Source organism: Mesorhizobium sp. M0478 (assembly GCF_040321305.1).
Classification (GTDB): Bacteria; Pseudomonadota; Alphaproteobacteria; order Rhizobiales; family Rhizobiaceae; genus Mesorhizobium.
Genome location: NZ_JAMYRH010000009.1, coordinates 1 through 57671, shown reverse-complemented (window position 1 = coordinate 57671; position 57671 = coordinate 1). Strand labels below are relative to the sequence as shown.

Annotated in this window: 45 protein-coding genes and 3 pseudogenes (1 of these 48 running past the window's edge); 21 read left to right on the top strand and 27 right to left on the bottom strand. The window is 61.5% G+C overall.

Annotation, left to right across the window (positions count from 1 at the left end):
- The 5 genes from NKI64_RS21145 to NKI64_RS21125 form a co-directional block, all read left to right on the top strand.
- A protein-coding gene (locus NKI64_RS21145) for a glycoside hydrolase family 94 protein (protein ID WP_352669788.1) crosses the window boundary here: on the top strand, positions 1-4766 show its 3' portion. The gene continues 3814 nt to the left of window position 1, outside the view; only the last 4766 of its 8580 coding nucleotides appear in the window; the start codon falls outside the window, past its left edge; the stop codon is at positions 4764-4766.
- A gap of 343 nt (positions 4767-5109) precedes the next feature.
- Entirely contained in the window at positions 5110-6882 is a 1773-nt protein-coding gene (locus NKI64_RS21140; RefSeq protein WP_023672897.1) for a glucan ABC transporter ATP-binding protein/ permease, read from the top strand.
- Positions 6883-7052: 170 nt separating this feature from the next.
- Entirely contained in the window at positions 7053-7805 is a 753-nt protein-coding gene (locus NKI64_RS21135) for a heme ABC transporter permease (RefSeq protein ID WP_023672896.1), read from the top strand.
- 201 nt (positions 7806-8006) lie between these two features.
- Positions 8007-8690: an outer membrane protein gene (locus NKI64_RS21130; RefSeq protein ID WP_023672895.1), complete on the top strand. Its 684-nt coding sequence runs from the start codon at positions 8007-8009 to the stop codon at positions 8688-8690.
- A gap of 77 nt (positions 8691-8767) precedes the next feature.
- Positions 8768-10357, top strand: a complete 1590-nt coding sequence (locus NKI64_RS21125; RefSeq protein ID WP_023705781.1) for a tetratricopeptide repeat-containing sulfotransferase family protein — start codon at positions 8768-8770, stop codon at positions 10355-10357.
- 47 nt (positions 10358-10404) lie between these two features.
- On the opposite strand, the gene NKI64_RS21120 is transcribed toward NKI64_RS21125, so the two are convergent.
- The 3 genes and pseudogenes from NKI64_RS21120 to NKI64_RS21110 form a co-directional block, all read right to left on the bottom strand.
- Positions 10405-10701 (bottom strand): addiction module antidote protein, encoded by a 297-nt coding sequence (locus NKI64_RS21120; RefSeq protein WP_023672893.1) that lies wholly within the window; start codon positions 10699-10701, stop codon positions 10405-10407.
- Positions 10694-10998: pseudogene (locus NKI64_RS21115) on the bottom strand (type II toxin-antitoxin system RelE/ParE family toxin). The gene NKI64_RS21120 and the pseudogene NKI64_RS21115 overlap by 8 nt, the downstream one beginning before the upstream one ends.
- Before the next feature lie 69 nt (positions 10999-11067).
- Entirely contained in the window at positions 11068-12126 is a 1059-nt protein-coding gene (locus NKI64_RS21110; RefSeq protein WP_023711607.1) for a D-TA family PLP-dependent enzyme, read from the bottom strand.
- 150 nt (positions 12127-12276) lie between these two features.
- Between NKI64_RS21110 and NKI64_RS21105 the strand changes: the two genes are divergently transcribed.
- On the top strand, positions 12277-12963 hold the full coding sequence (locus tag NKI64_RS21105) for a D-lyxose/D-mannose family sugar isomerase (RefSeq protein WP_023689647.1): 687 nt from the start codon (positions 12277-12279) through the stop codon (positions 12961-12963).
- Positions 12964-12978: 15 nt separating this feature from the next.
- Here the strand turns inward: NKI64_RS21105 and NKI64_RS21100 are convergent, their stop codons facing one another.
- The 8 genes from NKI64_RS21100 to NKI64_RS21065 form a co-directional block, all read right to left on the bottom strand.
- Positions 12979-13155: a hypothetical protein gene (locus tag NKI64_RS21100; protein WP_023689648.1), complete on the bottom strand. Its 177-nt coding sequence runs from the start codon at positions 13153-13155 to the stop codon at positions 12979-12981.
- Between the two features lie 123 nt (positions 13156-13278).
- Positions 13279-13713, bottom strand: a complete 435-nt coding sequence (locus tag NKI64_RS21095) for a hypothetical protein (RefSeq protein WP_155921574.1) — start codon at positions 13711-13713, stop codon at positions 13279-13281.
- 26 nt (positions 13714-13739) lie between these two features.
- The gene (locus tag NKI64_RS21090) at positions 13740-14606 is read right to left on the bottom strand and encodes an RDD family protein (protein ID WP_352669782.1); all 867 of its coding nucleotides are present in this window, start codon (positions 14604-14606) and stop codon (positions 13740-13742) included.
- On the bottom strand, positions 14593-15612 hold the full coding sequence (locus tag NKI64_RS21085) for a stage II sporulation protein M (RefSeq protein WP_023715249.1): 1020 nt from the start codon (positions 15610-15612) through the stop codon (positions 14593-14595). Before NKI64_RS21085 ends, NKI64_RS21090 begins: the two co-directional genes overlap by 14 nt.
- Positions 15609-16919, bottom strand: a complete 1311-nt coding sequence (locus NKI64_RS21080) for a DUF58 domain-containing protein (protein ID WP_352669779.1) — start codon at positions 16917-16919, stop codon at positions 15609-15611. Before NKI64_RS21080 ends, NKI64_RS21085 begins: the two co-directional genes overlap by 4 nt.
- Positions 16916-17872 (bottom strand): AAA family ATPase, encoded by a 957-nt coding sequence (locus tag NKI64_RS21075; protein WP_023715251.1) that lies wholly within the window; start codon positions 17870-17872, stop codon positions 16916-16918. The genes NKI64_RS21080 and NKI64_RS21075 overlap by 4 nt, the downstream gene beginning before the upstream one ends.
- Positions 17859-19067, bottom strand: a complete 1209-nt coding sequence (locus NKI64_RS21070) for a DUF4350 domain-containing protein (RefSeq protein ID WP_352669776.1) — start codon at positions 19065-19067, stop codon at positions 17859-17861. The genes NKI64_RS21075 and NKI64_RS21070 overlap by 14 nt, the downstream gene beginning before the upstream one ends.
- Positions 19064-19696, bottom strand: coding sequence for a DUF4129 domain-containing protein (locus NKI64_RS21065; protein WP_023715253.1), 633 nt, complete (start codon positions 19694-19696; stop codon positions 19064-19066). Before NKI64_RS21065 ends, NKI64_RS21070 begins: the two co-directional genes overlap by 4 nt.
- Positions 19697-19845: 149 nt before the next feature.
- On the opposite strand from NKI64_RS21065, the gene NKI64_RS21060 reads away from it, so the two are divergent.
- The 3 genes from NKI64_RS21060 to NKI64_RS21050 all read left to right on the top strand — a co-directional run bounded on the left by NKI64_RS21060 (position 19846) and on the right by NKI64_RS21050 (position 22353).
- Complete coding sequence (locus NKI64_RS21060; RefSeq protein WP_023715254.1) at positions 19846-20628, top strand: hypothetical protein; 783 nt, start codon at positions 19846-19848, stop codon at positions 20626-20628.
- A gap of 63 nt (positions 20629-20691) precedes the next feature.
- Complete coding sequence (locus tag NKI64_RS21055) at positions 20692-21570, top strand: hypothetical protein (protein ID WP_352669773.1); 879 nt, start codon at positions 20692-20694, stop codon at positions 21568-21570.
- Between the two features lie 27 nt (positions 21571-21597).
- Positions 21598-22353: a hypothetical protein gene (locus tag NKI64_RS21050; RefSeq protein WP_023715256.1), complete on the top strand. Its 756-nt coding sequence runs from the start codon at positions 21598-21600 to the stop codon at positions 22351-22353.
- Positions 22354-22389: 36 nt separating this feature from the next.
- On the opposite strand, the pseudogene NKI64_RS21045 reads toward NKI64_RS21050, so the two are convergent.
- Positions 22390-24076, bottom strand: a pseudogene (locus tag NKI64_RS21045) (hypothetical protein).
- A gap of 209 nt (positions 24077-24285) precedes the next feature.
- Between NKI64_RS21045 and NKI64_RS21040 the strand changes: the two are divergent.
- The gene (locus tag NKI64_RS21040) at positions 24286-25170 is read left to right on the top strand and encodes a macro domain-containing protein (protein WP_023702282.1); all 885 of its coding nucleotides are present in this window, start codon (positions 24286-24288) and stop codon (positions 25168-25170) included.
- A gap of 202 nt (positions 25171-25372) precedes the next feature.
- A pseudogene (locus tag NKI64_RS21035) lies at positions 25373-26098 on the top strand (DarT ssDNA thymidine ADP-ribosyltransferase family protein); the annotation flags it as partial.
- A 45-nt stretch (positions 26099-26143) separates the two neighbouring features.
- Here NKI64_RS21035 and NKI64_RS21030 read toward each other — a convergent pair.
- The 5 genes from NKI64_RS21030 to NKI64_RS21010 form a co-directional block, all read right to left on the bottom strand.
- On the bottom strand, positions 26144-27784 hold the full coding sequence (locus NKI64_RS21030) for an ABC transporter substrate-binding protein (RefSeq protein ID WP_352669769.1): 1641 nt from the start codon (positions 27782-27784) through the stop codon (positions 26144-26146).
- A gap of 412 nt (positions 27785-28196) precedes the next feature.
- Complete coding sequence (locus NKI64_RS21025) at positions 28197-29183, bottom strand: alpha/beta hydrolase (RefSeq protein ID WP_023713599.1); 987 nt, start codon at positions 29181-29183, stop codon at positions 28197-28199.
- 3 nt (positions 29184-29186) lie between these two features.
- Positions 29187-29864, bottom strand: coding sequence for an isochorismatase family protein (locus NKI64_RS21020; protein WP_352669766.1), 678 nt, complete (start codon positions 29862-29864; stop codon positions 29187-29189).
- A 337-nt stretch (positions 29865-30201) separates the two neighbouring features.
- Complete coding sequence (locus NKI64_RS21015) at positions 30202-31506, bottom strand: M24 family metallopeptidase (RefSeq protein WP_023694382.1); 1305 nt, start codon at positions 31504-31506, stop codon at positions 30202-30204.
- A gap of 323 nt (positions 31507-31829) precedes the next feature.
- Positions 31830-32726 (bottom strand): GlxA family transcriptional regulator, encoded by an 897-nt coding sequence (locus NKI64_RS21010; protein ID WP_352519331.1) that lies wholly within the window; start codon positions 32724-32726, stop codon positions 31830-31832.
- Positions 32727-32909: 183 nt separating this feature from the next.
- Here NKI64_RS21010 and msrC point away from each other — a divergent pair, with 183 nt between their 5' ends.
- Entirely contained in the window at positions 32910-33407 is a 498-nt protein-coding gene (gene msrC / locus NKI64_RS21005; RefSeq protein WP_023698045.1) for a free L-methionine (R)-S-oxide reductase MsrC, read from the top strand.
- Here msrC and NKI64_RS21000 read toward each other — a convergent pair.
- Both NKI64_RS21000 and NKI64_RS20995 read right to left on the bottom strand, forming a co-directional pair.
- The gene (locus tag NKI64_RS21000) at positions 33404-34438 is read right to left on the bottom strand and encodes a YeiH family protein (protein WP_444848994.1); all 1035 of its coding nucleotides are present in this window, start codon (positions 34436-34438) and stop codon (positions 33404-33406) included. The two genes, msrC and NKI64_RS21000, sit on opposite strands and share 4 nt — an antisense overlap.
- 247 nt (positions 34439-34685) lie before the next feature.
- Complete coding sequence (locus tag NKI64_RS20995) at positions 34686-37412, bottom strand: autotransporter domain-containing protein (RefSeq protein ID WP_352669762.1); 2727 nt, start codon at positions 37410-37412, stop codon at positions 34686-34688.
- Positions 37413-38218: 806 nt separating this feature from the next.
- Here NKI64_RS20995 and NKI64_RS20990 point away from each other — a divergent pair.
- The 3 genes from NKI64_RS20990 to NKI64_RS20980 all read left to right on the top strand — a co-directional run bounded on the left by NKI64_RS20990 (position 38219) and on the right by NKI64_RS20980 (position 40577).
- Positions 38219-38614, top strand: coding sequence for a GNAT family N-acetyltransferase (locus NKI64_RS20990; protein ID WP_023682888.1), 396 nt, complete (start codon positions 38219-38221; stop codon positions 38612-38614).
- 23 nt (positions 38615-38637) lie between these two features.
- Positions 38638-39021, top strand: a complete 384-nt coding sequence (locus NKI64_RS20985) for an ACT domain-containing protein (protein ID WP_023682887.1) — start codon at positions 38638-38640, stop codon at positions 39019-39021.
- A 122-nt stretch (positions 39022-39143) separates the two neighbouring features.
- Positions 39144-40577, top strand: a complete 1434-nt coding sequence (locus NKI64_RS20980) for an aldehyde dehydrogenase family protein (RefSeq protein WP_023682886.1) — start codon at positions 39144-39146, stop codon at positions 40575-40577.
- Between the two features lie 62 nt (positions 40578-40639).
- Here the strand turns inward: NKI64_RS20980 and NKI64_RS20975 are convergent, their stop codons facing one another.
- From NKI64_RS20975 to NKI64_RS20940, 8 genes are all read right to left on the bottom strand, one after another.
- Positions 40640-41950, bottom strand: a complete 1311-nt coding sequence (locus NKI64_RS20975) for an HlyD family type I secretion periplasmic adaptor subunit (protein WP_023682885.1) — start codon at positions 41948-41950, stop codon at positions 40640-40642.
- Positions 41947-43683 carry a type I secretion system permease/ATPase gene (locus NKI64_RS20970; RefSeq protein WP_352669757.1) on the bottom strand — a complete coding sequence of 579 codons (1737 nt, stop codon included), beginning with the start codon at positions 43681-43683 and terminating at the stop codon, positions 41947-41949. The genes NKI64_RS20975 and NKI64_RS20970 overlap by 4 nt, the downstream gene beginning before the upstream one ends.
- A gap of 34 nt (positions 43684-43717) precedes the next feature.
- Positions 43718-44140, bottom strand: a complete 423-nt coding sequence (locus tag NKI64_RS20965) for a hypothetical protein (RefSeq protein ID WP_023682883.1) — start codon at positions 44138-44140, stop codon at positions 43718-43720.
- A 72-nt stretch (positions 44141-44212) separates the two neighbouring features.
- Positions 44213-47554 carry a M10 family metallopeptidase C-terminal domain-containing protein gene (locus tag NKI64_RS20960; RefSeq protein WP_352669754.1) on the bottom strand — a complete coding sequence of 1114 codons (3342 nt, stop codon included), beginning with the start codon at positions 47552-47554 and terminating at the stop codon, positions 44213-44215.
- A gap of 598 nt (positions 47555-48152) precedes the next feature.
- Positions 48153-48656: a hypothetical protein gene (locus NKI64_RS20955; protein WP_352669751.1), complete on the bottom strand. Its 504-nt coding sequence runs from the start codon at positions 48654-48656 to the stop codon at positions 48153-48155.
- Between the two features lie 284 nt (positions 48657-48940).
- On the bottom strand, positions 48941-49117 hold the full coding sequence (locus NKI64_RS20950) for a hypothetical protein (RefSeq protein WP_352669748.1): 177 nt from the start codon (positions 49115-49117) through the stop codon (positions 48941-48943).
- Positions 49118-49366: 249 nt separating this feature from the next.
- Positions 49367-49579 carry a hypothetical protein gene (locus NKI64_RS20945; RefSeq protein WP_031199619.1) on the bottom strand — a complete coding sequence of 71 codons (213 nt, stop codon included), beginning with the start codon at positions 49577-49579 and terminating at the stop codon, positions 49367-49369.
- 106 nt (positions 49580-49685) lie between these two features.
- Positions 49686-50312 carry a hypothetical protein gene (locus NKI64_RS20940; RefSeq protein ID WP_352669745.1) on the bottom strand — a complete coding sequence of 209 codons (627 nt, stop codon included), beginning with the start codon at positions 50310-50312 and terminating at the stop codon, positions 49686-49688.
- Positions 50313-50674: 362 nt separating this feature from the next.
- Here NKI64_RS20940 and NKI64_RS20935 point away from each other — a divergent pair, with 362 nt between their 5' ends.
- From NKI64_RS20935 to NKI64_RS20910, 6 genes are all read left to right on the top strand, one after another.
- Positions 50675-51397: a LuxR family transcriptional regulator gene (locus tag NKI64_RS20935; protein ID WP_023672561.1), complete on the top strand. Its 723-nt coding sequence runs from the start codon at positions 50675-50677 to the stop codon at positions 51395-51397.
- An 83-nt stretch (positions 51398-51480) separates the two neighbouring features.
- A complete protein-coding gene (locus NKI64_RS20930; RefSeq protein WP_352669742.1) occupies positions 51481-52128 on the top strand; it encodes an acyl-homoserine-lactone synthase in 648 nt (215 codons plus the stop codon).
- A gap of 83 nt (positions 52129-52211) precedes the next feature.
- Positions 52212-52814, top strand: a complete 603-nt coding sequence (locus NKI64_RS20925; RefSeq protein ID WP_352669739.1) for a hypothetical protein — start codon at positions 52212-52214, stop codon at positions 52812-52814.
- 154 nt (positions 52815-52968) lie between these two features.
- A complete protein-coding gene (locus NKI64_RS20920) occupies positions 52969-55101 on the top strand; it encodes a hypothetical protein (protein ID WP_352669736.1) in 2133 nt (710 codons plus the stop codon).
- Between the two features lie 36 nt (positions 55102-55137).
- The gene (locus NKI64_RS20915) at positions 55138-55872 is read left to right on the top strand and encodes a hypothetical protein (RefSeq protein WP_352669733.1); all 735 of its coding nucleotides are present in this window, start codon (positions 55138-55140) and stop codon (positions 55870-55872) included.
- Between the two features lie 124 nt (positions 55873-55996).
- Positions 55997-57430, top strand: coding sequence for a M15 family metallopeptidase (locus NKI64_RS20910; protein ID WP_352497336.1), 1434 nt, complete (start codon positions 55997-55999; stop codon positions 57428-57430).
- Positions 57431-57671: the final 241 nt, after the last annotated feature.

Sequence of the window (57671 nt, the reverse complement as noted above, 5' to 3'; positions counted from 1 at the left end):
CCTTCGAGATGGATTTCTCTTTCCTGATGCGTCAGGAGCGCAAACTGCTCTCGATCGGCTACCGGGTCGAGGAGCACCAGCTCGATGAGAGCTGCTACGATCTGCTCGCCTCCGAGGCGCGGCTGACCAGCCTGTTCGCCATCGCCAAGGGTGACCTGCCGACGGAGCATTGGTTCCGGCTTGGAAGGCCGATCGTCGAGATCGGCTTCCAGGGTGCGCTGATGTCCTGGTCGGGCTCGATGTTCGAGTATCTGATGCCGCCACTGGTGATGAAGGAACCGCAGGGCTCGATCCTCAACCAGACCAGCAAGCTGATCATCAAGCGTCAGATCCAGTACGCGCGTTCGAAGAACGTGCCCTGGGGCATTTCGGAAGCGGCCTACAATGCCCGCGACCGCGAACTGACCTACCAGTATACCAATTTCGGCGTGCCCGGACTTGGCCTCAAGCGCGGCCTTGGCCAGAACACGGTGATCGCCCCTTACGCCACGATCCTCGCGGCGCAGTTCACACCGCGCGAATCCGTCCAGAATCTGGCTAGGCTGCGCTCCATCGGCGCTCTCGGCCGGCATGGCTTTTACGACGCCGTCGACTTCACGCCGCAGCGCGTGCCGGAAGGCACCGACCACGCTGTTGTCCTGAACTACATGGCGCATCACTCCGGCATGTCGATCGCCGCCGTTGCCGACGCCATCTTCGAGGGCCGGCTGCGCGACCGCTTCCACAGCGATCCGGTGATCGAGTCTGCCGAACTCCTGCTGCAGGAGAGGGCGCCGCGCGACATCCCGACCGCCACGGTCAGGACCGAAGCCGACGAGCGCTCGAAGGACGAGACCGAGGTCGAGAGCCCGGATTCGCGCATCGTCCTCGACCCGCTGAGGGCGTTGCGCGCCACCAGCGTCATGTCCAATGGCCGCTACTCCGTCATGGTCTCGGCCACCGGTTCCGGTTACAGCCGCTGGGGCGAACTCGCCGTCACCCGTTGGCAGCCCGACCCGACCGAAGACCGGCTCGGCTCCTACATCTTCCTGCGCGACGCCGGCAGCGGCGACTGGTGGTCGGCCACCGCGGAGCCGAAGCAGGCGACCGGCGAGAGAGTGCAGACGCTGTTTTCCGACGACAAGGCGAGCTTCGTCAAAACAGTGGGCTCGCTTCGTTCGGAGGTCGAATGCATCGTCATCTCGGAAGGCAATGGCGAGGGACGGCGCGTCACGCTCTACAACGACGGCGCCACTGACCGGCATATCGAGGTGACCTCCTTTGCCGAGCTGGTGCTGGGCAACGAAGCCTCCGACAATGCCCATCCTGCGTTCTCGAAAATGTTTATCGAGACCGAGATCGCTGCCAATAACGGCGCCATCTTTGCCACCAGGCGCAAGCGCGAGAAGAACGAGCCTGACGTCACCATGGTGCATTTCGTCACCGATCCGTCCGGGTCGGCGCGCGATGCCGAGGCCGAAACCGACCGCCGTGCCTTCATCGGCCGTGGCCGTACCATCGCGGAAGCGGCGGCCTTCGATCCCGGCGCCAAGCTTGGCGGTCACCACGGCTTCACCCTCGATCCGGTAGCGGCCCTGCGCCGCCAGGTGCGGGTGCCGGCCAACAAGAAGATATCGCTGACCTTCTGGACCGCCGTCGGCGCCAACCGCGCCGAACTGGACGAGGCCATCGCCAGGCTCGACCATCCCGAAAGTTTTGCTCGCCAGGCGATGCTTGCCTGGACGCGTTCGCAGGTGCAGACCCGCCATCTTGGTCTCAGCCTGACCGACGCCGCCAACGTGCAGAAGCTGGCGCGCTTCCTGATCTATCCCGATCCGTTCCTGCGCCTGCCCGGCGAATCCATCGCTTCGGGGCTGGGCAAGCAGTCCAGCCTGTGGCCGACCAGCATTTCGGGCGATTTCCCGATCTTCCTGGTCCGCATCGGCGACGTGGCCGACCTCGAAATTGTCGCCCAGGCGCTGCGCTTCCAGGAGTATATGCGCGCCCGCGGCATGATGATCGACTTCGTGGTCGTCAACGAGCAGGCATCGTCCTATGTCCAGGACCTGCAGCGCGCGGTCGAAACGCTGTGCGAAAACAGCCGCCTGCGCGGCAAGGAACTCGGGCCGCGCCAGCACATCTTCGCCGTGCGCCGCGACCTGATGGACGAGGCGACGTACAAGACGCTGCTGGCGGTTGCCCGCGTGGTTCTGCACACGCGCAACGGCACCATCTTCGACCAGATCGAACGCGCCGAGGCGGCAGCCTTGCAAGCACGCGATGGCCTGCAGCCGGCGGCCCCCGCGTCACTGCGCGAGCCGTCTCTGCCGGTGCCGGCGGCGCCTGCATACCATGCCGCGTCCGACAGCAGCGCCGACGGCAGCGGCCTCAGCCAGTGGAACGGCTTCGGCGGTTTCGAAGGCGATGGCCGTCACTATGTCACGCGTCTCACCGGCCGGCGCACGACTCCGCAGCCCTGGATCAACGTCGTCTCGAACGCCTCGTTCGGATTCCATGTCTCGGCCGAAGGCGCTGCCTTCACCTGGAGCCGCAACAGCCGCGATTACCAACTGACGCCATGGTCGAACGATCCGGTCACCAACCGGCCGGGCGAGGGCATCTACATCTACGATCAGGCCAGCGGCAAGGCATTCTCGCCGCTGGCTGCCGTGGTCCGCGATCCCTCGATGACCTATGAGACATGGCACGGCCAGGGCTTCTCGACCTTCCGATCCAAACGCGGCCCGCTGTCAATGGATCTGACGCACGTCGTCGATCCCGTCGATCCAGTGAAGATCACGCGGCTGCGCATCCAGAACTCGGGCTCGGCGCCGGCGCGGCTGCGCATCTATGCCTATGCCGAATGGGTTCTCGGCAGCCATCGCTCGAGCACGGCTGCGACCATCATCCCGTCCAGGGATCCAGCGACCGGCGCGCTTCTGGCGCAAAACCCCTACGGTCTCGATTTCGGCGACCGGGTGGCCTTCCTGGCCGCCACCGGTCCGGTGCATTCGGTGACAGCCGATCGTGGCGAGTTCATCGGCAGGCAGGGCACCAGCGCCTTCCCGCACACTGTCGTCAGCGGCGCCGGTCTGTCGGGCCGCGTCGAGGCCGGCGACGATCCGTGCGCAGCTGTCGCCAGCGACATCGACATCCCTGCCGGCGGCGACGTCACGCTGGTCTGGCTGCTTGGCGACGCCGCTACATCAGCCGAAGCGAGCGCGTTGGTGCAGACCCATTCGGGCAAGGATTTCGACCAGCGGCTGGCCGATAATGAACGCGTCTGGCGCGGCTTCCTCGACACCATCCAGGTCGAGACGCCCGACAAGGCGCTCGACGCCATGGTCAATCACTGGCTGCCCTATCAGAGCCTGGCCTGCCGCATCCGCGCCCGCTCGGCCTTTTATCAGGCAAGCGGCGCCTTCGGCTTCCGCGACCAGCTACAGGACACGCTGGCCCTGCTTGCGCATGATCCGAAACTGGCGCGCAACCAGATCCTCAATGCGGCGCGCCGGCAGTTCCCCGAAGGCGACGTCCAGCATTGGTGGTTGCCGCGCACCGACGCCGGCGTGCGCACTATGATCTCCGACGATGTGGTCTGGCTGGCGCATGCCACCAATCGCTACATCGAGGTGACCGGCGATACAGGGATCCTGAAGGAGCAGCTGCCTTTCATCGACGGGCAGGTGCTGGGCGAGGGCGAGCACGACGCCTTCTTCACGCCGGAAATCTCCAAGACGAGCGCTTCGCTTTACGACCATTGCGCGCGCGCGCTCGACCTTGCGGTCAAGCGCAGCAGCCCGGCCGGGCTGCCGCTGATCCTCGGCGGCGACTGGAACGACGGCATGAACCGCGTCGGCGAAGCCGGCAAGGGGGAGAGTGTCTGGCTCGGCTGGTTCCTTTTGAAGACGCTGGGCGACTTTACCACCGTAGCCAAGGGGCAGGGCGACACCAAGCGGGCGCAGGCCTGGACAAAACACGCCGATGTGCTGAAGCGGGCGCTGGAAAGCACCGCCTGGGACGGCCAGTGGTATCGCCGCGGCAGCTACGATGACGGCACGCCGCTTGGCTCGCACAATTCGGACGAGTGCAAGATCGACTCCATCGCGCAGTCGTGGAGCGTGCTCTCCGGCGAGGGCGACCCCGCGCGCTCGACCACGGCGATGCAGCAGGCGACGAACCTGCTGGTCGACGACAAGCTCAAGATCGTCAAACTGTTTACCCCGGCCTTCCAGAACACGAGAAAGGACCCTGGTTACATCAAGAGTTATCCGCCGGGCGTGCGCGAGAACGGCGGCCAGTACACCCATGCGGCGACCTGGTTCGTGATCGCGCTCGCCGAAATGGGCCGCACCGACGATGCCTATCGCTGCTTCTCGATGCTGAACCCGGTCAACCATGCGCTCGACGATGCATCGGCCGAGCATTATCGCGTCGAGCCGTATGTCGTCGCCGCCGACATCTATTCCGGTGAGGACAAGGGCGGTCGCGGCGGCTGGACCTGGTATACGGGCTCAGCGGGATGGCTCTACCGTGCTGCGGTCGAAGGCATTCTGGGCATTGAGCGGCGGGGCAAGCAGATCACGTTCCGGCCGAAACTGCCCAGCCATTGGGACGGCTATTCTGCCACGCTGAAGATGCTGGGGTCGGAGATCAAGGTTCGCGTCATCCGCGACAAAAAGGCCAAATCCATCTCGCTCGAAGTCAATGGAACCAAGACAAAATCTTCCGGTTTTCAGCCGAAAGCCGGCGACAAGACCGAGGTGGTCGTCAAGATACCCTCGTAAAATCAAAGGCTTCAGGTTATTGACGCGCGCCTTTCGAGGCGCGCGTTTTCTACTTCGGCATGCTCCTGGCGCAGAACGGCGTGCCTTCCCGATAACGGCGGTCCAAGCGTGCAGTGACTAAAAATGTGGCAGGGCCAGCTGCTGCCATGATTTTGCCGCAAGACTGACATTTCACCTTTTATCTCAAACCGTTAGGTGATCACGGCAGATTTCGCAACGTCGTCATCTTTTGTTCGCAGAATGGGAACGGAAGAGGTAGACGGGCATTGTTTTGCGACCCGTTAACCGGTACGTGTCAAGAAATGGTGCGGTGCACAATAATGTTTTGGGCGGAGTAGCTGAAGTGTCACTTCTGCAAATCTACTGGAGAGCGCTGGGTTATCTCGCAGCCGACAGGAAGCGCGTTGCGTTTATCTGCGGTGCGAATGTCGCGCTCGCCATTATCGCCATCCTCGAGCCGATCATGTTCGGCCGGGTAATCGACGCCATCTCCGATAAGGGTTCGGTGTTTTCGACGCTGGCGCTGTGGGCCGGTCTCGGCGCCTTTAACATCGTCGCCTTCGTGCTGGTGGCGCGCGGCGCCGACCGTTTTGCCCACAAGCGGCGCAGCGAGGTGCTGTGCCAGTCGTTCGAGCGCGTGATCACCATGCCGCTCGCCTGGCACCACCAGCGCGGCACCTCCAACGCGCTGCACACGCTGCTGCGCGCCGTCGAGACGCTGTTCAGCCTGTGGCTTGAATTCATGCGCCAGCATCTGTCGACGGCTGTTGCGCTGGCTCTGCTGATTCCGACCGCTATAAGCATGGATCTTCGCATGTCGCTGGTGCTGATGGCGCTGGGCGTTCTCTATGTCGGCATCGGCCGGCTTGTGATGAAGCGCACCAAGGCGGGCCAGGCCGCGGTCGAGCGCCACTACCATCAGGTGTTCGCGCATGTGACCGACTCGGTCAGCAATGTCGCCGTGCTGCAGAGCTACAACCGTCTCGGCCACGAGGCCGATACGCTGCGCCGCTATGTCAAGAACCTGCTCGACGCGCAGAACCCGGTGCTCGACTGGTGGGCGATGGCCAATGCGCTGCACCGCCTGTCGTCGACCATTTCGATGATGGTTGTGCTTTTGATCGGCGCCTATCTGGTCACCCATGGCCAGCTCAAGATCGGCGACGTCATCGCCTTCACCGGCTTTGCCACGCTGCTGATTGCCCGCCTCGACCAGATGTCGGCTTTCGCCAACCAGATTTCCGAAGCCCGCGCCAAGCTCGAGGACTTCTATCACCTCGAGGATTCGGCCGCCGACTCCGCCGAGCCGGACGGCTTGCGCGACCTCACCAACGTCACCGGCCATGTCCGCTTCGAGAATGTCGGCTTCGAGTTTGCCAATTCGCGGCAGGGCGTCGACGACGTCTCCTTCGAGGTCCAGGCCGGGCAGACGGTTGCCATCGTCGGCCCGACCGGCGCCGGCAAGACGACGCTGATCAACCTCTTGCAGCGCGTCTTCTCGCCGTCTCATGGCCGTATCCTGATCGACGGCATCGACACCCGCACGGTGACCCGCAAGTCGCTGCGTCATTCGATCGCCACCGTCTTCCAGGATGCCGGCCTGCTCAACCGCTCGATCGAGGACAACATCCGCGTCGGTCGTGCCGAGGCGACTTATGACGAGGTTCACGCCGCCGCCAACGCGGCTGCCGCGCAGGATTTCATCCTTGCCAAGAGCGCCGGTTACGACACCGTCGTTGGCGAGCGCGGCGGCCAGCTTTCGGGCGGCGAGCGTCAGCGCATCGCCATTGCCCGCGCCGTGCTCAAGGACGCACCGATCCTGGTGCTCGACGAGGCGACGAGCGCGCTCGACGTCGAGACCGAGGACCGCGTCAAGGAAGCCATCGACGAACTGAGGCGCAACCGCACCACCTTCATCATCGCCCACCGCCTGACCACCGTTCGCGACGCCGACCTGGTCGTGTTCATGGACAAGGGCAAGGTGGTCGAGATGGGCGGCTTCGCCGAACTGTCGCTGCGCAATGGCCGTTTCGCCAGCCTGTTGCGCGCCGGCGGCCTGCTCAACGACGAGGAAGTCCGCCGTCTCAGCCGCACGGTGAATATCGAAGCGGCGTAGGCTTTTTTACCTCCCCCATGTGGGGAGGTCGGACCCGTAGGGTCCGGGTGGAGGTAGTGCCCCACCACCCCCACCCCGCTGCTTTGCAGCGACCTCCCCACAAGGGAGAGGGTAAGCACTTCGACAACCGCTCGATTGCCCCGAACGCGCCGCCGGTCTATCTAGACCTTATGAGCGACACCTCCTCACGCCTCGCCGGCTGGACCGACCTCGCCAACCCGACGCGCTTTGTCGGGCTGGCCGACAGGCTGGTGCCGTGGCTGGCGTCGATCGCCGCGATCCTGCTAGCCATCGGTCTCTATATGAGCTTTGCCGCGCCTGAGGATTTCCAGCAGGGCATCACGGTGCGCATCATGTACATCCACGTGCCTTTCGCCTGGCTCGCCATGATGTGCTACACGGTGATGGCGGTCGCCGCGCTCGGTACGCTGGTCTGGCGCCATCCGCTGGCCGACGTCGCGCTGAAATCTGCAGCCCCGATCGGCGCCACCTTCACCGCGCTTGCGCTGGTCACCGGCTCCATCTGGGGCAAGCCGATGTGGGGCACCTGGTGGGTGTGGGATGCCCGCCTGACCTCAGTCTTCATCCTCTTCCTGATGTATCTCGGCATCATCGCGCTGACGCGCGCGCTGGATGACGCCAGCCGTGCCGCCTGGGCCGCCGCCATCATCACGCTGGTCGGCTTCATCAACATCCCGATCATCAAATTCTCGGTCGACTGGTGGAACACGCTGCACCAGCCGGCCTCGGTGTTCCGGCTCGGCGGACCGACGATCGATCCCAGCCTGCTATGGCCGCTGCTGGTGATGGCGCTCGGCTTCACCGTGCTGTTCTTCGCGCTGCACCTGACGGTGATGCGCACCGAGATCCGCCGCCGGCGGGTGATCTCCATGCGCAGGGTGGCGGCAAGGCAGGCCGACTAGCGCGATTTCAAACGGAAGGGACAGCCATGCGCCTGCCGCCAGAAACATTAGCATGTGCTGCTATGTTGCGGTGCGGCAACAAGAATTCTCAAAAGATCGTTCCCGACCTCGCTTTGCTCCTTGATCTCGTTTGCGTTCTTGACAGCTCGGCCGCCAAGCAAGAGTGATATTAGTCACTAGTTGTTGCGAGGGGATTCGACGATGAAACTGTGCCTGCTGGCTGGCGTTTCGACATTTGCATTGGCGCTTGGCTGGAGTTCGGCCTACGCCGCAGACGCGCTTGTCGACGTGCCGAGGGCGGAGGATCTCTGGTACGTCACGCTCTTCGGCGGCGCCAGCTTTGCCAACAATGTGAAGACGGACTACGATAGTGGTCGGTATTCCGTGGATCTTGACAGTGGGTTCGTGATCGGCGGCGCTGTCGGTCGGCGGATCAACGACACGTTCCGCGTGGAAGGCGAACTGTCCTACGCGCGCTACAAGGCAAGCGAGTACAGCTTCAGCTTCCCTCCTGCCGACCAAGGTTCCGGCCCAGCTTCCGGCAATCTGTCGGCCACCTATCTTCTCGCCAACGTCTGGGCCGATGTTGCGCATTTTGGTGATGCCAAACTCTATGTCGGCGGCGGTCTCGGCGCGGCCTATGTTACCGCCGATACTCATTTTGATGGCCACGCCTATGGATACGGGCCTGGCGGCTGGGGTTTCGCCGGCCAGGTGGGCGCCGGTGTTACCTACGCGGTAACGCAGAATGTCGACCTCGATTTCGGTTACCGCTTCAAGGCCGTGACAAGCGTGGATCTAGACGACAATGATGGCGGCGGCACATACGAGAACGCCAAATTGTACTCCCACAATCTCCAGCTTGGCGTTACCCTGAAGTTCTGATTGGTTCGTCGCAGGTCGCGACCGGGATCTGACGGATGCCGCTCTTGCCACGCCGGCAACCCCTGGGTCTGCCGGCAATGATCTCAGCCTCGCTGCCGACCGCCGGTGAGCCGGCGGAAAAGACATTGCAGCGCGGCATCGACCTGCAACGGCGCAAGCGTTTTCGCGAGGCCGAGTTCTGCTACCAGACGGTGCTTCGCACGCAGCCCAAAAATGCCATGGCGCTGAACCTGATGGGCACGCTCGCCATCGAGGCCGAGCATCATGACGCCGCCATTGCCTATATGGAAAGGGCGGTCAAGCTCGAACCGGACAACGCCATCTTCCGCAACAATCTCGGCAATGCCTACAATGTCACCGGCAACGTCGACAAGGCGCGCAGACATCTGAGAAAGGCGATCGAGCTCGACGGAGGGCTCATCGAAGCGCTGTGCAATCTCGGCCGCTCCTATCGTAGCCAGCTCGAGGGCGACATTGCCGAAGGGTTCTATCGCCAGGCGCTGGCTATCGACGGCCAGTCGGTGATGGCACTTGCCGGTATGGGCGATTTGCTCACCGACATTGGCCGGCCGGCCGAGGCGGTCGAATGCTTCAGCAAGGCCCTTGCCATCGACCCGGGCCATGTCGAGGCGCTGGCTGGAATGGCGCTTGCGCGCCGGGCGGTCAAGGACGATCCGACGTTGCCTTTGGTGCTGAAACGCCTGGAATTGCCGACAACCACCGATCGCGAGCGGGTAGTGCTGCACCACGCCGCCGGCAAGATGCTCAACGATCAGCGCGAGTATGGCCCGGCCATCCGCCATTTCGCGAGGGCCAAGGCGATTTCCGGCAATGATTTCGACATCGACCGGCACACCCAGCTTTACGACAGCTTCATCGACACTTTCGACGCTGGCTTCTTCAAGACGCGAGCCAGTTTGGGAAATCCATCCAGGCGCCCGGTCTTCATCGTCGGCATGCCCCGGTCGGGAACGACGCTGACCGAGCAGATATGCGCCAGCCATCGCGATATCTATGGCGCCGGCGAGTTGTCGACCATTCGTTCACTTGCCGGCGAACTTGGGTTCGACAAGCTCGACCCAGCCATTTTCACCAAGGGCATGGCGGCGCTCACTGCGGCCAAGGCCAAGGAGCTTGGATCGAAGTATCTCGACGATCTCAGCAGACGCAACAGCAAGGCGCGGCTTGTCGTCGACAAGATGCCGCATAATTTCGAGCTGCTGGCCTTCATCAGCCTGATCTTGCCGAACGCCCGCATCATCCATTGCCGGCGTGACCCGATGGACAATTGCGCGTCCTGTTTCATGCATAATTTTTCCGAGGCGCACGGCTATAATGCCGATCTTACCAAGCTTGGGCAGTATTACCGGCAGTATGACCGCCTGATGCGCCATTGGACCAAGGTCATCCCGCTGAATATCCACGACATGCCCTACGAAGAAACGGTCGCCGATTTCGAAAATCGCGCCCGTGGATTGATCGGATTCCTCGGCATCGAGTGGGACGATGCCTGCCTGCGTTTCAACGAGACCGAGCGCACCGTGCGGACGCCGAGCCGCTGGCAGGTGCGCCAGCCGATCTATTCATCCTCGGTCGAGCGCTGGAAGCTGTATGGCGACGCGCTGGATCCGCTGAAGGCGGCGCTGGGTCCGGTTTATCCGTCCTGATTTCAGTTGGCCCGAACAACCTCGCGCTCGACGCGCGCTGGCGTAGATTAGACCTGAGTTGCATCGTGCTTTGGGGCCAAATGAAAGCCGAATGCTTTCATGACCGCCAGTGTGGTTTCCAGCGTAGGATTACCGTTTTCGCTGAGCGAGGTATAAAGATGCTCGCGAGCCAAGCCGGTCTTTCTGGCAATGTTGCTCATCCCCTTGGCGCGGGCAACGACACCGAGGGCGGACGCGACGAATTTGGCGTCTCCGGTTTCCATTGCCTCTGCCAGAAACGCCTCGATTGCCGTATCGGAATCGAGCATTTCGGCGGGATCGAAATCATAGATTTTTTCAACCATTGTCGTCACTCCATTCTACGGCCAGGCGCTTTGCTGTCCGTATGTCGGTTTCTTGTGAACTTTTATCCCCGCCGCACAGGAGCAGGATGACCGTTTCACCGCGCTTATGAAATAAACGCGATAGCCGGGCCCATAGTGAATGCGCAATTCACTGATGCCTTCACCCACTGGGGCCACGTCGCCGGGATTTCCTACAATCAAACATTGCAGCCGAACGGCAATTGCCGCCTTGGCTCTTCCGTCTTTCAGCTTTTGGTGCCACCTCCGAAAGGTGGCTGTCTGCTTCAGGATTGCCATGGTGGCTAGTAAGTTATAAATTACAATTCGTCAATGTCGAAATAGGGCGAGCCTCCAAAACGAAAAGCCTCACTCCATCCGCCCACGCGCTTCCACCTTCAGCGTTTCCAGCACCTTGTCACCGTCGATCAGATGCACCTGGTCGAACAGGTTGGTCACGACGCAGCAATGATCAGGCACCACGCGCACGCGCTCGCCAATGCGAAGCTTCGCACCATTTCCAAGCGTGACCGTGCCATGTTCCTCGCTCAAGCTGGTGACGCGGGCGCCGGGCATGCCGAGCAGCTCGCCAAAATCGGGGAGCCCCAGCGTGTCGCTGGACAGCGCCTTGCTGCCGCTGTCGAGGATGGCGCGGGCCGGCGTCGGATGGCTGACCACGGTGGCGAGCACCGTCAGCGCACAATCGTCGAGCGTGCCGACGCCTTTGGCGACCTGGTAGCGGTCGAGATAGATGTAGGTGCCGGGGCGGTATTCGGTAACGACGCTGTCCTCGCCGGAGCGCCACATATCAGGCGTGCCGCCGCTTGAAATGCGATCACAGGCGAGACCCGAGGCCGCGAGCGTTTGCTTGGCGCCGGCCAGCCAGGATTCAGCCTCGGCGGCGCGGCCGGCCGCGGGGTAGGTCATCAGCCCGCCGAAGGTGAGCCCCTTGGCTTGGTCGATCAACTTCGCCAGTGCCAGCGCCTCGGCGGCGCTCTGCACGCCGCAACGGCCCATGCCGGTGTCGCATTCGACCAGGACGGGCAGGGGGTGCCCGGTATCGGTGAAGGTGGCGGCGAGCCCCTCCAGCGTTTCGAGGCTGTCGGCCGTCACTGACAGTGTCACGCGGCCATGCAGCGCCTTGAGGCGCTCCAGCTTGGCGCGGCCAAGGATGTTGTAGGGCAGGAAAATATCGGTCAGCCCGGCATCGGCCATCACTTCGGCCTCGCCGATCTTCTGGCAGGTGATGCCGACCGCGCCGGCCGCCATCTGCTTCTTCGCCCAATAAGGCAGTTTGTGCGTCTTGATGTGCGGCCTGAGTTTCAGCCCGTGGCGGTCGGCATGCGCCTGCGCTCGTGCGATGTTGGCTTCGGCGCGGGCCGCGTCGATGAGGATCGCCGGCGTGTCGAGGTCGTCTATGCCTTGCATGAATGTCACCCTGGGAAATCTGGCTGGACTTATGGCCCCGATCCGCATGGATGTCATGGGGCCAGCATGCAGTTTGCGTCGACACCGCAGCGCTGTTCGGCTATGCGCTTCAGATAACTCCAGGGAACGCGACGCGAAGGGATCACGATCATGAAACGCTCCACCGTCAACGACATCATCCGCGATGCAGACGCCTTCATCCGCTCGTTCGGCTACATCATGCCGCCCTTCGCCTACTGGAGCCCGGAAGAGATGAAGGCGCGCAAGGCCGACTCCGCCGCCATTTTCACCTCGCGGCTCGGTTGGGACATCACCGATTACGGCCAGGAAAAATTCGACGAACTCGGCCTGTTCCTGTTCACCGTTCGCAACGGCGTCTACGCCGACATGAAGAAGGGCATGGGCATGCTTTATGCCGAGAAGATCATGATCTCGCGCAAGGATCAGCTGTCGCCGATGCACCGCCACAACATCAAGGCCGAGGACATCATCAACCGCGGCGGCGGTAAGCTCGTGCTGGAACTGTTCATGCACGATCGCGACGGCGGCATCGATCCGAAGGCCGAAGTGACGGTGCCGGTCGACGGCACCATCCACAGGCTGCCGGCAGGCGGGCTCCTGAAGCTCGACCCGGGCCAGAGCGTGACGCTGCTGCCCGGCGTCTGGCACGCCTTCTGGGCCGAGGGCAAGGATGTGCTGATCGGCGAGGTCTCGACCGTCAATGACGACCTTACCGACAACGTCTTCCGCGAACCGATCGGCCGCTTCTCCAACATCCACGAGGACATTGCGCCGGTGCACCTGCTGGTGTCCGACTATGAAAAGTGGGTGGGGTAGGCGGCCTCGCCGCTTTTACTTCGTTTGATTGAGAAGTGCGCCCAGCCTGCGCACTTCGGCGATCAGGCGAGGCATGTCCTGCCGCGCCGCAGCCATGAAATCCTGGTCTTCGGCCGTGGCGCTGGCCATTTCGATATCGTCGCCGCGATCCGCGCCTTCGTCGGTTTGAATGAAATTCGATCTGCTCAGCAAATCCCGACCCTCGACCCATGATTTCCATGGGCCGGGCTGAGCTGCGGCAGCACGCGCGCCTCCATTTCCTGGAGTTCGAGCTCGGATGGAGAGGTGTTCATGGTGACCGATTACTCGACGCTGTTAACGACAAAGCGAAATGCACTCTCGAACAGCACGCCCGAGATCCTCTGGCGTATCTGTTGAAGACAAGATCGTGTCCAGCGGCACGGCACTCTCTCTGTTGACTTTGGCATAGGGGGTAAGTGTGAATTTGTCGTCCCTTCCCTGGTCGACCGACATCTGACGGGATTTCCGAAGGAGGGAGTTGTACGACTTGAAGCCGAACCGCGAAGCCGAGCTGTCAAGAAGAACCGTGTGTACGATGTCGTCGGGCACATCGCTGGCATAAGCACCAAGCGCGTTGAGTGTTGCTAGACCGATCTCTTTGTCGGAGACCGAAGGTAGCTCGCCAATCAAAATGACGGGACCTGCGAACTTCTCCCAGCCGTCGCGGGTGGTAGCCATCGGAATTGCAAACACACTTTTATCAACTATGTTCAGGAAGCAATGTCTCATGTATCGACTCCCATCTGAGGCACAGCTCACCGCTGATACTTATCCGCCTTGCGGTTGCCCAACAGCAGCTTGCGTTCGAGCTGTGCCCGCAGCTCGCCATAATAGGCGGTGAGGAAGGCCCTGGAATCGACCGGCTCGATCGTCATGCCGATCTTGCGTCCGATCGTTTCGGCCACGGCTTTCAGCGCGAAATAGTCGTCGCGGCGCAGCACTTCCTCCAGCTTGTGCAGTTCGGCGATGCCATAGGCATCGAGCTGCGCCTGGGTGAAGCGGAATGCGCGGGTGGTGGTGTCCTGGCGTTGCGACAGGTCTTCGACCAGCGCCAGTTTCGGCGCCTCGACAACCCACGTTCCGGCCAAAAGGTCGCCGATGCGCATGCGGTCGCGGTTGAACAGCGGGAAGAGCGCAAACAGCAGCGTCCAGACCAGCCCGAAGATCGTCGACAACGTGTCGGCGAGCCCCATCTCGCTGCGGCCGAGGATGATCGACAGCGGCAGGAAGATCTCGATCTCGCGCATCAGATTGCGGGCGATGACCTGATCGACCGATAGGCCGGCGCCGCTGCGCGATGCCACCCGGATGCCGAGCATCCGCTTGCCGGGCGTGGCGGCGCGGCGGCCGGCCTCGAAGACGATGAAATGGGCGTTGCGCAGGAAGAAGATCAGGATGATCCAGACGACAAACAGCGGCTGCGCTTCCTCGCCGCCGAGGCCGCCCACGCCCAGCAGCGCGACGATCGTGATCACGATTGCGGCGACGACGATGATGACAAAGTCGAGCAGGAAGGCGGCGGCGCGGGTGCCGGCATCGGCGAGCTTTATCCGGAGATCGACGCCTTCGGGCGTGATCAGCGGCCGTATCGTCGAGACGGCGGCGCGCCTAACGGTCGCCATGCCGCACCACCCTGAACAAATAGAAATAACAGAGCCACAGCGTCAGCATGCCGCCGCCAATGGCATAGCGTGTGACGTCGCTGGTGATCACCTGCCTGCCGATGCCTTCGAGCAGGCCGGCGAACAAAAGCATGATCGTCACCCCGACCATGGTGGTTGCCGCCACGCGCCCGGCATCGGCTGCGGCCGTCATCCGCGTCAGTTCACCGGGGAAGGCGATACGCGTGCCGATACGCATGCCAGCGGCGCCCGCCAAGGCGATCGCGAACATCTCGGTGGTGCCGTGGATGGACAGCCATCCGCCCAGCTCGATGCCAAGCCCCTTGGCGACATAGATTTGGAACATCGCGCCGAGCAGGCAGCCATTCATCAGGATCAGGAGCACGCTCGGCACCGCGAAGGCAAAGCCGAGCGCGAAGGCCAGGATCGCCACCTGGACATTGTGCGTGAACAGATAGGCGGCGAAGCCCGACAGGAAATTGCTGTCGGCGCCGTCATAAAGCACCTGCCGCAGCACTTCCGCCGATGCATCCGGGTTGCGCCCGCCGGCCAGGCTCGGCGGAATGATGGCGTCGAACCAGCCCTTGTCCTTCGCCACCAGCCAGTAGCCGGCGCCGAGACCGACAAAGGTCAGGACGACCGACAGCAAGGTCTCGCGCCACAAATCGCGAATGGCATGCGGCCAGTCATGCAGGAAGAAATCGCCGATGCGCTGCCGCAACCCTCGGCGTGCGCCATAGAGGTAGAAATAGCCGCGCAGGCACAGCGCCTCGAGATAGCCGACCAAGGCATTGTCGAGCGAGGTCGCCCGCGCCACCGAGAGCGAGGACAGCGCCGAGCGGTAGAGCAGCGGCAGCGACAGCAACTCGTCTTCCGAGAGCGTGCGCGGCGCGCGTTTCTCGACCCGGGCGAGCAGCGCCTCGAACGCCTTCCAGTCGGCCTCGCGCTCCGAACGGAAGCTCGCCAGCGACTGGCGCACGGCATCCTTGCCGACCAGCGCGTTCACAACAGATCCTCCCGCTTGAACTCGAGATAGCGCTCGACCAGCGCCGGTCCGAGCCTCTGGTGGTCGGCTTCGATGACATGCGCGCCGAGCAGCCTGAGCCTGCCGATGACGACCTGCCTTTCGCGCAGCAGCCCGCCGGCGACGACGGAGCGCGCCACATCCTCCGGCGTGTCCGGCGGCATGTCGGCCAGTGTCTCCAGCTCGACATCCTTCATCATCATGAACAGCACCAGATGCCGTTCGGTGAGCCGGCCTACGGTGCGCAGCATCAGTTCGGCGCTGATCGGATCGACAAAATCGGTGAAGATGATCACCAGCGAGCGCCGGTCGAGCCGCGCCGCCAGCGTCGTCAGCGCCAGGGTGAAATTGGTCTCTTCGGTAGAATAGTCGATCTCCGCCGCCCGCTTCTGGATCATGGCGAAGCTGGCCGAGCCGCGCACGGCGCCGCTGGAAACGCGCGGTCGCGCGTCGAAGCCGAACAGGCTGACCATGTCGCCGCCCTTCAGCGCAATGAACGCCGACAGCAAAGCGGCGGTGACGGCGCGGTCGACCTTCGGCACGCCGTCGACGGGCTCGCACATCAAGCGGCCGCTATCGATGGCCAGCACGATGTTGTTGTTCTCCTCGATGCGGAATTCGCGCGCCAGAAGCCTGCCGTGGCGGGCGCTGCGCTTCCAGTCGATCATGCGCCGGCCCATGCCGGGCTGGTAATCCTTGAGCGCCTCGAATTCGCGGCCCTGGCCGGCTCGGCGCTGCGCATGGCCGTCGGGCAGCGCCTGTCGCTGCAAAAGCGTGATCGCCTCGTCGCGGGCGCTGCTGACGTCGGGCAGCACCGCCACCTTGCTGTCCATCGGCAGCACCACCTGGTTCCAGACCAGCCCGAACGGCCCGGGCCAGCGCACCCACAAGCGGTCGAACCTGGCAATGCCGCGCCGCAGCGCCTGAAATCTGAGATCGAGCGATGCGCTGCCGGCCTCGGCGGTCGATGCGCCGCCGGTGCCGCCCAGCGGTTGCAGCCGCTCGTCATGGCCAAGACGCGCCTGCACGGCGCGCGGCCGTCCGCCGAGCCTGGCGGTGACATTGACGGTGAGCTGGCCGCCGACGCTGACCTGCGGCGGGGCGTGGATGCTGGCGTTCAGAGAAGCCCGTCCGCACCCGGCGGCCGCGTCCACGGCCAGGAAAGCAAGCAGCGCGCAGATCCACAACAGGCCGAGATACCACAGCGACGGCAGCGCGAGCGCGATCAGGAAGGCCGGTATTGCACCGGCCGCACCTGCCCAGACTGCCCGGCCGCTCGGATAAATCAACGTGGCGCTTCCGTCTGGTCTACAAGGTCGGTCACGATCTGTTCGACCAGGCGGCCGTCGATCTGCGCCGCCGGCGACAGGATAACGCGATGGCGCAGCGCCGGCACGGCAAGCGCCTTGACGTCGTCGGGGATGACATAGGCACGCCCGTCGAGCGCTGCCCGGGCCCGTGCAGCTCTCGCCAGCATGGCGCCCGCGCGCGGGCTGGCGCCGACCTCGAGGTCGGGGCTTTCGCGCGTGGCCCGCACCAGCCTGGCGATATAGTCGACGACATCATCGACCAGCGTAACCTCGCCGACGGTCGCCAACGCCTTTTCCAGCGTCTTGCGGTCGGCCTGGGCCTTGATGCCGTACTGCTTGATGTCGTGCGAGGCGGTGCCGCCGCCATGGTGGATGATGATCGCCTTTTCCTCTTCCGGGCCGGGGTAGCTCACCCGGTGCTTGAACAGGAAACGGTCGAGTTGGGCCTCGGGCAGGGGATAGACGCCCTGATGCTCGATCGGGTTCTGCGTCGCCACCACCATGAAGTTCGGGCCGAGCGCATGGGTGGTGCCGTCGAAGGTGACGGCATGTTCCTGCATCGCCTCCAAAAGGGCGGCCTGGGTCTTGGGCGGCGTGCGGTTGATTTCGTCGGCGAGCAAAAGGTCGCAAAAGATCGGGCCGCGCGTCAGCGTGAATTGCCCGGTCTGGAAATTGTAGATGTTGGAACCGACGATATCGCCGGGCATCAGGTCGGGTGTGAACTGGATGCGGCCATAGGCGACGCCCAGCGCCTGGGCAAAGCAGCGCGCCGTCATCGTCTTGGCCGTGCCCGGCGGTCCTTCGAGCAATATATGCCCGCCGGCGAACAATGCCGTGAGCATCAGATCGACCGTATCGTGTTGCCCGGTGATGGCCTTGGCCACCTCTTCCCTGATCTGTGTCGCCAGGGCCTTCACATCATCGACGTTCACCGAGCCTCCTTGCCGTCCAGTCGTGCAGCTTTTCGGCTGCATCATGCATTTGTGTCAGGGTCTTTGCCGCGTTCGCAGCTTGCAGGCGGGTCGTGAACCCGCCGGCTTCGTCCTCGTCGCGGGAATCGAGCCAGCGGTCGAGCGCTTCGCCCTGCAAACCGTGCGGCGCGCCGAGCAGCGCGCCGGCGCGCACGCGTGCCAGTGCTCCATAGCGGTCGCCCAGTTCCTCCAGCCGGCCGGCGCGGCGCAACAGCATCGCCGTGGTATCGACCAGCGCGCGCTTGCCGAAGGCGATGGCGCGCTGATCGGCCCGTGGCGGCCCGAACCGGCCAAGGCCATGCAGGAAGGCAAGTGCCGCCGCCGCCAGGATGGTCAGCGTCAGCGCCAGGAAGGGCGGCTCGACCAGAAGCTTGGCGAGATCGTATTTTCGCCCGACGCCATGCAGCGTCAGGTCGAACATGACGGCACCCTCTTCGGGCTGGAGGAGCTCGATCAGCTTGAGCGCCGCCGCCGCCTTGTCGGGATCTTTCAAGCCAGCGTTGTTGATGAGATCGGGGTCCGTCAGAATGTAGAACCGCTCGTCTTCGACCTCGGTCAGCACGGCCTTGCCGTTGCCGGCGGCAATCAGCGGGTGTTCGTCGGCCACCCATTGCAACTGGCCGGGAACGCTGACCATTTGCCCTGAGACGTCGAGTTGCTTGACCGTGGTCTCACCTTCGCCGAGCTTGGCCTTGGCGATGCGGCCGAGCCAGTCGTTGACCACCACATCCGGCAGCCGCTGGATCTTCATCTCCCAGCCTTCGTGCAAGGCCAGCGGCAAGGTCGCCCATTTGGGCAGCACGAACAGCGTATCCAGGCCCTTGCGAAGCTTGATGATGTTGGCAAGCGCATCCGGGTCGCTGTCGGGCGAAATGGTGACGATCAGGAGGTTCGTGTCGATCTGAAGATCGCTGTCGGACCGCGCCATGTCGGGCGCTTCGCCGGTCAGCTCCAGCCATTGCGCCAGACCGGCATAGCCGATGCCGCTCTTCGACAGCGGCGTTGCGCCACCGACGCTCGGCTGGCGAAAGTCGGGCGCATAGGTGGACAACAGGAAGAAGCCTGCGGCCGCGAGCAGGCTGGCGAAAATGCCCCAGAACAGCGTCCTGCGGCTGAACGGTTCCTGCTGGGCGATGTCGGCTGTCGCGTCACTCACGTCCAGGCATCCCTGAAGACGAATCGCTCATAGGCGCTGCGCGCCTCCTGCCAGCCCTCGGGCCCGACCGGCCGGCGCGCGAACAGAGCGGCCTCGACGATGCGCGCGATCTGGGTAAAGGCGCCACGCGCCCGCGTTGGCAGCGACGCCGCTCCCGCGATATCGCGCGCGGTCAGCGACGGGCGCAGAAAGTCGGGCAGGCGGCCGGCAATGTCGGCAACGCTGCGGCGCAGCAGGAGATGCACCGCCTCGTCATACTCGCCCCGGGCGGCGAGCGCATCGGCTTCCGACAACAGGATCTGCGCGGCGCCAACGTCGGGGTGCCATATCGCTTCCGCCTCGGTCACGCTCTTTTTGCGCCACCAGGGCAGGCGCCAGGCGACGCCTTTCACTTCAAGGACAATTAGCAGCAGAATGATCGCGGCACCTGTGATCACCGCGCCCCAGAACAGGTAGATCATGTACGGGCCGAGCGATTTCAGGAACTCGCCCAGCGGTCTCATCCACTCGGGTGTCTCGGGTGGTCTGTAGGCCGGCAGGTCGAACTGGATCGAATCGTCTGACAGCAACTGCTTGTGCAGTTTGGCCAGCCATTCGGCTTGCGCAGCGTCCGGCTGTGCAGCAGTCACCTTCTCGCCCCCATGAACCTGCGGTTCGCGGGCCGACACTGGCAATGCAGCGTAACTTTTGCAAGTGGGCTAGACGCCAGTCGTTAATCTTGGCAAATTTACTACTGCGGCTGCCGGACAATATTCGGCGGTGGAACAGGGGGCGCATCATGACTTCGGCAACATTTGCACGGCCTGAGAAATTTCAGATCGGCAGGGTCTTCAACAACAGCTTCTCCGTCATCGGCCGCAACGTCATACTTTTCGTGGGGCTTTCGGTGCTGTTTGCGGGGGTGCCGGCAGTTATTCTTCGGCTATGGACCGAATCGCGCATGCAGGCGCTCCTGACGGCCAATCCCGGCGCTGCGGCCGACCCCGCCCTGGTGTTTAGCAACATTTGGGTGACGCTCCCGGCCAGTTTCATTGCCTCCCTTTTCGTACTGGTGCTGCAGTCGGCGCTCGTGCGAGCCACAATCGAGGATTTGAACGGCAAGCGGCCGACCTTGGGCGATTGCCTGCAGATAGCCATCCGATATTTTCTGCCGACATTGGCGATCGGCCTGCTCGTCGGCCTGGGCGCAGGCCTAGCCGCGCTTGCGTTGCTGGTGCCCGGCATCATCTTGTGGCTGGGCTGGTCGGTTGCGATACCGGTTCAGATCCAGGAGCGGCTCGGCGTGTTCGGCTCGATGTCGCGCAGCCGCGCCCTGACCAAGGGCAGCCGCTGGTCGCTCTTCGGCTTGTTCCTTGTCCTGATCATCATCGGCATGGTCATCCAGGGCGCGGTGGGCGTGTTTGTCTACCTGTTTCACGACATTGTCGCTACTGTCGTGGCGGCACTGGTGCAGAGCGTGATGTCGATGTTGCTGTCGGTCGCCGCCGCGGTCAGCTATGTCGAGCTGCGCCAGGTCAAGGAAGGCACCAGCGTCGACGAACTGGCCGAGATCTTCTCGTAAGCCGACGGGTTTGCACCGCCTTGACCCGGTCAGGTCAAGGCGGGTGCCAGGGCAGGAGGCATCGTGACGTCACTGGCGCAGGACCGACCGGAAAAATTCCGCATCGGCAGGGTTTTCAGCAACAGCTTCGCGGTCATCGGCCGCAATCTGGGTTTCCTTGCTGTGGTCGTCGGACTTTTCTCAACCCTGCCCGCACTGCTGTACAACCTCTGGAACCTGTCCCGGGTCGCTACATTGGTGAACGTCGACAGCGCCGGGAACGCCGCCGCTTTCGAAACGTCGGCCATGGGAGACTACTCGGGCTTATCGATAGTCGCTTCCTTGATCATTTTCGTTCTGGCCTTGCTGGTGCAAGCGGCGCTTGTCAGGGCGGCAATCGAGGATTTGAACGGCAAGCGGCCGGTCATCGGCGACTGCATCCAGATAGCATCGCGCAGCTTCTTGCCCACGCTGGGCATAGGCATTCTGATCATTGTCACTCTGGTGGTGGCTGTTTTTGTGATGGTTTTCATCGCCTGGGTCATTCCCCCTATCGGGTGGCTGATCGGGCTTGCCCTGGCGTTTATTCCCGCTTTCATGTGGCTGATTTCCGTATCGGTTTCCGTGCCCATTGCGGTTCAGGAGCGGCTTGGCGTGTTCGGCTCGATATCGCGCAGCCGTGCCCTGACCAAAGGCAGCCGCTGGTCGATATTCTGGCTGCTGCTGATCATTGGCGTGGCGGCGATGCTCATCCAGGCGGTGTTCTCGCTGTTTTTCGGACTGGCGCTTGCCACCGCCGGCGGCGTCACCGGTGTCGGTGTCCTGGTCGGAGCGATTGGCAGCACTCTGGTGTCGACGATCTTTTCGACGATGCTGTCGGTGACCATTGCCGTCACCTATGTCGAACTGCGCCAGGTCAAGGAAGGCACCAGCGTCGACGAACTGGCGCAGATTTTTTCGTAACGGCACATCGACCGGGGTAGGGCAATCGTGACGTCGATGACGCCGGAGCAGCCAGGCAAATTTCGCATCGGCAGGGTTCTCCGCGATACGTTCGCGATTATCCGGCGCAATCCGGTGCTGTGCTTGGGAGTGGCGTTGTTCGTATACGCCTTGCCGGAGTTTGGATTTTCCTACTGGTTCTGGGTATCCGTTGGGTCGGTAGAGCCCGAATACTCGATGCGACGGTTGACGATCACGGCAATCTTCATGTTGGGCTTTTTTGTGCTGGGGGCTTTCATGCAGGCGGCATTGACGCGAGCGGCCCTGATGGATCTGCGCGGCGAACGGCCGTCGGCACGCGATTGCATCAGAACAGCCTGTGCGCTTCTGCTACCGGCAAGCGCCGCCTCGATCCTGATCACATTCGCCTTCTGGCTGGGCCTGGTACTCATCATCGTTCCCGGACTGTTGCTGCTGGCGCGCTGGTCGGTCACGACGCCGGTAATTGTCGGTGAAGGGCGTGGCGTGTTCGCCAGCATGCAACGCAGCCGCGACCTGACCAAAGGCAGCCGCTGGCCGTTGCTGTGCATCTGGCTTGTCGTGCTCGTGCCTTCAATCACCGTGGATATTTGGGCGAACGCCTTCTTTTTCTCATTTGGTCTGACACTGGGCTTTTTGCTCAACGCCCTGGTCGATACAGCCCAAGGCTTGGTGGTATCGATCGCCATCGTCGTCATGTATGTGGAGTTGCGACAGCTCAAGGAAGGCACCAGCATCGACGATCTGGCTGAGATTTTCTCGTGAGCGAACGTCGCCGATTTCGGTCGGTTGGCTGCCCTCTCAACGACAGCAGCTACGGTCCGCCTGCGGTCTCGTCCGGCACAGGCATGACGACGTGATCGCCACATTAGCCTTGGCCAGTGCTACCTCGAGCTTCTCCTGCACCCCCGGCAGTTCCACGCTCTCGCCGCGCCGCTTCAGACATTCCACCAACCCGTGCAGCGACCAGACATTGTCGGGGTGCTGGGCGCAGCGCTGGACCTTGCCGCTCAGGCCGAGGTCGTCGCGATAGACCTGCTCGGCCTCGTCAGTGTGGCCCTGGTCGAGGACCAGTGCCGCCAGCGCATGGCGCGGCGGTGCATCCAGGCCCAGGGCTCGGTGTAGGACAGATTGTCGTCGAGTTCGACGGATTGGCGCAGATGGGCGTAAGAGTCGTCATGCTGCCCCTGGTGGTAGGCCAACTCGCCATCGAGCAAGGCGGCGCCGACGGCTAGCGAGGCCCGTGCCGGGTTGCTGAGGAAGCGCCGCTCGGGCGCAATGCTCTCGACATGCCTGCGGAAATTTTCGCGCTCACGCTCGGCTGCCGCGAATTGCTTGAGCGTCGCATGGGCGACGCCCTTGGCGTAGTGCTGCATGGCGGCGGCCAGCACATAAAGTGCCGGCTCGTCCCCCATCGGCTCATCGATGATCTCCTGCCAGCGGCCGAAGCGCACCTGCACATGCGATTTTATCGCATGATAGCCCTCCACTGTTTGCGTCAGCTTTGGCCGGTCCTGGATGGCGACCACGTCGCGCGTGACCAGGCTGCGCACCTTGTCAGCCGCCCACAGTGCCGGCTGGTACTGGCCAAGGAACATGCAGGTGAACATCATCAGATGCAAATCGTGGCAGCAGCCGAGTAGATAGTAGGTCGTCTCACCGGCATAGGCGAGGTAGAGGTCGTTGGCGCGCACCGCCTTTTCGCTGGCCAGCTTTGCCTTCTCGTACTCGCCGCACAGCACATGGATATGGCCCGGCATATGGTTCATGTGGCCGGCATCGGGGCACATGGTGCCGAGCCGGTCCGCCGAGCGCATGCCGCGTTCCGGCTGCGTCGACATCTCGAGCAGATGGATATGCAGGTGCAGGATCGCCGGATGCGGCGCAGTGCCGGCTTCGTCCGACAGCCGGATCGATCGCTCGCAGACCTCCAGCGCCTCCAGCACATCTAGTTCGGCGCCGGCTTGCCGGTTTTCAAATCCCACAGCCGCCGCACGGTGCGCATCATCAGCGCCTCGACGGTGAGAGCCATCACGTCATGGTCGTCGGGAAAGTCACAATAGACCTACCGCATCGCGGCGGCAGCGTAAGCATTGTCCCATTGTTCGAATTCCGCCGGCGTCACGCCATGCGGCTGCTGGAAGCGTGCGGCCAGCGCCTCGATCAGCCGCTGCTCGACGGGGCTTGCGCCCGCAGAACCAGCCCGCGCAAGCTGGACATGATCAAAGCAGCGTCGCGCGGCGCGGTTAGCCTCGTCCTTGCCGTGCTCCTTCCAGGTGAGGTTGTAAAAAGGCTCGGCGGCATAGGCGATGCCCCAATACACGAAGGCGCAATCAGGATCGGTCTCCAGCGCCTTTTCGAAGCACTTTATGCCTTCCTCATGGTTGAAGCCGTAGCACCAGTTCAGCCCGATATCGAACCAGCGCTGTGTTTCAGCCGAAGAGGTGGAGATGGGGCGGCGGTAGGTGCCGAGGTCGAAATGATCCATGCGTACATTTCTCACACATTGAAGTGCCATGGGACTAGCTGATGCTGGATATCACCGACGAGTCGCCGATAGGTGCAACACGTCGAAGTGTGTATAACCTCAGGCGGAATGCCGAGCCGCCAACGACAGCGCTGCAGAATCGTGCTAGAAACCTTGCTTAATGTTCTCTATATGTTCTCATTCGTTCTGACCTTGGGGCATCTAAGCGAATGATCACTTTTCTTGAAAGCAGCGTATTTGAATCTCCCGCGCAGACGCTGGTGAACACCGTCAACACGGTGGGTGTCATGGGTAAGGGAATCGCCAGGGAGTTCAAAAGCAGGTACCCGCGAATGTTTCGGGAGTATCGCGATCTTTGCGAGGCGCGCGCCCTTCGGATTGGCAATCTCCATCTGTGGCGATCCGACACGCGGTGGGTGTTGAATTTTCCAACTAAAACCACTTGGAAACTGCCATCGAAGATAGAGTACATCGAGCACGGTCTGCAGAAGTTCGTCGCGGCTTATAAGGACTTAGGGATCACCTCGGTTTCTTTTCCGCCTCTGGGATGCGGCAACGGCAACTTGAATTGGGAAGACGTTCGTCCTTTGATGGAACGCTATCTGGCTCGAGTAAGTATCCCCGTTTACATCCACGACATACAGGTTCCTTCGGATTTTGTAGCAGAGCACAAAGAGCGAGTAAGAATCCCGGAAGATTTTGCGGAGTTCTCTGAGGATCTTAGGAAGCTTGCCAAAGGTCACGTGTTCGCAACTTCCAAAGAGTCTCAATTCACGGTGCAGATGCAAACAGACAACTCTCTTGTTGTGGAGCATCAGTCGGGGAAGAAAGAGCGAATTGATGGGGAGTTGCTCCAAGCCTCATGGGTCAGGCTGCGAGAGAGGATACTCTCAATAGATAGTTTCTCAGACGCAAAATCACAGCGCCTAAAGAGTTACCTTTTTCCGATCCTGTCCGAGCTTCCTTATATCTGTTCCGTGAAGTCTCGAACAGGTGCTTCAACCGCATCTCGGGCAGAAGCGCTTTTCTTAGATCGCGATCAATACACTCCCTACACTGTGGCGAAACCGACGCAAGGATGGCTATTTCAATAGCGAGGGCCGATCAGCATATCGCGACCTGGGGACCTCGCCTTGATCGTTTTGCATCAAGGACGGGTTGGGGTCGGTCTCTCTATCACGCATGCCAAATCGAAGTTGCCGCAGAAATCTTGCGTGGTGGCGAGATTATATGCCGCAATGGAGTGCCCGCTTTGCTATGTGACGTCGCCAATCAGGGTGCTTTGAACAACAATCAGCCGCTCATAACTATGTATGGTTATATTTCAGGCCCAAGAACAGATTCCATTTAAAGACCGAAGGTATAAAGGCTCGGAGTGACCCCAATAGGGCGGATCCTCATATGTGCATTCCTGTGATGTTAGTGTTTGACCTAAAATCGGTGCTCACCCTAGCGTCTAGCCGTTTTGTTGCCGGAAACTTTGCTAATTCTAATCAGATACCGAGAGACGGAGACAATCAATTTGACCAACTCAAATTTGAACATATATATCATGACTCAGCAGTCTCTCAGGACGAAATGCAACACATTCACAATATGAGAATGTCTGAGGTTGTCGTCCCCCAAAGACTGAGTCTCGCAACCCTGAATTACGTTGTGTGCAGGACGATCCATGAAGAGCGCTATCTGAAGCGGCTGCTTGGACCGGGAGCATGGAATTACAATTTCGCGGTAGAGAAAGGCGGATCAGTCTTTTTTCGTCGTGGTATGTTTATCAGTGAATTGTATACCGAAAACGGGGAATTGCATTTCGAGTTCAGATCACCTGTTTCTGCATCGAAACCCCAGTATGAGGTCAAGGTGACCTGCGGCGATCAGCATTTCCGATATGAGATAGCTCCAAGCAGATGGCGCATTCCGGCCATCGTAAATCCGAACCCCAATGCCATCTGGAAGATCGAGATAGAAGGGTGCACAGCATACGAAGGAGTAGTTCCAGCTGCTGGGCCAGTCGTCGCCTAGCTCTAATTCTGTCTTATCTACCCCGACCGGGCGACACCAATTGAATCAGCCCTCCAGCCACACCTTCTCAAAATGCTGTTCCAGCGACTGGTGCTGTTCGCAGCCTTGCACGCCTTTGCGATAGGTGCGGTAGACCGAGCGCCAGTAGGGCTGGATGATGATGCCGGCATCGCGCAGATTCTGTTCGATCTTGGCCATGATCTCCTTGCGCTGGGCAGCATCCGGCGTTGCCAGCGCCTTGTCGAGGAGTTCGTCGAACTCTTTGTTGGCGTAAGCGCTTTCATTCCAGGCGGCGCCCGATTTATAGGCGAGCGCCAGCACCTGGACGCCGAGCGGGCGGCCCAGCCATTCGGTGGTGGAGAAGGGGTATTTGCTCCAGTCGTTCCAGAAGGTCGCCGCCGGCAGCACGGTGCGCTTGATCTTCAGGCCGGCCTCGCGCATCTGCGCGGCGATCGCGTCGCCGGTGCTCTTTTGCCATTCGATGTCGACCGAGATCAGCTCGAATTCGTGGTCCGTCTTGCCGGCCTCGGCGAGCAGTTTCTTCGCCTGATCCATATCTCGCTTGGCCGGACCGATATCGGCAAACTCAGGATGCATCGGACCGACATGGTGGTTGTCGGCGGGCTTGCCGCGACCGCCGAGGCCCAGCGCCAGCACGGCGGAATTGTCGACGGCAAGCTGGGCGGCGCGGCGCACCTTGACGTCGTCATAGGGCGCGTTGCCGACATTGAAACGGGCAACGATGGTCGATCCGGTGGCGATCTCGGAATTCAGCAAGCCCATCTGCTCGGTCTGCGACACGGCGTCGGAGGCGGTCTCGTGGTCGGTGTCGATCTCGCCGGATTCGAACGCCGACAGCATCGCGTTGGGGTCGGAGCCGTAATCGACCCATTTGATGCCGTCGAGGTAGAAGTCGCCCTTCCACCAGGGCTTGTCCTTGCGCTTCACCTCCGCACTGGGCTCGGCATTCCAGCTGACCAGTTCGCAAGGGCCGGTGGTGATTGCGAGCGCCTTCATCGGATCGTCGCCGCCCTCATAGGAGCGGTGCATGATCAGCGCGGGATAGTCGGCCATCCCTGCGATCAGCGAAATGTCGGGTTTCGGCAGATTGAGCTTTACGGTGAAATCGTCGACCTTCTCGATGCCGCCATCGACCGGCTTCTTGGTGTCGGCATTGACCAGCGCGCCCATGCGCGCGGCGACCGAATTGCCGGGGACGGAAGCGTCGCACCAGCGGTTGAGATTGTGGATGACGTCATCGGCGTTGAAGACGTCGCCATTCGACCAGGCGATGCCCTTGCGCACATGCAGCGTCAGCGTCCTGGCGTCGTCGCTGGTTTCCCAGCTTTCGAGCAGCCACGGCTCGAAGGTGAAGTCGCGGTTCCAGCGCACCAGATATTCGTTGCAGTGGCGCGCCACATTGGACATCTCGACACCGTCGAAGGTGCGCGGATCCTTGAAACCCTTGACGTTCATGGCGACGCGCAAGGTGCCGCCGCGCTTCGGCTCCTCTGCCCGGGCGGGCGACGCGCTGAGGCCGCCCAATGCCAGTGCTCCGGCCGCGCTGACGCCGAAGCCGGCCATGATGGCGAGATATTCGCGCCGGTTGACGCCGCCCTTTGTGAAATCTTGGGCGACGGGTTTGGCCTGCGGGTGCAAATTGCGGTCGGTCAGCATGAATTTCATCGTCGTTCCCTCTTTTGTTGGGCGCCCCGACGGTCCGCCTCCGCTGGGGCGGATGCGATCATCGGGCGCCGTTGCCTGAGCAGGTGATGATAAAGCGGGCCGACCCCGGGAAATGTTCTCTTTTCCGCAATTCTTGTGCGCCACTCCGCAGAGGTAGACGGCCAATCTCCCCCCTTGTGGGGGAGATGTCCGGCAGGACAGAGGGGGGCGCTGTCCCGCCATCCCGTCTGCCGACTGGAGTATCTTCACAGATAATCGTTGCGTTGATTTAGGATACTGAAGGGCCGCGATCCTTCGCGCCCCCCTCTGGCCTGCCGGCTTTCGTCGTTCGGAAAGCCAAGCAATTGGCTTTCCATCCGCTACGCGGACCACTCCTCAACCCCCATGAGGGGGAGATCAGCGCTTCGCCGCCTCAATATGGCCAGTCGTTCTTGCCGAGCACGGCGACGGCGGCGATGGCTGCAAGCGTGCACACGAACGCCTCGCCGGCGCGCGGAACACTTTTGCGGGCGCGCAGAAAACTGTGCACCAGCCGCGGCTCCTCATACCACCAGGCGCGGCCGCCGGCGGCAACGACGCGGTCGCGATAGGTCTCGCCGTCCGACGACAGCGGATCGCACTGGGCAGTGATGATGACAGTCGGCGGCAGGCCGGAGAAGTCGTTGTCTTTCAGCGGAGAAAAAGTCGGGTCGTCGGGCGACTGTGCCGGGGCAGCGCGAATGGTGCGGTAGAACGCGATGTCGCGCAGCGTCAGCAACGGTGCCTCGGCATGTTCGACATAGGAGCCGGCACTCTCGTCGCCGCCGAGGCCGGGATAGATCAGCACCTGGCCGGCCGCCCGGCGCAGGTGGCGGCGAGACGCGTGCGCGACCGCGGCGGCAAGGTTGCCGCCGGCGCTTTCGCCGACGAGCACGATCGGCAGGTCCGTTGTCACCGCCGCCCATTCGAACACGGTCAGCGCGTCGTCGAAGGCGGCCGGGTGGGGATGTTCCGGCGCCAACCGGTAGTCGGCCGAGACAACGTCGAAACCGGTGCCGGCGCAGATCTCGGCGCAGATGTCGTCATGGCTGTCGAGCCCGCCAAGCACAAAGCCGCCGCCATGATAGTAGACGATGACGGCGCGCACGGGCTTGCCCGCCATCCGATAGTAGCGGATCGGGATGGCGTGCCCTGCATCGGCGGCGATGATGCCGCCGCTGGCCGAAACCCCTTTGGGATAACCCTGATGGAAGGCGCGGCACATCGCATCATAGACCGACCTTTGCTCGGCGATCGGAAGTTCGGCGATTTCTGGCGGGAACCAGTCATTGACCAGGTCGATATACTCCCACAGCGCCGGATCGAGCAGGGTGGCGTATTTCCCCCGCCTGGCGGTCTTGAGCTTGTGGACCGTGCCCATCTCTCAGAGCTCGCCGTAGAGCCGTTCGGCGTTTTCAAACGTGAAGCGCAGCGGTACCGAGCCTTCGACCTGCCATGCATCGATGGTGTCGCCCGCCATCAGCCGGCACGCGTCTATCGTGTTGGTGACGGCGCCGCCATAGAGCCGGTTGGCAAGGTTGAGGATGGCGGTCTGGTGCATGGCGGCACTGCCGCTGCCGCAGGCATCCTTGACCAGAAGCACGCGAAAGCCGGATGCCACCGCGTCCTTCACGGTGGCGTCGATGCAGGCCTCGGTCCAGACGCCGGCGACGATCAGCCATTCGATGCCGCGCGCCTTGAGTTCGGTTGCGGCAGGCCCGGCGCCGAAGGCGCTGGCCTGCGTCTTGACCAGCATCGTCTCGCCGGCCGCGGGCGCCACTTCCGGGCAGATTTCCGTCAGAGGATCGCTCTTGTCGGAAAAGGCGGACTTGCCGTCGGCGTCGAGCGGATGGAAGGGATGCGCCTTGGCGGCATCGACGATATAGGCCCAGTGGTAGAGCGGCACGAAGTTGCGCCGCGCCGCCGCCTGCAGGCGTTGGACGTTGGCCAGCACCTCGCCATAACCTTCGACCAGATAGCGCTTGTCCTGCCGATGCTCTTCCTGGAGGTCGACGAACGCCGCGGCGACCGTGCCGCGTTTGATCGAGATCGGGCTTTTCATGTGGACGGGCTTATGCCTGTCGTCGCCAACGCCGCTCGGGTCGTGTCGACGCAAACGGTGGCGATTAGCGGGTGCCTCCCCACCTTCGTCATCCACGGGCGAAGCAGGAGCGAAGCTCCGTCGCGAAGACCCGAGGATCCATTCCGTGAGGTTGGCCGTGGGGTGCGGCGGAGCAGAACTTGCACCGTTGCGGCGCGGATGAGTCCCGGCATGGATCCTAGGGTCTGCGCCGCGTCGCTGCGCTCCTTGCTTCGCCCTAGGATGACGAAGGCATAGCTGCCGCGACTATTCCCGAAGGTTTGCGATACCGCGCTGACGTTAGTGAGGGACGCTGCGATCAAACCTGCTTCTCCAGAAACTCATCCTCGTAGGGAAAGCGCGACAGAAGCTCGGTGCCGGTGTCGGTGATCAGGATCTCGTCCTCCAGCTTGACGCCCTCGCGGCCGCCTTTCTCGCCGATATAGCTTTCCACGCTCACCACCATGCCGGGCACGACAACACCGTCGCGGCCGTAGGTTTCATAGTCCATGGCGTGCGCTATGAACGGCGTCTCGCCATGCATGCCGACGCCGTGCATCACCGAGGTATAGCGCTGGTCGACGAAACGGTCCGGGATTTTCCACGCCTTTTCGGCGATCTCGCGAAAAGCCATGCCCGGCCTGACGATCGAAATGTTGTGCTGAACCTGGTCGTGCGCCATGCGGTAGAGCGATTTCTGATAGCCGGTCGGCTTGCCCGGCCCGCAGCGGAAGGTGCGCGAAAAATCGGAATAATAGCCATAGCAGCCGATCGTATCGGTATCGAGCGCCAGAAGCTCGCCCGGCCGGATCTTGCGGCCGCTGGCCTCGTTGAACCACGGATTGGTGCGCTGTCCCGAGGTGAGGAGCCGCGTCTCGATGAACTCGCCGCCCTGGCGGATCACCTCGCCATACATGATGGCGAACAGCTCGTTTTCGGAAACGCCGGGTTTTATCGCCTCGCGCACGGCGTAGACGGCAGCTTCCGCGCCGGCCATCGACACCTGCAGGCATTTGACCTCCTCAGGCGTCTTGACCGCGCGCACCGCCAAAATCTCGCCCTGGCAATCCCTGACGTCGCAGCCGCGCTTTTCCAGCGCCAGCGCCTGCAAATGGCTGCAGCGGTCGAGCCCAAGCTTCATCGAGCCGCCGCCGTGCTTCGTCAAAAGCTCGGCGATCTCGTCGGCGAAAGGACCGGCGGTTTCGTCGTCGCGGCCCGACACCGAAGACCACACCAGCTTCGACGGCCGCGCCTCGTCGATCGTGTCGAGCACCATCGAGACATGGTAGCTCTGCGGATATTCGAACAGCACGATCGGCCCGTCGGTCGGGATGAAGAAATAGCGCGTCGAGTTGCGCAGGAAATAGCCGAACATGTTGCGCGAGCCGGTGGCATAGCGCTGGTTGTAGGGGTCGAACAAAACGACGCCCCCATAGCCCGCCTCGCGCATCCAGCCGCGCAGTTTCGCCAGCCGACCCTTGCGCAGCGCGTCGGCATCGATGAAGGACGGCTCGGTGTCCGACAGCCACATGCCACCGGCCGAGTCAGCCGCGACCGGGTGGCGCATGCGGTCCTTGAAATCCACATCCTCGGTGCTGTCCGGGTCGAAAACGACGATGCTCATGGGTGCGCCTCCTGAAGGGCTAGACCATAGCCATGCGCCGAAAAATGTCTGTGCGAGAATCCGCAGATGTCGTGCGAAATGCCGCAAGAAGGGCATGGATACAAAGGGCAATGTTGCGATCCTTCGCGCCCCCTCTGTCCTGCCGGACATCTCCCCCACAAGGAGGGAGATTAGCAGCTTTCGCGTCCCGCTCGCCCTGCAACGTTGGTGATTGGCGAAAGCCGAGGCGACATCTGATCTCCCCCCGTGTGGGGGAGATGTCCGGCAGGACAGAGGGGGGCGCTGTCCCGCCAGCATCTCACCGCGTTAGCGCGCAGCGCCCTCTAATGCCGCCGCATCGCCTTCGGCGCGTGCCCATGCTCCTCGCGAAACGCTCGGGCAAAACTTGACATGGACGCGAAGCCGCAGGCCAGCGCCACGTCTCGCACCATCAGCGTCGAATGGGCCAACAGGTCGGCGGCGCGCCGTAGCCTGAGGCGCCGGTAATAGCCGTTGGGCGAAATGCTGAGCTCGGTGCGGAAATTGCGCTCCAGCTTGTCGGAGGAGACACCGAGCCTTGCCGCCAGCTCCGTCATGCCAAGCCGCTCTTCCACCGCATCCTCCATGATGGCGATGGCCGACAGCACCAGTTCGTTCTGGACGCCGGTGCGCAGCCTGAGCGGCATCAGCTTGCGGTCGACGCTCGAACGCAAGGGGCTGTGCACGAACCATTCGGCAACGCCCGCCGCGAGCTCGCCGCCATAATCGTTGGTGATGATCTCCAGCATCATGTCGAGGCTGCCGACGCCACCGGCCGAGGTGAAGCGTTTGCGGTCGATGACATAGAGATCGCGCCGAAGCTCGATATCCGGGAAGGCCTCCGTGAAGGCCGCCTGGCTGGTCCAGTGCAAGGTGCAAGCATGGCCGTCGAGCAAGCCGGCCCTGGCGAGGAAGAAGGCGGCGTCGGCCACCGCGCCGATATGGGCGCCGGCGCGCAGGCTCCTGCGGATCCAGGCAACCGCATCGTCCGCGACAAGCAAGTCCGCATTGCCGCCGGAGCAGACGACGATGCGGTCGACCTTCGGTGCGCTCGAGGCTGAGAATCCCGGTTGTATGACAACCCCATTGGACGCCTCGACCGTGCCCTGGTCGGCGCCGACGATCACCCAGCGGTAACAATCGCGCTTGGCCAGCACATTGGCGGCGCGCAGCGGCTCGATCACCGAACTGAACGCCATCATCGGAAAGCCGGGAAAGACCAGCACAGCGAAGGTGAGGGGACCTTCGCTCGCTGCGGGTTGCGCCCGGTCGTGTGTTTGGCTGGCACGGTCGGTATTCACAATTGTGTATTTCCTGGGAGCGTCATTGGTGGCAGACAGGAAATGTAACGGGCTTTTTGGCCCGCCGGCAATGGAGACGACGCCATGTTTGCGGCCCAGACCATCGACAGCACCGACAAGCCGGCCTTCTACCGCGAACTGGCCACCCAGTTGAAGGCGCTGCTGGAAGGCGAGAGCGACTCCGTCGCCAACGCCGCCAACACATCGGCGCTGATCTTCCAGATGGTGCCCGATCTCAACTGGGCCGGCTTCTATTTCCTGGCCTCCGACGAGGAGCTGGTGCTCGGACCGTTCCAGGGCAAGCCGGCCTGCGTGCGCATCGCCGTCGGCAAGGGCGTGTGCGGCACCGCCATCGATCTCGAAATGTCGATGCTGGTCAAGGATGTGCATGAATTTGCCGGCCACATCGCTTGCGACGCCGACTCGCGCTCGGAACTCGTCGTGCTGCTGAGGGACAATGACGGCGTCTTCGGCCTGATCGACCTCGACAGCCCGGCGCCCGGCCGCTTCGACAAGGACGACCAGGCGGGCATCGAGGCGCTTGCCGCGATCTATGTCGCGGCGAGTTCGTTCGAGGATTAAGCGAACTTCACCAGCATCAGGCTGAAGCAGCCGATGAACAGGAAGGCGCAGGAGGCGAGCGCCAGCGGGCGAAGGCCGCGCGAGCGCAGCTGCGAAATGTTGGCCTGCAGACCCATGGCGGCGAGCCCCATGGTCAGCATGATGGTGGTGGCGAACGCCATGGCCGACTTCACTTCGGCCGGCACGGCAACCAGGCTGTTCAGCGCCACGACGGCGATGAAAGCGGCGACGAACCACGGCATCGGCGGCCGCGCACCGGATTGGTCGCTTGGGCGATCGCCATTGCTCTTGCGGCGCGCCATCAGGCCGAGCGCGATGACCATCGGCGCCAGCAGGGCGACGCGGGTCAGCTTGGCGACGGTGGCGATCTCGCCGGACTGGGCGCCGTTCTGGAAGCCGGCGCCGATGACCTGTGCCACCTCGTGGATCGAGGCGCCGGCCCACAGGCCGAATGCGTGCTGGTCGAGGCCGAGCACCGGCGCCAGCAGCGGAAAGCCGAGCATGGCGACGGTGCCGAACAGCGTGATCGAGGCGACGGCATAAGTGACGTCCTCGTCGCGCGCATCGGTGACGATGTTGGTGGCAACGATCGCCGAAGCGCCGCAGATCGAGGTGCCGGCGGCAATCAGCTGCGCCAGCTTGGCGTCGACGCCGATCAGCCGGCCAAGCGTAATGGTGAAGACGAAGGTCGCTCCAAGGGTCAGCGCCACGATGCCGACGCCGCCGGCGCCGATGGAGACAACCTGGCCGAGCGTCAGCTGAAAGCCGAGCAGCACGATGGCAAAGCGCAGCAGGCGCTTCTGCGAGAATGCAATGCCGGCCTTGGCGTGGGCGGGCGTGCCGAGCACGTTGGAATAGATCATGCCGGCGACGACGGCGAGGATCATCGGGCTGAACAGCGCGAAGCCGGAGACATTATGGGCCGAGAAGGCCACCCCCGTGATCATCGCCACCAGCACGATCCCGGGGATGACGCCATTCCACACGGAACCGAGCCGCTTCCGGCCCACGGCCAGATCGGCGGAAATCATGCTGATCGGAATATCGTTCGCTAGCTGGGCGGCGGAAGACAATGCAATTCTCCACGCAAGTACCTCAGGAGAATGTCATTCCAGAATCGATCTTTCCAACGAATTGTTTTTGTTGAAATGATCGATTTTTGTGAACGTTTAGGGCGGCCGAGGTCAGAATGAGAAAGAGCGGCCGGGCGAAACCTGGAGCCGCCCTAGATCATGATGAATTCCCTCACGATCTAACCCCACTTTTTGGGATCATGCCCTAGTATTTCATCCCAATTCGCGCGGCGATCGTATGGTCCTGGCTGTCGCCGTTGCTGCCGACCGCGGTGCTGTAGTTCAGCCCGAAGGCAATACCGCCGATTTGCGCATCGACGCCGAGCCCGATTGACAAATAGTCGTTGGAAAAGGCATCTGCGTCCAGCGCGTAGGGCGTGGTGCCGATATCGGCATAGCCGAGGCTGACGCGGCTGGAGCCGGCAAAGTCGTGCGTATACTCAAAGCGCGCGCGCGGTGTGAGCAGACCCCAGCTGGTAGGAATGTTGTTCTCGATGCGCAGGCCAAGGGTGCCCGACAGCGTGTCGACGGTCTGCTTGCCGAAGGTCAGATTATAGATGTCGCCACCCGTCTCGGTGAAGCCGTCAAGCGTGGAGTGGGACCCCGACAGACGTCCATAGGGTGATATCAGAGAGTCCGGCCGGCGAAATTCGTAGCCCGCCGTCAGCGACCCGAAGACCTGGCTTCCGTCGCGCGTTCCAGACGCGAAATCGCCGGTATCGGTCACATAGCGCTCACTGTCGAAATTGAGGGCGCCATAGCCGGCAAGGCCATCGACAAAAAAACTTGGCGCCGGGCGGTAGCTGCTATAGGCGGCGACCGAGATGGCATGGGCGCGGCTTTCGGTGCCGTTGCTCCCGACGTCGGTGACGTCATGGCCATAGCCAAACCCGAGACCGGCGGTGAAGGTCGGGGAAAAGCGGTAGTCGGCACCGACGCTCACGCCGACCAGCGTATGGTCGAGCTTGATGGCTCCATCGTCATCGGTGCCGAAATTGACGTAGCCGCCGCTCCAGAAGGCCAGTTCGCCAAATGGGTTCTCGGCCGGCAGTGACGACGTCTGGGTGTCCACGTCCGTGCCAGTTGAAGACTGTCCGGTCTTGATCGGCGACGCGCCGGTCGAAGTCCTGTCCTGCTTTGCGTTGGCGTTGGGCTGAATGCGCTCCGGATTGGGCGCTCCGTAAGTGGACTGCGACGATGCCGTGGCGATTGCGGCGAGCGCCGGATCGTTCGCCGCATTCTGCTGCTGAGCGTATGCGTCGGGATTGTCCGACGATTGCTGGACGGCAACGCTGAGGCCTATCGAACTGTGGCGCTGGTCGCCCTCATTGTGGAGCTGTTCCAGCCTCTGTCCAAATCCCTGGATCTGAATGTCGGCGAAGTGCTTTGCCGCCTCCACCTGTGCCCGAATCAGGCCGATCACTTCCGGATCGCGGGAGGGGTCGGGCCGTGCCGTGACGTTGATGGTCACGGTTGCCGGAGGTGACGTTCCGTCGGCATTCGAGAGCGTGTAGGTCAGGCTGGTTGTGCCGACAAAGGTGGCTGCCGCGGCAAACTGCAGGATATAAGCGCCGCCATCGGGCACAATGGAAGCCGTGCCCGCTTCGCTCGGCGGCGGCGAGGCAATCGTGGCGCTGGTAAACGGCCCATTCGTAGCCCCTTGCGTCAGGTCGAGGGACCCGGTCGTTCCGGCCATCACGTCCAGCGTGTGGTCCTGTGCCGACGGCAAGTGGATCTCGACGACCACAGTGTAGTCACGTTGGCCGGTAAAGCCGTTGCTGTCCGTGGCCCGCACCGTAAAATCGTAATTGGCCGCGGCAGTGGGTGTGCCAGCCAGCGTACCTCCAGGCGAGAGCGCGAGGCCGGGAGGCACTGAGCCGGAAATCACGGTGAAGGTATAGGGTGCGGCGCCGCCATTGGGGCTGCTTGCCGTGATGGTCTGGCTGTACGGCGTGCCAATATGCGCATTCGGCAATGTTGCCGGCGACAGCTCCACCGTGACCGTGGTGCAGGACAGGACAAGATTGGTCACGTCGGCTCCCGCCACCGTGCCCGAGGCCGTCGTGACCGTGCATGTCTGGTCGGCCGGCTTGGCAGTAACCTCAACGCTCCAGTTGGAGCCGGTCAGCAGGCCATCCGCAAAGGCAAAGGTGATATCGCCGACATTCACGTCCCTGGTTTGCGTCCCTGCCGGCGAGCTTGATGTCAATTTCAAACTCACCGTCCCGGTCTGACCGCTCGCTGTGCCACTGATCACATAGAGCGGCTCATCAAAACAGATCAATGCGGACCCATCGCCGGAATTGACGCCATCCGCCACCGCAGCCGATTGCAGCGAGCCGGCATCCGATGATCCGCCGCCGCCGCCGCCGCCGGCGCCGTTCCAGTTCTGCTGGCACGAGGTCGTGCCGACGCCTGCGCCGCCACCACCGCCGCCGACAGTAGCCCCGCCACCGCCGCCACCAGCATATCCGGCACCCAGGAAAGACCCTGAGAAATTTCGTGCAGTTCCGCCTTGGCCATTTGTCTGACCGGCCGTGCCAGGAAAACTATCGCACCCAGCGCCGATCGCGCCACCGGCACCTACAGTGCCACCTTCACCGCCAAAGGGGCCAAGGCCGCCCGAAACATCGGTTCCTGCCGAGCCGGATCCCCCGCTCTTGCCACCGGCGCCACCAGCTATCGAATTTGTAGTGTGCCAGCCCCCGTTGCCACCGCCGCCACCGCCGCCAGCAATTGCCAGGCGGGTTCCGCCCAGCCGCAGGTCGGTCGCCCCGCCACCATTGCCGCCGTCGGGAGTACCGCTCGCGCCACCGGGATTGACCGCGAGCGAGCCACGGCCGCCAACGCCGACAGAAAGGATGTCACCCGGCGCGACAGTCAAGGAACCGCTCACCTGGCCGCCGAGCCCGCCGGCGCCGCCTGGGCTCAATGGGCTGCCCCCGATGGTGCCGGCGCCGCTCTTGCCAACCCCGCCTTGCGCTCCCTTGAGGTATACTGTGGCGGAATGGGTGTTGCCAGGAACCGAGATGGACTGGTCGCCGCCAGTAAAGCTAAAAGCATGAGCTGTCTGTGTGGGACTACAAGACTGCCCGAGCGCTGACGTCGTGCCCGCGAGCGCGTAGACGACCGTCATCGCGCCTAACAAACGTGAGATTGTACGCTTTGCCAGCCCTCGATGCATGGCGCCCCCCCGTCAGCCCGTCCAGTGCTTCTCCGCTTATATTATGATGCCAAGATTAGATCAAATAGAAATTTGAAACAATGGTAGGTTGAATGTCCAACAATATTAGCTGTTGCTGTTTTTTTGTACGCGTACGAGAGCCCTACTCGACGGCGCAGCAGTTTAGGCGAGCAACCACCGCGCAAGGTGAAGACTGGCGTTGCCTGGCAGTACACTTATGGCCTTGCCGGCGCCGCCCGCTCTAGCCGCGCGGGTCAACTCGGAGGCTGGGCCAACGCCAAAATCTTGACAGCGCCGCGCTTCCTGCTCCAGCGTGGCGTCATGTTCGTTTTCTCGTTCGCCATCGCCAAGCGACGCCGTTCCTGCACCACGCAGCGCGGCAAGCTGTTTGCGCGACGAAAAGGACCGGCCCAATAAAATTCCGGTTCGTTCGTTCCAGCCCCGCCCGCGACGTCTGCCGGCGGGGTTTTCATGTCTGGAGCCTTTGCCATGTCCAATTCTTCCATCCTGTTCGACCGGCCCAATCAGCGGACGCTGCCGCCATCAAGGACATTGTGCGTGCCGCCTATGCCAAATGGGTGCCTCTGATCGGCCGCGAGCCGCTGCCGATGCGCGCCGACTATGACAAGGCGGTCGCCGAACATCCGTTCGATCTCGCCATCGAAAATGGCCGCATCGTCGGCATGATCGAGACCATGCCGGCCGACGATCATCTCTGGATCGAGAATGTCTGCGTCGCGCCACAGGCGCAGGGCAGGGGAATCGGCCGGCTGTTGCTGGAACGGGCGGAGCAGAAGGCGCTGGAGGCCGGCTGCTTCGAACTGCGCCTGCTGACCAATGGCGCCTTCATGGCTAATGTGTTGTTGTACAAACGGCATGGCTATACGATCGACCGGGAGGAGCCGTTCATGAACGGCATCACGGTCTATATGAGCAAGAAACTGGGGTGATGGCCGATAACAGGGAGGATCGGATGGCAGTCAGGGTCCGGTTGAAGCCGCTCACGGGGCGGTATGCGGTTTCGCGCCTCGAAGCAAAAGACAGCATTCCCGGCTGGGCGGACGGGCCGGGCTTCGTCAGCATTACCAGGACCGACGACGAGCTTTCGGTTGTCTGCCTGCAGGATCGGGTGCCGGACGGGGTGAAGCATGACAGGGACTGGGTCGCCCTGAAACTCCAAGGTCCCTTTGCCTTCGACGAAACCGGCATCGTGCTGTCGGTAATAAAGCCATTGTCGGAAAACGAACTCGGCATTTTTCTGGTATCCACCTTCGATGGCGACCATCTGCTCGTCAAAGCCAAGGATGAAGCCGCGGCAAGGGGGCTTCTGGTCGCGGCGGGGCACACGCTTCTGTAGCCGTCGGCTCAATCGCCCGCCCTTGCGTTTGACATCGCTCTTGCCCCATCGTTATCCCTGAACCGATACGACGATCTGGCGATCGCCCCCCATCAATTCAGAAATCCCCCGAGGAGAAGCCCATGTCACACAATCTGCAGTTCTATATCGACGGCGTGTGGGTCGATCCTGTCGTGCCCAGCACACTCGACGTCATCGACCCGTCCAACGAAGATGCCTTCGCGCAGATTTCGCTCGGCTCCAAGGCCGATGTCGACAAGGCGGTCGCCGCCGCCAGGCGCGCCTTCGGCACGTTCGGCTTCACCTCGGCCGAAGAGCGGCTCGATATCCTCAAGCGCGTCATCGAGATCTACAAGAAGCGCAGCGCCGATCTGGCGCTGGCCGTATCGCGCGAGATGGGCGCGCCGCGTCAGATGGCACTCGACAGCCAGGTCGGCATTGGCCTGGCACATCTGCAGAAGATGGCCGAGGTGCTGAAGTCGTTCGAATTCCGCCACGTCAAGGGCTCGTCGCTCATCGTCAAGGAGCCGATCGGCGTCGTCGGCCTGATCACGCCGTGGAACTGGCCGCTGAACCAGATCACCTGCAAGGTCGGTCCTGCGCTCGCCGCCGGCTGCACCATGGTGCTGAAGCCCTCGGAAATCGCGCCGCTCGACGCCATCATCTTTGCCGAAATCATCGACGAGGCCGGCGTTCCCAAGGGCGTCTTCAACCTCGTCAATGGCGACGGCCCGGGCGTCGGCCAGGCGCTGTCCAGCCATCCCGATGTCGACATGATGTCGTTCACCGGTTCGACCCGCGCCGGCATCCTGGTCGCCAAGGCGGCCGCCGACACGGTCAAGCGCGTGCATCAGGAGCTTGGCGGCAAGTCGGCCAACATCCTGTTTCCCGATGTCGATCTCGAAAAGGCCGTCAGCAAGGGCGTCGCCGGCTGCTTCAGCAACTCGGGCCAGTCCTGCAATGCGCCGACTCGTATGTTCGTGCCGCGCGACCGCCACGACGAGGCGACCGGCTACGCCAAGACGGCGGCCGAAAAATTGACCGTCGGCCCGGCCGATGCGGCCGGCACCAAGCTCGGCCCGGTGGTCAGCCAGATCCAGTTCGACAAGATCCAGGACCTGATCCAGGCCGGCATAGATGAAGGCGCCACGCTGGTCGCGGGTGGACCGGGGCGTCCGGCCGAGCTCAACCGCGGCTACTATGTCCGCCCCACCGTGTTCGCCGACGTCACATCAGATATGCGCATCGCGCGCGAGGAAATCTTCGGGCCGGTGCTGGCGATCATGCCTTACGACACCGTGGAAGAGGCGATCGGCACCGCCAACGACACTGTCTATGGGCTGGCGTCCTACATCCAGGCCAAGGATATCGAGAAGGCCCGCGAAGTCGCCGCCCGCATGCGCACCGGCAATGTCTACATCAACTATCCGCAATGGGACGCCGGCCTGCCATTCGGCGGCTACAAGCAATCCGGCAACGGCCGCGAATACGCCGAATACGGGCTGGAGGATTTCCTCGAGATCAAGGGCATCGCCGGCTATGAGGCGGCGGAGTAGGCCTAACCCTTGGGGACCGGCAACCAGCCGGTCTCGAGGCTTCAGCTCTTAAAGGTGCGGCTTCATTCTTCGCGGAAGGCTTTCTGGATCTGATCCGACAGCGGCTTCACCAGATAGGAAAGCATCGTCCGGTCGCCCGTCGGGAAGAACACCTCGGCCGGCATGCCCGGCGCCAGCGCCAGCCCCCGCAGCTTGGCGACCTCGGTTTTCGGAAGCGCCACCCGCGCCACATAGAAGGCTGCTCCGGTACGCTCTTCGATGGTGAGATCCGCCGAGATCCGCGACAGCGTCCCGGTCAGCTCCGGCGTGGTTTGCCGATTGAACGCCGACAGGCGCAAAATCGCATTCTGGCCCATCGTCACCTGGTCGATATCCTGCGGTGCGATATGCGCTTCAACGGTCAGGTCGTCCGTCACCGGTACGATCTGCATCACCTGTTCGCCGGGGGTGATGACCCCGCCGATCGTATGCACCGCCAACTGCAGCACCACGCCATCCTGCGGGCTGCGCAGATCGATGCGCTTCAACTGGTCCTCGGCCGCTACCTTGCGTTCGACGAACTCGGAGATCTTTCCCTGGGTATCGCGTAAATCGGTCGCGACCTCGCTGCGAAGATCCTGGTCGATCTGGATGATCTGCAGTTCGATCTCGGACGCCTTGCCTTTCACCTGGGCAATTCCCGCGGTCAACTGGCCATGCTCGCCTTCGAGCCGCACCGCGTCCCGTTCCAGCGACGTCATGCGGTCGATTCCTATCAGCTTGCGATGCCAGAGCGACCGCACACCTTCCAGCTCGATCCCTATCAGCTCGATCTCGCGGCGTTTCGCCTGCAGCTGCTCGGTCAGGCCGGCACTCTCCTGCTTCAACTGCGCGATCCGTTCGCGCAATTGCGATCGCTGGCCAGACCGCGCCTGGTGCCGGAAATCGAACAGCGATTGTTCTCCGGCCATCGATGCGGCGACACCGGCTTCGTCGCGCCGCGATGTCAAAACGTCCGGAAAGCTGATCGTGTCCTTGCCGTCACGCTCCGCCTCCAGGCGCGCCAACCGTGCATAAAACTCATCCAGACCTTTTGAGACGATCGCCAGATTGGCGCGCGTTGTCGTCTCGTCCAGCCGCACCAGAATATCGCCCGCCTTGACCCGGTCGCCTTCACGCACCCTGATCTCGCCGACCACGCCGCCCGTCGGATGCTGAACCTTCTTTACATTGGAATCGACCACCAGCCGGCCAGCTGCGATCACCGCACCCGACATCTTGGTCACCGCCGCCAGGCCGCCAACACCTCCGACAAGCAGCAGACAGGTAGCAACGCCAGCCACGAGATAGCGGCGGACCTGCCGGTGATGCAAAGCGCTTCTGTCCTCGCTCATGCCGGAACGCCTCGCTCCGTGGTGGCAACGACCTTGAGCGGCGCTGCCGATCGGAAGACCTTGTTCAGCACCTCGTCCTTCGGACCGAAGGCCTGCACATGGCCATTGGCCATCACCAGCACCGTATCGACATTGGCCAGCACACTGGACCGGTGCGCGACGACGATAACGATGCCGCCGCGGTCCCTGATGCCCTGGATCGCTGCGGACAAGGCCACTTCACCCTCCGAGTCGAGATTGGAATTCGGCTCGTCCAGGATGACCATGAACGGATCGCCATAAAGAGAGCGCGCCAGCGCGACACGCTGGCGTTGCCCCGCCGACAGCGAGGCGCCGGCTTCGCCAACCTTCGTGTCGTAACCGTCGGCCAGATGCACGACGAGATCATGCACGCCGGCGGCCTTGGCTGCCGCAAGCACCATGTCGGATGACGCATCCGGGTCGAAGCGGGCGATGTTCTGCGCAATCGTGCCGTCGAACAACTGCACATCCTGCGGCAGATAGCCGATATGTTTACCCAGCTCGTCGGCCGGCCACTGGTCAAGCGTCGCGCCGTCCAGCCGCACGGCGCCGCGCGCCGGAAGCCAGACACCTGCAAGCGTACGCACCAGCGATGATTTGCCGGAAGCACTCGGGCCGATGACCCCCAGGCCTGCTCCCCTGGCCAGTGAAAAACTTGCATCCCACACCACCGGCGTGCGTTCGCCCGGCGGCGCGACACTGACATTCTCGACCGCCAGCGCGCTGACAGGCGCGGGCAGGGTCACGCCGGTTGCGCCTTCCGGCAGCGCGGACAGAAGCTGCTTCAGGCGTGCCCAGCTTTGCCGCGCCGAAATGAAACCCTTCCAATGCGCTATCGCCAGTTCGATCGGAGCCAGCGCCCTGCCCATCATGATCGAGCTTGCGATCATGATGCCGCCGGTCGCCTCTTGCTTGATGACCAGATAAGCGCCGATCGCCAGCATTGCCGATTGCAGCATCAATCGCAGGATCTTGGAAATCGTGCCAAGCGTTCCCGCGACATCGCTGGCCGCCGCATGGGCGTTCAGGTACTCGGCATTGACGGCAGACCACCGCTCGGCGATACGCCCGCCAAAACCCATGGCCTGCATGGCTTCGGCATTGCGCCTTGTCGCCTCGGCCAACGTGCTGCGGACGGCTGCGTGCTGTCCGGCGATCCTTGTCGGGCCGCGGGTCCGGAATTCGGCCAGAAGCGTCAGTGCAAACAGGACAACGGCGCCGGCAAGCGCGGTAACGCCGATCCAGAAATGAAAAATGAAACAGATGCCGATATAGAGCGGCATCCATGGCAGGTCGAACAAAGCGGTCGGTCCGGCACTGCCGATAAAGGATCGGACCTGATCGAGATCCCGTAGGGGTTGCAGCCCGTCGCCGGAAGGCTTGGCGCGCAGCGGCAGGCGCATCAGCGCCGAATAGACCGACGGGCTCAGCTTTGCGTCCAGCTCCTGTCCCAGCCGCACCATGAGGCGGGAGCGGATCAGCTCCAGCACTCCCTGAAACACGAACAATGTTCCCGCAAGCACCGCCAGGCCGACCAGCGTCGGCACGCTGCGACCCGGAACGACGCGGTCGTAGACTTGCAACATGAAGAACGAGCCGGTCAGGGTCAGCACGTTGACGACCCCGCTCATCAGGACGATGCCCGAAAACGCACGTCGAAACGACGCCAGGATTCCGACCAGCGTAAGCGGCGTCGATGGCGTCAGCTGCATGCAGGCTCGCAATCAGGATATGGCATCTCGTCCTTCAATAGATAACTGCCTTGAGTGTGACATGGACGGGCAAGCCGGCCTGGAACTGCGCGCTGCCCCGCGCCACCAGCCAGCCGTCCGCACGCTCCAGGCGCGCAACGACCTGCAGCGTTGGTGAAGCGGTCGAGCTTGCGGGCAGGGGCAAGGAAAATTCTATCGTCTTTGAGCCGCCCTCGCTCTTGAGGCTGGTTTTGGCGGCGCGGCGTCGCCCACTGTCCTGAATGGCGGGATCCTCAAGATAGATCTCGAGATGACCTTCCGGGATAGCCTTGCCGCCCACAAAGGTGACGGCGCCGCGAATATCTGTTGCGCGAATATCTGGCGCGCGAATATCTGGCGATTGCGCTGCCGCTGCCCCGGTGGCCGCGGCGACTGCCGCAACTCCGGCGGCCATTAACACTGTGCGGCGGTCAGTCATCGCGTCCTCTCCCTTTTCACTGCGCTGGGGTATGCGGGAGGGCAGCCTGACGGCACCCCTCCCGGCAACGCGTTAGATGACAATGAAGTCTGCAGCCGAAAGATCCAGATTTGTGTTCAGGTGTGCAAACTGAACGGCCGCTCCCTGTCCGGAACCATCGGCGTCGTAAGACAATATTCCACTGTCGGTGTCGTAGATGATGCGGTCGTCGGCATCATGAGCAGCGCCGGCTGCGCTCTTGTAGAATGAGCCCAGGGCGAGGGCGCCGTCGCCGCCAACGCTGGCAAAGATGAGGTTGTCCAGCAGGATCGTATCGTCGGCGACCTTGAAGTCCTTGATCCAGTCGATATTGCCGTTCCCGAGTTCTGTCGAGAAGCGGAAATAGTCGTCGCCGGCGCCGCCGGTCAGCGTATCGGCAGCCAGCCCGCCATCCAAAAGGTCGCTGCCGCCGCCGCCGTTGAGCGTATCGGCGCCCGCAACGCCCGGCTGAGCTGGTGCCGGCGGGAATTCGACCGACACGTTCAGCTTGTAAGTCGAGCCCTCCGGCACGGATTCGACCCAGCCATCGCCAGGAGCCGAGTCCGACCATTCGCCCTCCACAATATAGTAGGTTCCGGTTTCCGGAACGATGAAGCTGGTGCTCGAATCGCGGCCGTTGTTGGAACCGGGGTCGTTGCCGCCATCGTCGTTCTGGGCGACGATATTGCCATCGCTGTCCAGCACCCTGACGATGCTGTCATGGACATTGGGGTCGGCAATGCCATCGATGTCGATGGTGATGATCGTGCCGGCGGCCAGGTTGATGCTGTAATATCCGCCCAAGCCGTTTCCGGTGGCATTGACGGTGGTGTGAAGGGTGGTCGTCGAATCGAAGATGTCGGGGTCGGCGGTCAGCGAGAAGTTGTTCGAGATGTCGAAGGCGGTCGAGACCGAATTGTTGGTCGCGTCCGGTCCGAGCGTGGCGTAGCCGGTGCCCATGCCCGGGCGTGGCGGAGCATCGCCCTGATAGGCGAAATCGCCGAGCAGGGTGTCATCGCCGCCGCCGCCGTCGATCTTGTCGGCGCCGCCCTGGCCGGTCAGCACATTGGCCGCGCCGTCGCCGGTCAGGTGATCGTTGAAGCCCGAGCCAGCCAGATTTTCGATCGAGATATAGGTGTCGCCGCCGGATTTGCCGCCACCCAGTTTGAGGTTTTGCCCGCTGGCCGCGTCGGCGTAGTCCGCCGTGTCGCTGCCGGCGCCGCCATTCAATATATCGGCGCCGCCACCGCCGGTCAGCGTGTCGTTGCCGGCGCCGCCGGAAAGTTTGTTGGCCTGGGCGTTGCCGATGAGATGGTCGTCGAAGAACGACCCGACGGCGTTTTCGAAGCCGACCAGGATGTCGTGCCGGATAACGGTGCCGCGCCCGACGATCTGCACCGGGCCATCGCCGTCGCCGCCATTGGCCGTGCCATTGGCGAGGTCGATCGTCACGCCGGCGGAGCTGCCTTCGTAGACGACCGTATCAATGCCGGCGCCGCCATCCAGATAGTCCTGGCCGGCGCCGCCGATGATCGTGTCGTTGCCGGCTTCACCGTACAGGATGTCGCCGTCATTGCCGCCATCCAGTATGTCGTTGCCGCCGCCGCCGTTGAAATAGTCGCCGCCGCCCCGGCCCCAGAAATGATTTGCCGCCGACGTACCGATGAAACGGTCGATGCGGTCATCGGAGCCGATCAGGTTCTCGATGCTGTAGAAGGTGTCGCCCGTGGCGGTTCCGCCGCTGGCCACGTTCGTCTCGAGATTGACGAGCAGCTGGAAGGGGCTCTCCTTGCTGAAGTCGACCGTGTCGACGCCGGCGCCGCCCCTGAATATATCGACGCCATCCTGGCCGCTCAGCGTATCGTCGCCGTCGCCGCCGTCGAGGATGTCGTTGCCCTGGCCGCCGAGGATCGTATCGTTGCCGCGGCCGCCATAGAGCGTGTCATTGCCGTCGTCGCTCTCGGTCTGGTCTGGAAGGTCGGCGACATCGATGGTGTTGTTGATGTCGCGGCTGGCGAGCGAGTCGCGGCCGCCGATGATGAGATCATCGCCGCCCTGACCGAAGATCGTGTCGTCGCCGGCGCCGCCGTCGAGCGTATTGTTGCCATTGTCGCCGAAGATGACGCTGGTCATCGTGTTGTCGCCGATGGTCGGTGCGGTTTCGGTGCCGCCGTCTCCAGGCTGGAGTGTCGACTCGTCGGCGTAGATGATGTGTTCGACGTTGGCGATTTTCCGGATATTCAAGTTCCGGTTCAGCAGAACGACCGTGTCATTCCCGCCATTCGCTTCCTCGCGCACGATGTCGTCGAGAGAATCGACGAAGTAGGTGTCGTCGCCGCCATTGCCGGCCATGCGGTCGCCGCCGCCGCGGCCATCCAGCACGTTGGCTCCGTCATTGCCGATCAGGACGTCGTCATAGCTGCTGCCGATGCCGTTCTCGATGTAATAGTCGGTGCCGTCGGCGTTGTGCCCGGCAAAGATCGACACATTGTTGCTATGGCCGTTGACGCTGGAGAACTGCCCGGCGCGCAAATCGAGGATCGTGCCGGCAGTCGAGCCGGAGAAGTCGATCGTGTCGGTTCCGCCGGTGTCATGGATGACAAAACCGATATCGTGCTGCATGCCCGAGGAGGTCAGCCGGTAGCCATCCACAGCACTGCCGAAGCCGTAGACGTTGTCGCCCGTGTTGAGATCGATATGCTGATAGGTGCGCACGCCGTTCTCGTCGACGGTGGAGAAAAAGCGGCGGATGACCGCCTCGATGTCGGCCATCATCGGCGTTGACGCCGACCAGCGGCTGGTTTCACCGACATCGATCCCGTCGAAATAGGACATGACGCTGTATTGCTGACGGTCGTAGGTCCAGGTCGCATTGTTCAGATAATTGATCTGTACGCCGCCGGGGCCGCTGTAATTGTAGAGCCCGGGGTGGTTCAGCCCGAACTCATGACCGAATTCATGGATGAAGGAATCGAAGACATAGCCGCCAATATCCGTCTTGTTGACCTCGGTGTCGTGGAAACGCTGGCCGATGCTGACATAGCGGTCGTTGGAATAGGCGCTGCCGTCGTCCTCTTCGCCCAGTTCGGGGCTGACAACCTGCATCCAGTCCGTTGCGCTGTTGTAGGGTGCATTGTCGACGATTTCGAACTTCAAAGGGGTGACACTGGCCCACATCTGCAAGGCGCCGATCGCGGCGGCCTTGTATTCGGGATGGTCATTGAGCTCGGAGACATTGATTCTCAGCGTTCCCGCCGCGATCGCCGGCGTTATCGACCGGTCCAGCGCTCCAAGGTAGGTGAGGAAGGCTCCGTAATCTTCGCTTTTGCCGTACGGGTTGTCCGGCGTCTGGTCGTTGACCCACCATTGATCGCTGGTTTGGCTTGGGTTCGGCATCCTTGGGACTCCTTGGTCTCGCAGCCGTGGCAATTGCGGCTGTACGGTTTAGCAGTTGCCAACCACCGACAAGCATCGTTTGCGCTTGCCGGTCGAGCCCCGTCCCAGTGGGAACAATGCTATTGGAATCTTCGCTTGTCTAGCCTCTGTTCGCGCTCAGTACATGTGAAGGTTCTTGGGCGCGCTTGTACCGGCGGGTTTGAGATACTCGTTTGGTGTTAATTGAGCTATCGCTAATCTATGGTCGTACCTCGCCCGCCATGCGCACCACAATGTCTGCATCAACCATCCCGGCTGGCGCAGGCTGCCGGTCGGGCGGCGCAAAGCAATCCGGCAACGGCCGAATACGCCGGATACAGGCTCGAGGATTTCCTCTCGATCAGGGGCATCGCAGGCTACGAAAGCGGCGGAGTAAGCTTCCGTCTTTCGCTCAAACGCCGGTATGCGCGCTGTTGCCTTTCGCGGGCGGGGCAGGCGGCGGGACCACCGCCTTCGTGCTCTCGCCGGGGGCGTCGACCGGGACGAGGGTTATCGCGCCGGGTTGGGAAAATGATCGAGCGTTGCGCAAGGGCACGAGGGCGGAACGCGCAGGCGTGCTTCAGAAACCCGCCCGGCGGGCGAAATGTTCATAGGTCACGCGCCAGGGGTCGCTCTCCGCGCGTCTCTCCTCGCCGATCCAGTGAAAGCTGTCGGCGGTGATCTCGGTGAACCGCCACCGGGCCTGCAGCCCGCGCGAGTCCTCGCCGATCTGGACGATGTCCTTGCCTTCGGCCCGCCCGATCTGGCGCGAGTAATCCTGGTTGAGCGGATCGCTCCAGATAATGTGCCAGCCACCGATCCCGGGATCGAAGACGCGCAAGGTCGTGCCATACATGGTGGACGGGGCAGGGCGCCTGGGCCTGATCCAGATGTCCTGAATGGCGCGGCCTTCGAGCACCCAGCCAAAGTGACGCTCCCCATCCCATTTCTGGATTGTGCCGTCGCTGCGGTGGTGGAGCGTCTCCATGTCCCAACTGCCGATCAACCATCCATACAGGTCCATGTCTTTCGCCCGGTCGGCTGGCGGACCTTCGGATGCGAGAGCGGTAAGAAACGTCGCCATGATTGTCTCCAGGCAAGCCGCGCCGAAACGCTGGGCGTTCCAACCCTTGCACCGTTGCGGGTTCCTGGTCTTGGGAAAAATTGCGGTAATGCTGCTGTGAAGGCAGCCGGCCTTCCGCGTTCGCGCCATACCAAATCTATGCGTGAATGCTAATGTAGCGTCGGCGGGTACCCCAATGCCCGCCTGGCCGGCGCCTCCTCAGGCAATCTCTTGATGAGCGGCGCCGGCCGCTGATTTGGGCGGCGACCAAATTCCCGCCGGAGGAATATGAGGCGGGTAGGCGATTATTGCTGGGCAGTTTTGGCAAGCATTCCGATATCGGTCTGTATCCCCAGAACGTCCGCTGCCCAATCGCGCAGTTCCGGAGAGGCATCGCCGGATTTCATGATCGACACGGCCAAAGCGGCCATGTCCGCGGGCGGCTTGTTGTTTGAAGCCACATAGGTGAAATAGCCGGCCATGATGGCGCGTCCCACCGAAATGACCGGTGGGACGATTTGGAGTGCCGCCAAAGCTATTGCGCGCCAGCGGCCTGATCGGCTGGGTGCCGGAAGCTCATCCTCATCCACAAGGTTAGTCCATTCCACACTGCTCACCAGCCGGGAGAACGTTCTCCGTGAGGATTGTCTACATTAGTTAAAATGCGGATAGATCCGCGTTGGGATGCCGAGGAACCTCGTCAAAGCGCACCGAGGGCAATGCCCACTGCGCTAGGCGAAATAGATCAACAGGGCGAGGAGTCCAAAGACAACGATAAGGCCAACTGGCCAATACCGTACGATCTGATCAGGATATTTCTCGCTCAGGCTAAGCAACCGGTCCTCGTAAGGGAGACGACTAAAGCCTGCCGGGCCGTTCTGTTGCTTGATGTCCCGGAGGATGCGGCGCGATTCCCTGATATCTCTGTCCTCTCGTTCGGCCATTGCATAAGTCCTTCCTGCCGGGACCGATCTTAGCTTGTTTACGTGAAGTGCCCAACAGCGTCGACCGGATCGCACGCCAGCGGCGCATGACATCATTGGAACCCAATCAATTCTCGGGCGGCGCCTCATCTTGCCAGCCGGCCAGCTCCGGCAGGTCGTCCAGCCAGCTTTTCTCCGTCATCAAGATTTCGCCGGCCTGTGGTGCCGCCTCAGTGGCGTTTTGAATAAGCCAGTCCATCCACTGTCGATAAGCGGCTGGGGCCAGTTCGGGCGGCAGCACCTTGGCTTTGGCCAGCATGCGTTTACGGAAGCTGAGCTGCCTGCGCAGTTTGGTCGTCGTGAATTTTATCGCCTTGCCCTGGTATTCCACCGTCCAGCGCCCATCGCCGTGGCTGGTCAGCCTGTCGATGGCAAAACCGGCATCGACCGGCCTGTCCCGCCAGGGAAGCTCGATGGCGTTCCGCCTCAGATCGAGAGCCCATCGCCGGTAGTCGGCCCCGGTACGCTGCGGCGGCAGCACGCCAGCCTGTTCGAGGATTTTCCTGCGAAAGGTCGGCTGCTTCTTGATCTGGCCGGTCGTCAGTTCGATGCGGTGCCTACGCAATTCGACATGCCAGCGGATCCTGCCGTTGCCGACATACTTGACTAACCTGTCGATGACGAACGCGTCCTCGGTAAGCGTCACGCATCCCTGCCTGATGCGTTCGAGAATGTACTGGCTATCGGTGGGCATGAAGCGGCCTCGTGCGGGAATCTTTCACGAAGCTTAGCCAGTGGCACGCGCCAGCGCGCCACCAATTTTTTCGCTTCGCAAGGCGCGCTGGTGTCGTAATGGGTAGGAAGTCGCCATGACCGCTTGGTTTCGGGACAACGGGACTGTTGCAACCCAATAGCGCTGCGGCAGCGCCAACTCAATGCGTGTGGACGGACTTTGAAGGGCAGCAGGCATGTTCTGCTGCGGCAACTGCCCTGAGTCGTAGCCTGAGCTCCGTGTTCAGAAGAACTCTGCTTCGGCCGTGCTTATTTTCATATCAAAATATCTAATTTATCGTATAAATTCGTAGTATATTACGGCTTGGAGGTGGGGCCTCTGTCATGATCGATTCAGACGTGTTCGACTTTGTCGAACGCTGCAGGAGGCACACGTCGACAGGTCCGCTTCTGGGTGACCTGCTCGAAACCGTGAGGAATCTCGGCTTCGAGCACCTTATCCTGAGCGGTGTGCCGCTCGGTGGGCAGAAGCTGGCTCCGATGGTTGAGTTGAACGGTTGGCCCGAGGGCTGGTTTGAACGCTATGTCGAGGCCGAGCATGCCGCTGTCGACGGCGTTTGCATCTATTCGGCGAAGACGTTGAAGCCATTTCTTTGGGCCGATGTGCCGGCAAAATGGTCCGGCACGGCAGGCTCCCGACGCGTTGCCGGCGAAGCGACGGAGTTCGGCATTTCAAGCGGCTTTGCCGTGCCCATGCTCAGCGTTCACCATTGGCAATCCGTGCTGTCGTTTGCCTCATCCGCGAAATCCTGCACGCTCTCGCCACGACAACAGGTCCAACTGGTGACGATGGCGGTCTATGCCGGCATGTCGATCCAGGCCTTATCCAATGACGATGGCGGCGACGAAGGTCTGCTGACCGATCGGGAGAAGGAAGTACTTTTGTGGGCGGCGGCCGGCAAGACTTCGTCGGAAACATCCCAGATTCTTGGTTTGACCGAGCGGACTGTCAAATGGCACTCGACGCGGGCTCGCGAGGCTTTTGGCGTCGCTACAACCACGCAAGCAGTCGTTGAAGCAGTGCGCAGGCGTTTGATTCACCCTTAATGTCGTCAACTGTCCGATCGGACAGGTGACGTACTTTAGCATGACTGCAACTATTCCTCCGAGAACGGTCGGGGGATCGCGCTATGATAACTGCTCATATCGTCAATGCGCAGAACAAACATCTATATGAAAACGAATTTGATGAGTTTTTGCGCCGACGTCACGACTTTTTCGTGCATCAAAAAAGATGGCGCCCTCCGAGCCCGGATGGTCGAGAGCTAGACCAATTCGATACGGACGCAGCGACTTATCTGCTGGGTATCGAAGACGGTCGCGTGGTGACTTCGGCTCGGCTGATCCCAACAAGCGAGCCGCACATGGTCTCGGAGGTCTTTCCTCACATGTGCGAAAAATCGGGCGTCCCGCGGCGTCCCGATTGGGCCGAATGGACGCGCACCTTCGTCGTTCCCGACAAGCGCTCAACCGGGCTGAGGGGTACACTGACGCAGCTCTGCTGCGCGGTGATGGAATACGCACTCGATGAAGGCCTTAGCGCCGTCGGCGGCGTCCAGGAAACCTACTTCATGCCCCACCACGGCGCGCTGAAGTGGCGGGCCGAGCCGATGGGCATGGCCAGGGAAGAAAACGGCGAATGGTACATCGTTGCTTATATCGAGGTGAATGAAGCGGCACTGGCGAGTGTGCGGAAGATTCTGCGCATCGATCATTCGCTGTTGGTCCGGCGTGGAACAGGGCCATTGTTCGTCGAAAATGCTCGGAAATTTGCCTAGGCCGTTCAGGGGTTCGATCTGTCGTAAATGATGGAGCAGGTACACGTTGGCGTTTAGTCGGCTGTGGAGCATGGAGTTGTGAGATGTCCAAGTTTGCTCGATTCTTAATCGGAGGCGTTGGAGGGTTGCTTCCTATTGTTGCGACTTTGGTCACTGTTGACGTTGCTGCGTTCGCTTACTTGATAGATCACGACGGTCTCTCCGAAGGAATGTGCGTTGGTTACATGATCCGAGTTGTAGCGCTGTTTGTGCTCGGCGGAATAATGGCTGCCGTGAATAGCGATGTCCTAAACTCATTGGCCCTAATACAGATTGGAATTGCCGCACCGGCGTTGGTTACTTCCGTTCTCAGCGGGGCGTCACTTGGTGAAAAAAGCCCCATATCACCTCAATCCAGCAGTTGGAACCTATTAGTTACTCAAGCTTTCGCCGAGGAATTGACGAGTGGAAAGGGACGAAAGGTAGCGAGCGGCTTCTGGGGCGACGTCATAAAGGGAACTATACCTGGGTTACAAGTTCCGCCGGATGTGGAAAATACGGACGTGCCGAAATACAAAATAGAAGATAATAGCAATGGGTTCTGCTTGAACATGACCGATGACCAGGTTCAGAAGCTTGGTGGAGGCGGCGCTCTGGTAAAGATCTTTCCTGAATCCCAGTATGTAGTCGAGCCAGGGCCATGCTGAGTTATTCAAGAGATTCTCCTAAAAACTGGTCACTGTTATAAGGGCGGGCATACGAAACAGGCTGTGAGGAAACGGATCTGCGGCAAGCGAGCCGTCCAACCAGGAAATATTTGAAGCAGGAAATATTGAAGCCGATACCTACAGGTAGAGTTCAATGTCCACTAAGAGTTCAGCTCATAAAATGGAAGCAAGGCACAATTTGTCCTGGGTGCTAATAAAATATCTTTTTAGAATAGTTACGTTTATTGGTTTTATGGTGGTGGCTGCTGCAATTATATTTACCTATCGCCTTGATTTTTTTGCACATCTGGTTGCGGACAGAGTGTTGGCCAATGCTGTGATGCCTGTTGCGCATGAAATGCCGGAAACCACGGGGCAGGTCTCCTATTCATCGGAAGACATCCAAATCATTGGCGGGCGAGGCGAAGGACTGAGTTGTAGTCTACCGCCGCAACTGGCTCGCCGCGCCTTTCCGCAGGAAGCAGGATGGGAGCCAATCGGACTCCAGATGCGCCAAGCCTGTGCAACGCATGATTATTGCTATCGGCACGGTAGCGCTACTTACGGCTACGCTCAGGCAGACTGTGATTTCATGCTGCAAGAACAGGCATTTCGACTTTGCCTATTTATTGATAAAGCATCTGACGATCCTACTGATGAGGAAAGGAGTAAATGCATCAGAGATGCCCGCCTAGTAACGCTTGGCGTAAGAGTAGGTGGTGGTGATTCTTTCCGTTCGTATCGTGCCAAAGGCGAGACGCCAGCTGCGGAAGATGGGATCGTGGTTGACGATCATGCCTCAACCTATTTCGAATATGACCCCTACCCGGTCCGATCGGGTTCATATGCAGTCTATCGCGTGGCAGATGCACCTGACGGTACGGAGGGGCAAAGCAAGGGAAAGGCCGTTTACAAATTTTCGATCAGGCCATCTGGAGCGTTTGTCTCCAGAGCTGCCGACAACGGGCGGTTTGAGCTGATCGCCGTCATTCCGGGAGATCCCGCTTATTTGGTCGGCGCGCCATTCATCGTGCGATCGCGGCACAATGGTCGAGATGAGGACTGGTTCGTCTGGTGGCAGAGACGTAGCCTTGAGGGAACCGGAGGCAGAATACTGGCGATCGCGCCACGCCGTGCTTCGACAAACGACTGGAAGTGTTTGTATCTGTCCGCAATGCCTGATGCGATGGCCGACGAAGGCAAGCCATGCAACACCAAGACGACGTCCATGTTGACCGTATTTCTTGGAATGCCTAAGCACTACGATGACATCGAAACCTCAGAACTCGTACCGGCCTACTATGGTCGAATCAAAGATGATACGCTTCTGTTATCCGCGTTGCAGACTCACAGTTGCCTTGAAGGCGCCAACAGCCTTTGTTTTCGTGATATTTCGATCAGTACCACCAGCGGTCAGAAGTTACAGCAGCAGGAACCTCTTCGTGTAACGGATCGGTTCTCACCCGAGGTTCCAGGGAAGAAGCAGCAAGACAACAACCGATATCGGAACTTCGTTTCCCATCCTCTTATCCTCACAACCAGCGATCGACAGCCTGTCCTCGTCTGGCTGCGTAGAGACGCCGACTACGAATCGAGTGCCAGTTTGAGGCGTATGGGCATATCCCATAAGGGCGATGCGCCTAAAGACTACACAGGCCGTTCCCGTGGAACGGTGGAGCTCGCCGATCTTGAAGAATCGGATGAGCCTCTCATCGTGGCAGGGCGGACAACATCACACCCGAGCCTGGTCAGCCTCCGAAATGTCGATAAAGCAGGCAAGCAACGCTTGCTGGTCCGCCAATGGCATCTGCCGCCGCTGGCGGATGGCGACGAAAATGGCGTTCTCCCATCGATAATTGCCGACTCAACGAGTTGCGCGCCGGATCTTCCCGGTGATTGGCTGGTCCGGCCGCCAATTGGCATCGGCGGGAGAGACGGGAGCGAGACAATTGTGTTGTCGCGCATTTTTTCGAAGGAGCTGCAGGGCGAAAACTATTCGCTCCAACTGGCCCTTTTCACAATCGGAGCGGACGGAAGGTGTGCGGGAGCAGTTCATCTTGGGCCAACCTTGCCGCTCGCCGACCTTATGCCAAGCGACTCCAAAGCTGACAAGGAAGACCCGGCAATCAACAGACGTCGGCTGGAACGGATGAGGCAAGCGCCGGTCCTCGTAGAGGATATGCTTGATAATGGAGATCTCGAGATATTGTTCCCGGATCCAAAGAGGGGTGGAGTCGTCATCCGTCTATCTCGAATCAATAGAAATATGGATTTCGTCCAACCATAATCTCCAATAATAGTCTATGGACAACAGGAGTAAGCAATGCGTTCCATAATAATCGGACTTCTTGCATCTCTCGTCCTTATACTGATTTTGGCGGCGAGTTATTTTCTGATAAAATCTGATATTTCTGTCGTCGTTGGCCTGCCAATGCTGGTGGTTGGAGCTGTCGTTGTCATGCTTTGCCTTCTGGCGTCGATGTCAGTCCTCTACGCATCGTTCGATCTCCAGGACAAAACGCAAGCTTTGGCCCTCCCGGAGGGATCAATACGAGCGGTCATCGCTCTCATGCTCATCGTGCTATTTGCAATTCTCGCGATCTATCTCTTCGGCAGTATCTCTTCTGGTCAACTGACCGCACTGGATGGCCTCAGTGAAGGTCAGAAGGATCAGGTGACACAAATGCACCCGGGTGGGGACGTGATCTCGGTCTTGACCGACAAAGGTACATATCGCGTTTGGGTCAGGACGGAATCTTCAGCGGCGGGGGTCGATTTTGCGAAGCAGCTTCTAATACTTGTCGGAACCTTGGTTACATCGATATCCAGCTTCTATTTTGGAACGAGGTCATCGGGCGATCCAACAAAGGCGCTCGAAGCTCAGGCGGACGCGACCCGGCTGCTTGCGCAGAAAGCTGCCGCAGATCAGCCGGCAGTCCAGGATCCTCCGAGCGAACAAGAGCCGGATGAAGAGGAAAGGGGCGCGGCGGACGACGCCAAAGCGCCCGATAACAAACCAAAATCGGATGCCGAGCTTGCTGCAAATGCAAGTGGCTGAACAGCAGGTCATTAGCCGCGTGGAATGACGGTTCGTTGCGTCACGCTTTTGTTCTTCATCAAGGAACGACGCTGGACCTGCTCACAGGGATCGTCGTTTCCATTGCGATCGTGGAGATTTTACAATGATCTTGAACACCGCGCAGCTTCGCCAGAAGTGGCAGTCGTTCCAATGCTCCGAAACGACCATGGTGGTGGTGCCGTTCGGTCCCGACAAAATCCGGATAGCGCCCCCGACGGCTGAGGCTTTCCAGGCGCTTGCAACGGTAATGGCACATCACGACTACATTATCAGGGTTCAAGACACCGACAGCTACAATTGCCGGGCGATTACAGGTGGCACGGCGAAGAGCCTGCACTCATTTGGAATCGCGCTTGATGTGAACTGGACTACCAATCCTTACATTGACCATGGCGGAGTACGCAGTGTCCGGTTTTCGCAGAAGCTAACGCAAGATGAACGCGCAGGCGACGTGCGTGCTGGGAAAGCCGATACCGACATGAGTTCGGCCATGATCGATGACGTTACCGCCATCTGCACCAAATCTGGCGAGCGAGTTTTCCTGTGGGGTGGTCGCTTTGAAGATCGCAAGGATTGCATGCATTTTCAAATCGACCTGTCGCCACAGGACCTGGCTGTCGGGATCGATACGGCAACCGTCGCAGGCGCGGCTGCTGGCCACGCAATTGTCGGCGGCTTCGGCGAAGGCGATGCAAATCTGCCAAACGCGCAACCACTCAGCGCTGGCGCATGTATTGTCAATGCGCGCAACGGCCTTCGCTTGCGCTCAGGCCCAACTCAAACTGCGACAATCGTCAAGGTGTTGCCGTTCGGCACGACGGTCGCAGTACTGCTTCAACAAGGCGACTGGTCAATGGTAGACCTGCAGTCGGATGGTGTCGCCGATGGCTTCGTGCTTACCAGCTTCTTGCAGCAGGGCGGCAACGAGGGCGTTGTTGTTCCTGCTCAGAATGTTGGCGCGACCGATTCAGTCGACAAATTCACCCCCGATCTTGTCACGAAAATGTTCCCAGTGACGCCCAAGTCGAACATTGCTGCCAACCTGCCATTTGTCCTTCAGGGACTTGTGAGGATTGACTTGACTGACTCGGAAATGGTTTTGATGGCACTTGCTACAATTCGTGCGGAAACCGAAGGGTTCGTTCCGATAAGCGAAGGGCGGAGTAGATTCAATACAATTTCAACGCCATTTGATCGGTATGAGGGGCGTGCCGATCTCGGCAATATTTTTGCAGGCGACGGGCCACTCTTTCGAGGGCGGGGCTACGTACAATTGACCGGTAGGGCCAACTACCAGACAATTGGAGATGCAATCGGGGTCGGACTTGTAACCAGTCCAGAACTTGCAAATGCCCCTGCTACAGCCGGATTGATATTAGCGCAGTTTCTGAAAAACCATGAGCAGCGTGTGAGGCGGGCACTTGCAAATAACGACCTTAGGGAAGCGAGACGCGCGGTGAATGGTGGTGTCCATGGGCTGGACCGCTTTGTGGATGCCCTTGAAAGAGGAAGGCGCGCCTTGGCAGTTCCCGCGTAGCCTAGTTTAGCGAGACCAGAGTACCGCCTTTGGCTCAATCCCCTGCTGGTTTAATTCATCGAATTCGAGGAACTCTCGCGCACCAAGGAGGCCTACGAAAAAGCATCATTGGAAAAGACAGTCCGACTCAAAGTCAGGTGCCCTTCCCGAGAGATGGGTGACAGTTCATTCCGGAGACATGGGTTACACTTTCGGCCCTTTGCAAGGAGAGCAAGGTGCCTTGGAAGGAGTGTAACGTCAT

What these genes read in the sequence shown, in the direction of transcription:
- NKI64_RS21135 (WP_023672896.1), top strand. Translation starts at nt 7,053, where the DNA reads ATGAGCGACACCTCCTCACGCCTCGCCGGCTGGACCGACCTCGCCAAC.
- NKI64_RS21130 (WP_023672895.1), top strand. Translation starts at nt 8,007, where the DNA reads ATGAAACTGTGCCTGCTGGCTGGCGTTTCGACATTTGCATTGGCGCTT.
- NKI64_RS21125 (WP_023705781.1), top strand. Translation starts at nt 8,768, where the DNA reads ATGATCTCAGCCTCGCTGCCGACCGCCGGTGAGCCGGCGGAAAAGACA.
- NKI64_RS21120 (WP_023672893.1), bottom strand. Translation starts at nt 10,701, where the DNA reads ATGGTTGAAAAAATCTATGATTTCGATCCCGCCGAAATGCTCGATTCC.
- NKI64_RS21110 (WP_023711607.1), bottom strand. Translation starts at nt 12,126, where the DNA reads ATGCAAGGCATAGACGACCTCGACACGCCGGCGATCCTCATCGACGCG.
- NKI64_RS21105 (WP_023689647.1), top strand. Translation starts at nt 12,277, where the DNA reads ATGAAACGCTCCACCGTCAACGACATCATCCGCGATGCAGACGCCTTC.
- NKI64_RS21095 (WP_155921574.1), bottom strand. Translation starts at nt 13,713, where the DNA reads ATGAGACATTGCTTCCTGAACATAGTTGATAAAAGTGTGTTTGCAATT.
- NKI64_RS21090 (WP_352669782.1), bottom strand. Translation starts at nt 14,606, where the DNA reads ATGGCGACCGTTAGGCGCGCCGCCGTCTCGACGATACGGCCGCTGATC.
- NKI64_RS21060 (WP_023715254.1), top strand. Translation starts at nt 19,846, where the DNA reads ATGACTTCGGCAACATTTGCACGGCCTGAGAAATTTCAGATCGGCAGG.
- NKI64_RS21040 (WP_023702282.1), top strand. Translation starts at nt 24,286, where the DNA reads ATGATCACTTTTCTTGAAAGCAGCGTATTTGAATCTCCCGCGCAGACG.
- NKI64_RS21030 (WP_352669769.1), bottom strand. Translation starts at nt 27,784, where the DNA reads ATGAAATTCATGCTGACCGACCGCAATTTGCACCCGCAGGCCAAACCC.
- NKI64_RS21025 (WP_023713599.1), bottom strand. Translation starts at nt 29,183, where the DNA reads ATGGGCACGGTCCACAAGCTCAAGACCGCCAGGCGGGGGAAATACGCC.
- NKI64_RS21020 (WP_352669766.1), bottom strand. Translation starts at nt 29,864, where the DNA reads ATGAAAAGCCCGATCTCGATCAAACGCGGCACGGTCGCCGCGGCGTTC.
- NKI64_RS21015 (WP_023694382.1), bottom strand. Translation starts at nt 31,506, where the DNA reads ATGAGCATCGTCGTTTTCGACCCGGACAGCACCGAGGATGTGGATTTC.
- NKI64_RS21010 (WP_352519331.1), bottom strand. Translation starts at nt 32,726, where the DNA reads ATGATGGCGTTCAGTTCGGTGATCGAGCCGCTGCGCGCCGCCAATGTG.
- msrC (WP_023698045.1), top strand. Translation starts at nt 32,910, where the DNA reads ATGTTTGCGGCCCAGACCATCGACAGCACCGACAAGCCGGCCTTCTAC.
- NKI64_RS21000 (WP_444848994.1), bottom strand. Translation starts at nt 34,438, where the DNA reads ATGATTTCCGCCGATCTGGCCGTGGGCCGGAAGCGGCTCGGTTCCGTG.
- NKI64_RS20985 (WP_023682887.1), top strand. Translation starts at nt 38,638, where the DNA reads ATGGCAGTCAGGGTCCGGTTGAAGCCGCTCACGGGGCGGTATGCGGTT.
- NKI64_RS20980 (WP_023682886.1), top strand. Translation starts at nt 39,144, where the DNA reads ATGTCACACAATCTGCAGTTCTATATCGACGGCGTGTGGGTCGATCCT.
- NKI64_RS20975 (WP_023682885.1), bottom strand. Translation starts at nt 41,950, where the DNA reads ATGAGCGAGGACAGAAGCGCTTTGCATCACCGGCAGGTCCGCCGCTAT.
- NKI64_RS20970 (WP_352669757.1), bottom strand. Translation starts at nt 43,683, where the DNA reads ATGCAGCTGACGCCATCGACGCCGCTTACGCTGGTCGGAATCCTGGCG.
- NKI64_RS20965 (WP_023682883.1), bottom strand. Translation starts at nt 44,140, where the DNA reads ATGACTGACCGCCGCACAGTGTTAATGGCCGCCGGAGTTGCGGCAGTC.
- NKI64_RS20960 (WP_352669754.1), bottom strand. Translation starts at nt 47,554, where the DNA reads ATGCCGAACCCAAGCCAAACCAGCGATCAATGGTGGGTCAACGACCAG.
- NKI64_RS20955 (WP_352669751.1), bottom strand. Translation starts at nt 48,656, where the DNA reads ATGGCGACGTTTCTTACCGCTCTCGCATCCGAAGGTCCGCCAGCCGAC.
- NKI64_RS20950 (WP_352669748.1), bottom strand. Translation starts at nt 49,117, where the DNA reads ATGGCCGGCTATTTCACCTATGTGGCTTCAAACAACAAGCCGCCCGCG.
- NKI64_RS20945 (WP_031199619.1), bottom strand. Translation starts at nt 49,579, where the DNA reads ATGGCCGAACGAGAGGACAGAGATATCAGGGAATCGCGCCGCATCCTC.
- NKI64_RS20940 (WP_352669745.1), bottom strand. Translation starts at nt 50,312, where the DNA reads ATGCCCACCGATAGCCAGTACATTCTCGAACGCATCAGGCAGGGATGC.
- NKI64_RS20935 (WP_023672561.1), top strand. Translation starts at nt 50,675, where the DNA reads ATGATCGATTCAGACGTGTTCGACTTTGTCGAACGCTGCAGGAGGCAC.
- NKI64_RS20930 (WP_352669742.1), top strand. Translation starts at nt 51,481, where the DNA reads ATGATAACTGCTCATATCGTCAATGCGCAGAACAAACATCTATATGAA.
- NKI64_RS20925 (WP_352669739.1), top strand. Translation starts at nt 52,212, where the DNA reads ATGTCCAAGTTTGCTCGATTCTTAATCGGAGGCGTTGGAGGGTTGCTT.
- NKI64_RS20920 (WP_352669736.1), top strand. Translation starts at nt 52,969, where the DNA reads ATGTCCACTAAGAGTTCAGCTCATAAAATGGAAGCAAGGCACAATTTG.
- NKI64_RS20915 (WP_352669733.1), top strand. Translation starts at nt 55,138, where the DNA reads ATGCGTTCCATAATAATCGGACTTCTTGCATCTCTCGTCCTTATACTG.
- NKI64_RS20910 (WP_352497336.1), top strand. Translation starts at nt 55,997, where the DNA reads ATGATCTTGAACACCGCGCAGCTTCGCCAGAAGTGGCAGTCGTTCCAA.